48 protein-coding genes and 3 pseudogenes (1 of these 51 running past the window's edge) are annotated in these 56,421 nt (G+C 66.1%); 36 read left to right on the top strand and 15 right to left on the bottom strand.

All coding sequences use genetic code 11. From position 1 onward, the window contains the following. From vreA to vreR, 3 genes are all read left to right on the top strand, one after another. Nucleotides 1-199, top strand: the end of a protein-coding gene (gene vreA / locus ACTJJX_RS17630) for a TonB-dependent outer membrane receptor VreA (RefSeq protein WP_016852078.1). The gene continues 518 nt to the left of window position 1, outside the view; the window shows 199 of its 717 coding nt (coding positions 519-717); its start codon lies off the left edge, out of view; the stop codon is at nt 197-199. Continuing rightward, nucleotides 196-741 carry an RNA polymerase sigma factor VreI gene (gene vreI / locus ACTJJX_RS17625; RefSeq protein WP_003085329.1) on the top strand — a complete coding sequence of 182 codons (546 nt, stop codon included), beginning with the start codon at nt 196-198 and terminating at the stop codon, nt 739-741. The genes vreA and vreI overlap by 4 nt, the downstream gene beginning before the upstream one ends. Before the next feature lie 69 nt (nt 742-810). Continuing rightward, the gene (gene vreR, locus ACTJJX_RS17620) at nt 811-1,770 is read left to right on the top strand and encodes an anti-sigma factor VreR (RefSeq protein WP_003106396.1); all 960 of its coding nucleotides are present in this window, start codon (nt 811-813) and stop codon (nt 1,768-1,770) included. A 9-nt stretch (nt 1,771-1,779) separates the two neighbouring features. Here the strand turns inward: vreR and ACTJJX_RS17615 are convergent, their stop codons facing one another. Then, nucleotides 1,780-2,421 carry a PulJ/GspJ family protein gene (locus tag ACTJJX_RS17615; RefSeq protein ID WP_003455154.1) on the bottom strand — a complete coding sequence of 214 codons (642 nt, stop codon included), beginning with the start codon at nt 2,419-2,421 and terminating at the stop codon, nt 1,780-1,782. Then, nucleotides 2,405-2,854, bottom strand: coding sequence for a type II secretion system minor pseudopilin GspH (gene gspH, locus ACTJJX_RS17610; RefSeq protein WP_003106853.1), 450 nt, complete (start codon nt 2,852-2,854; stop codon nt 2,405-2,407). The genes ACTJJX_RS17615 and gspH overlap by 17 nt, the downstream gene beginning before the upstream one ends. A 146-nt stretch (nt 2,855-3,000) precedes the next feature. Here gspH and ACTJJX_RS17605 point away from each other — a divergent pair, with 146 nt between their 5' ends. Beyond that, the gene (locus ACTJJX_RS17605) at nt 3,001-3,432 is read left to right on the top strand and encodes a type II secretion system protein N (RefSeq protein WP_004352971.1); all 432 of its coding nucleotides are present in this window, start codon (nt 3,001-3,003) and stop codon (nt 3,430-3,432) included. A 2-nt stretch (nt 3,433-3,434) separates the two neighbouring features. On the opposite strand, the gene gspI is transcribed toward ACTJJX_RS17605, so the two are convergent. Then, nucleotides 3,435-3,809, bottom strand: coding sequence for a type II secretion system minor pseudopilin GspI (gspI, locus tag ACTJJX_RS17600; RefSeq protein WP_003085347.1), 375 nt, complete (start codon nt 3,807-3,809; stop codon nt 3,435-3,437). 233 nt (nt 3,810-4,042) lie between these two features. On the opposite strand from gspI, the gene gspG reads away from it, so the two are divergent. The 22 genes and pseudogenes from gspG to ACTJJX_RS17490 all read left to right on the top strand — a co-directional run bounded on the left by gspG (nt 4,043) and on the right by ACTJJX_RS17490 (nt 39,757). Further along, nucleotides 4,043-4,492 (top strand): type II secretion system major pseudopilin GspG, encoded by a 450-nt coding sequence (gene gspG, locus ACTJJX_RS17595; RefSeq protein WP_003085349.1) that lies wholly within the window; start codon nt 4,043-4,045, stop codon nt 4,490-4,492. A 7-nt stretch (nt 4,493-4,499) separates the two neighbouring features. Beyond that, nucleotides 4,500-5,465, top strand: a complete 966-nt coding sequence (gene gspK, locus ACTJJX_RS17590; protein ID WP_016852077.1) for a type II secretion system minor pseudopilin GspK — start codon at nt 4,500-4,502, stop codon at nt 5,463-5,465. Further along, the gene (gene gspL, locus ACTJJX_RS17585) at nt 5,462-6,673 is read left to right on the top strand and encodes a type II secretion system protein GspL (protein WP_016852076.1); all 1,212 of its coding nucleotides are present in this window, start codon (nt 5,462-5,464) and stop codon (nt 6,671-6,673) included. The genes gspK and gspL overlap by 4 nt, the downstream gene beginning before the upstream one ends. Continuing rightward, nucleotides 6,660-7,253, top strand: coding sequence for a type II secretion system protein M (locus tag ACTJJX_RS17580; RefSeq protein WP_003123065.1), 594 nt, complete (start codon nt 6,660-6,662; stop codon nt 7,251-7,253). Before gspL ends, ACTJJX_RS17580 begins: the two co-directional genes overlap by 14 nt. Further along, complete coding sequence (gene gspD / locus ACTJJX_RS17575) at nt 7,250-9,661, top strand: type II secretion system secretin GspD (RefSeq protein ID WP_016852075.1); 2,412 nt, start codon at nt 7,250-7,252, stop codon at nt 9,659-9,661. Before ACTJJX_RS17580 ends, gspD begins: the two co-directional genes overlap by 4 nt. Continuing rightward, nucleotides 9,658-11,067, top strand: a complete 1,410-nt coding sequence (gspE, locus tag ACTJJX_RS17570; protein ID WP_003112722.1) for a type II secretion system ATPase GspE — start codon at nt 9,658-9,660, stop codon at nt 11,065-11,067. Before gspD ends, gspE begins: the two co-directional genes overlap by 4 nt. Beyond that, a complete protein-coding gene (gene gspF / locus ACTJJX_RS17565; RefSeq protein ID WP_003112721.1) occupies nt 11,067-12,281 on the top strand; it encodes a type II secretion system inner membrane protein GspF in 1,215 nt (404 codons plus the stop codon). Before gspE ends, gspF begins: the two co-directional genes overlap by 1 nt. A gap of 513 nt (nt 12,282-12,794) precedes the next feature. Further along, nucleotides 12,795-13,901: an alkaline phosphatase LapA gene (gene lapA, locus ACTJJX_RS17560; protein ID WP_003112123.1), complete on the top strand. Its 1,107-nt coding sequence runs from the start codon at nt 12,795-12,797 to the stop codon at nt 13,899-13,901. An 85-nt stretch (nt 13,902-13,986) separates the two neighbouring features. Beyond that, a pseudogene (locus tag ACTJJX_RS17555) lies at nt 13,987-15,098 on the top strand (substrate-binding domain-containing protein). Between the two features lie 182 nt (nt 15,099-15,280). Beyond that, complete coding sequence (locus ACTJJX_RS17550) at nt 15,281-27,823, top strand: filamentous hemagglutinin family protein (protein WP_023082824.1); 12,543 nt, start codon at nt 15,281-15,283, stop codon at nt 27,821-27,823. 391 nt (nt 27,824-28,214) lie between these two features. Beyond that, entirely contained in the window at nt 28,215-28,817 is a 603-nt protein-coding gene (locus ACTJJX_RS17545; RefSeq protein ID WP_016852073.1) for a transposase, read from the top strand. Nucleotides 28,818-28,980: 163 nt separating this feature from the next. Beyond that, nucleotides 28,981-30,615 carry a ShlB/FhaC/HecB family hemolysin secretion/activation protein gene (locus tag ACTJJX_RS17540; RefSeq protein WP_003098453.1) on the top strand — a complete coding sequence of 545 codons (1,635 nt, stop codon included), beginning with the start codon at nt 28,981-28,983 and terminating at the stop codon, nt 30,613-30,615. 23 nt (nt 30,616-30,638) lie between these two features. Beyond that, nucleotides 30,639-32,486 carry a DUF2341 domain-containing protein gene (locus ACTJJX_RS17535; RefSeq protein ID WP_003112717.1) on the top strand — a complete coding sequence of 616 codons (1,848 nt, stop codon included), beginning with the start codon at nt 30,639-30,641 and terminating at the stop codon, nt 32,484-32,486. A 10-nt stretch (nt 32,487-32,496) separates the two neighbouring features. Then, complete coding sequence (locus ACTJJX_RS17530) at nt 32,497-32,916, top strand: ExbD/TolR family protein (protein WP_003085366.1); 420 nt, start codon at nt 32,497-32,499, stop codon at nt 32,914-32,916. Between the two features lie 8 nt (nt 32,917-32,924). Next, a complete protein-coding gene (locus ACTJJX_RS17525; protein ID WP_003098450.1) occupies nt 32,925-33,671 on the top strand; it encodes an energy transducer TonB family protein in 747 nt (248 codons plus the stop codon). 67 nt (nt 33,672-33,738) lie between these two features. Then, nucleotides 33,739-35,445: a putative porin gene (locus ACTJJX_RS17520; RefSeq protein WP_016852072.1), complete on the top strand. Its 1,707-nt coding sequence runs from the start codon at nt 33,739-33,741 to the stop codon at nt 35,443-35,445. Nucleotides 35,446-35,479: 34 nt separating this feature from the next. Continuing rightward, nucleotides 35,480-36,142: a hypothetical protein gene (locus ACTJJX_RS17515; RefSeq protein WP_003085372.1), complete on the top strand. Its 663-nt coding sequence runs from the start codon at nt 35,480-35,482 to the stop codon at nt 36,140-36,142. A gap of 28 nt (nt 36,143-36,170) precedes the next feature. Beyond that, nucleotides 36,171-36,650 carry a YbjN domain-containing protein gene (locus tag ACTJJX_RS17510; protein WP_003098446.1) on the top strand — a complete coding sequence of 160 codons (480 nt, stop codon included), beginning with the start codon at nt 36,171-36,173 and terminating at the stop codon, nt 36,648-36,650. Between the two features lie 4 nt (nt 36,651-36,654). Next, entirely contained in the window at nt 36,655-37,599 is a 945-nt protein-coding gene (locus ACTJJX_RS17505; RefSeq protein ID WP_016852071.1) for a peptidylprolyl isomerase, read from the top strand. Continuing rightward, the gene (locus tag ACTJJX_RS17500; protein ID WP_003110838.1) at nt 37,599-38,024 is read left to right on the top strand and encodes a hypothetical protein; all 426 of its coding nucleotides are present in this window, start codon (nt 37,599-37,601) and stop codon (nt 38,022-38,024) included. The genes ACTJJX_RS17505 and ACTJJX_RS17500 overlap by 1 nt, the downstream gene beginning before the upstream one ends. A gap of 9 nt (nt 38,025-38,033) precedes the next feature. Further along, entirely contained in the window at nt 38,034-39,020 is a 987-nt protein-coding gene (locus tag ACTJJX_RS17495) for a LysR family transcriptional regulator (protein ID WP_003141134.1), read from the top strand. A 71-nt stretch (nt 39,021-39,091) separates the two neighbouring features. Next, complete coding sequence (locus ACTJJX_RS17490) at nt 39,092-39,757, top strand: helix-turn-helix transcriptional regulator (protein ID WP_003116524.1); 666 nt, start codon at nt 39,092-39,094, stop codon at nt 39,755-39,757. Here ACTJJX_RS17490 and ACTJJX_RS17485 read toward each other — a convergent pair. The 7 genes from ACTJJX_RS17485 to ACTJJX_RS17455 form a co-directional block, all read right to left on the bottom strand. After that, a complete protein-coding gene (locus tag ACTJJX_RS17485) occupies nt 39,740-40,645 on the bottom strand; it encodes a sterol desaturase family protein (protein WP_003085391.1) in 906 nt (301 codons plus the stop codon). The genes ACTJJX_RS17490 and ACTJJX_RS17485 overlap by 18 nt on opposite strands. Before the next feature lie 78 nt (nt 40,646-40,723). Further along, on the bottom strand, nt 40,724-42,040 hold the full coding sequence (locus tag ACTJJX_RS17480) for an MFS transporter (protein WP_003123056.1): 1,317 nt from the start codon (nt 42,038-42,040) through the stop codon (nt 40,724-40,726). Nucleotides 42,041-42,110: 70 nt separating this feature from the next. Continuing rightward, nucleotides 42,111-43,505 carry an amidase gene (locus ACTJJX_RS17475; RefSeq protein ID WP_003116523.1) on the bottom strand — a complete coding sequence of 465 codons (1,395 nt, stop codon included), beginning with the start codon at nt 43,503-43,505 and terminating at the stop codon, nt 42,111-42,113. Nucleotides 43,506-43,632: 127 nt separating this feature from the next. Continuing rightward, a complete protein-coding gene (gene migA / locus ACTJJX_RS17470) occupies nt 43,633-44,532 on the bottom strand; it encodes an alpha-1,6-rhamnosyltransferase (protein WP_003163351.1) in 900 nt (299 codons plus the stop codon). A 254-nt stretch (nt 44,533-44,786) separates the two neighbouring features. Beyond that, nucleotides 44,787-45,425, bottom strand: a complete 639-nt coding sequence (catB, locus tag ACTJJX_RS17465; RefSeq protein WP_016852070.1) for a type B chloramphenicol O-acetyltransferase — start codon at nt 45,423-45,425, stop codon at nt 44,787-44,789. Nucleotides 45,426-45,517: 92 nt separating this feature from the next. Continuing rightward, complete coding sequence (gene toxR / locus ACTJJX_RS17460) at nt 45,518-46,297, bottom strand: toxA transcriptional regulator ToxR (RefSeq protein WP_003120800.1); 780 nt, start codon at nt 46,295-46,297, stop codon at nt 45,518-45,520. Nucleotides 46,298-46,582: 285 nt separating this feature from the next. Then, nucleotides 46,583-47,437, bottom strand: coding sequence for a LysR family transcriptional regulator (locus tag ACTJJX_RS17455; RefSeq protein ID WP_003123052.1), 855 nt, complete (start codon nt 47,435-47,437; stop codon nt 46,583-46,585). A gap of 115 nt (nt 47,438-47,552) precedes the next feature. Here ACTJJX_RS17455 and ACTJJX_RS17450 point away from each other — a divergent pair, with 115 nt between their 5' ends. Together ACTJJX_RS17450 and gloA are read left to right on the top strand one after the other, a co-directional pair. Continuing rightward, complete coding sequence (locus tag ACTJJX_RS17450; protein ID WP_003120798.1) at nt 47,553-47,849, top strand: putative quinol monooxygenase; 297 nt, start codon at nt 47,553-47,555, stop codon at nt 47,847-47,849. A 44-nt stretch (nt 47,850-47,893) separates the two neighbouring features. After that, nucleotides 47,894-48,289 (top strand): lactoylglutathione lyase, encoded by a 396-nt coding sequence (gene gloA, locus ACTJJX_RS17445; RefSeq protein WP_003098430.1) that lies wholly within the window; start codon nt 47,894-47,896, stop codon nt 48,287-48,289. 43 nt (nt 48,290-48,332) lie between these two features. On the opposite strand, the gene ACTJJX_RS17440 is transcribed toward gloA, so the two are convergent. Beyond that, nucleotides 48,333-48,839, bottom strand: a complete 507-nt coding sequence (locus ACTJJX_RS17440; RefSeq protein ID WP_003123051.1) for a GNAT family N-acetyltransferase — start codon at nt 48,837-48,839, stop codon at nt 48,333-48,335. A gap of 59 nt (nt 48,840-48,898) precedes the next feature. Further along, nucleotides 48,899-49,156, bottom strand: coding sequence for a YjhX family toxin (locus tag ACTJJX_RS17435; protein ID WP_003085431.1), 258 nt, complete (start codon nt 49,154-49,156; stop codon nt 48,899-48,901). A 339-nt stretch (nt 49,157-49,495) separates the two neighbouring features. On the opposite strand from ACTJJX_RS17435, the gene ACTJJX_RS17430 reads away from it, so the two are divergent. Both ACTJJX_RS17430 and ACTJJX_RS17425 read left to right on the top strand, forming a co-directional pair. Further along, complete coding sequence (locus ACTJJX_RS17430; RefSeq protein WP_023082823.1) at nt 49,496-49,789, top strand: DUF2845 domain-containing protein; 294 nt, start codon at nt 49,496-49,498, stop codon at nt 49,787-49,789. Nucleotides 49,790-50,020: 231 nt separating this feature from the next. Continuing rightward, nucleotides 50,021-50,497, top strand: coding sequence for a hypothetical protein (locus ACTJJX_RS17425; protein ID WP_010895516.1), 477 nt, complete (start codon nt 50,021-50,023; stop codon nt 50,495-50,497). A 435-nt stretch (nt 50,498-50,932) separates the two neighbouring features. On the opposite strand, the gene ACTJJX_RS17420 is transcribed toward ACTJJX_RS17425, so the two are convergent. From ACTJJX_RS17420 to ACTJJX_RS17410, 3 genes are all read right to left on the bottom strand, one after another. Beyond that, nucleotides 50,933-52,447, bottom strand: a complete 1,515-nt coding sequence (locus tag ACTJJX_RS17420; RefSeq protein ID WP_023082822.1) for a P-loop ATPase, Sll1717 family — start codon at nt 52,445-52,447, stop codon at nt 50,933-50,935. A 319-nt stretch (nt 52,448-52,766) separates the two neighbouring features. Then, nucleotides 52,767-53,459, bottom strand: a complete 693-nt coding sequence (locus ACTJJX_RS17415) for a hypothetical protein (RefSeq protein WP_023082821.1) — start codon at nt 53,457-53,459, stop codon at nt 52,767-52,769. A 54-nt stretch (nt 53,460-53,513) separates the two neighbouring features. Continuing rightward, the gene (locus ACTJJX_RS17410; protein ID WP_071534339.1) at nt 53,514-53,786 is read right to left on the bottom strand and encodes a DNA-binding protein; all 273 of its coding nucleotides are present in this window, start codon (nt 53,784-53,786) and stop codon (nt 53,514-53,516) included. Between the two features lie 112 nt (nt 53,787-53,898). Here ACTJJX_RS17410 and ACTJJX_RS17405 point away from each other — a divergent pair, with 112 nt between their 5' ends. The 6 genes and pseudogenes from ACTJJX_RS17405 (at nt 53,899) to ACTJJX_RS17380 (ending at nt 56,324) form a co-directional block, all read left to right on the top strand. Then, nucleotides 53,899-54,114, top strand: a complete 216-nt coding sequence (locus tag ACTJJX_RS17405; RefSeq protein WP_016852068.1) for a hypothetical protein — start codon at nt 53,899-53,901, stop codon at nt 54,112-54,114. Beyond that, a pseudogene (locus tag ACTJJX_RS17400) lies at nt 54,111-54,227 on the top strand (Arc family DNA-binding protein); the annotation flags it as partial. The gene ACTJJX_RS17405 and the pseudogene ACTJJX_RS17400, both read left to right, overlap by 4 nt. Before the next feature lie 256 nt (nt 54,228-54,483). Then, nucleotides 54,484-54,770: pseudogene (pflM, locus tag ACTJJX_RS17395) on the top strand (lysogeny maintenance protein PflM). A 515-nt stretch (nt 54,771-55,285) separates the two neighbouring features. Beyond that, nucleotides 55,286-55,720 carry a hypothetical protein gene (locus ACTJJX_RS17390; protein ID WP_003125073.1) on the top strand — a complete coding sequence of 145 codons (435 nt, stop codon included), beginning with the start codon at nt 55,286-55,288 and terminating at the stop codon, nt 55,718-55,720. A 120-nt stretch (nt 55,721-55,840) separates the two neighbouring features. Continuing rightward, nucleotides 55,841-56,092, top strand: coding sequence for a hypothetical protein (locus tag ACTJJX_RS17385; protein ID WP_003124954.1), 252 nt, complete (start codon nt 55,841-55,843; stop codon nt 56,090-56,092). 13 nt (nt 56,093-56,105) lie between these two features. Then, a complete protein-coding gene (locus ACTJJX_RS17380) occupies nt 56,106-56,324 on the top strand; it encodes a hypothetical protein (protein WP_003163345.1) in 219 nt (72 codons plus the stop codon). Nucleotides 56,325-56,421 lie beyond the last annotated feature (97 nt).

Below are 56,421 nucleotides of genomic sequence, written 5' to 3'. Positions count from 1 at the left end.
CGAGGTTCGCCACAGTCGCCTGCTCGGTTCGACCGGCGACCCGCAGCGGGACAGCGCCCTGGTGGAAAGCCTGCGCGGCGTGCGGGTGATGCAGGCGACGCCCGCTACGCTGGCCCAGCCGCTGACCATCCTGTTGCTGCCGAAGACGACGGGCAAGGCCATGGAATGCAAGCTGACGGAGGGAGTGGGAGGGTCATGAGCGATTCGCGGCAAAGCGCGATGGTGAAGCTGTTCCTCGCCTCCTACGACGACTTCAAGGCGCGCCTGAAACGGCGCCTGGGCTCCGAGGACCTGGCGTGCGACGTGCTGCACGAAACCTACCTGAGAGTCGACCGGCTGGATGATGCCCTGGAGGTCAAGAAGCCCCAGGCCTACCTGTTCCGCATTGCCCTGAACATTGCCGCCGACCGCCGCGAGGGCGACGCCCGCCTGCTCACCGGGGAGGAGGTGGCGGAACTGTTGCAGGTGGCCGACGAAGGCCTCGACCCGGAGCGCATCGTCGGCGGTCACGCCGAGATCCGTCGCCTGCTGGAGGCGCTCTGCGAACTGCCGGCGCGGCGTCGGCAGATTCTCATCGCCTCGCGCCTGGAAGAGACGCCGCATGCGGAAATCTCCCGTCGCTTCGGCATTTCCACCCGCACCGTGGAGAAGGAACTCAAGGCCGCCCTGTGGTTCTGCGCGGAGCGCCTGGAAAGAAAAGTCATCCAGAGGTTCGGTCCCGGGGCCGGAAAACCGTCATAAGCATAAGCAGGTGGAAAACCGCCGCCATATCCATCCCATGAGCCATTCCGGTGTCCGTACAGCACAGTCATGACAGCCTCAGACTCCGCCGCCGATGAAACCGGCGACCTTCGCCACGAAGCGCACGCCTGGGTGATCAGCCTGACCTCCGGACGCGTCACCCAGGGCGACGCGCGGGCCTTCCGCCAGTGGTGTGCGCGCAGCCCGCAACACCTGCGAGCGTTCGTCGAGGCGCGCGATCTCTGGCAGGCACTCGGCAGTGCCGCCGCTCTGCCGCTGGAGCCGCCGGCCGTGGCGCAGATCGCGCCGAGGCGTTTCGGTCGTCGCTGGTTCGTCGGCGGTGCGCTGGCCGCCTCGGTGGCGTTGTTCGTCTTGCGCCCGTCGCTGCTCGACCATGGCCTGGGCGGCGCCGACTACGTCACGGCGGTCGGCGAGCAGCGCCAGGTGCAGGTGAGCGGCGAGACGCGGATCGAGATGAACACCCGCACCCGCCTGAACGTGCGGCGCAATCAAGAGCAGCAGGAAACCATCGAACTGCTCGGCGGCGAGGCCGAGATCATCGCCAGCCACCCGCCGCAGAGCAGCCTGCGGGTGATGGCCGGGAGCGCCTGGCTGAGCGCCAGCCGGGCCCGCTTCAATGTGCGCAGCAGCGGTGACGTTTGCGTGGTGACCTGCCTGGAGGGCAGCGTGCGGCTCGAACACCTCGGCCAGCGCCTGGACCTCCAGGCCGGCCAGCAGCTGACCTTCGACGAGCGACGCAACGGTCCGCCGGTGCCTTTCGACGTTGCCGAGGTGATGGCCTGGCGCGAGCGCATGCTGGTGTTCAACGACGTACCGTTGGCCACGGTGATCGACGAAATCAACCGCTACCGTCCCGGCATGCTCCTGCTGCTGGACAAGGCCCTTGGCCGACGCCGGGTCCAGGCCCGTTTCAGCCTCGATCAACTGGCCGACGTGGCGACCCTGATCCGCGATGCCTATGGCATCGAGGTCACCCGCCTGCCGGGCGGGGTGGTGCTGCTCGGCTGAGCCACCGCTTCATTGCAGGGCCACCACCCGTCGATAGCGCTCCACGCCGTTGCGGGTGACCCGCGCCAGGCTGATCTCCAGTCCGCTGGCGCGGACTTTGCTGCGTGCCGGCAGGCGCGTCCAGCCCTTTCCCGGCACCCAGGCACGGATCTCGAACCGACTCACGTCGTCCAGCACAGCCACCCGCTCCGCCAGCGGCGGCAACGGCAGGCGGTCGCCGCTGGGCGAGGCGGCGCGGTAGAGGACCTTGCCCTGTCGCCACCAGCGCACGCGCTGCAGCGGCGCGCCTGGCTCGGTACTGGCGCGGACGATGTCCAGGCGCAATGGGATCTCGCTCAGGCGCTTCAGTGCGAGTCCGGGCGGCAGGCTGTCGCCGGCCCGGATCGGCTCGTCGCCGCTGGGCAGGCCGGACTCCTCCCGGATGGCGCTGTGCAGGGCGATGTCGCGCTCCAGTTGGTTCAGCGCGCGCAGTAGCGCGGCGCCCTGCTCGGTGCTGTCCTCCAGGTGCGCGCTGGCCCGGGCGATGCTGTCCAGGCCGCGCCAGGCCATCAGGCTGACGATGGCCATGAGCATGATCGCGACCATCACCTCGATCAGGGTGAAGCCGGCTTGCCGGCGCCGCGTCGTCGCGCGTTCAGCGTACCCGGACATGGCCGTTCGCCTCGCGCAGCACGGTGACGCTGTGTTGGCCGTCGGAGAGCGTTATCCGCAACGGCGCGCCGATCCATTCGGCGTCCAGCAACACCGGTCGCGGCGGGCGCACGCTGACCCGCAGCGGCGCGGCCTGCCAGTCGCGCGCGCGCAATTCGGTGTCGGCGGCGAAGGCGTCGGTCTTGCCGCGATAGGCCTGCGGGCTGAAGCGATAGCCCTTGGCGCTGGGCTGCCAGAGGATCGGCGTACCGCGTACCCGCGCTTCGCCCTGGGCTATTTCCAGCAACCGCGCCAGGCGCGCGGCATCCTGGCGCAGCAGGCCCGTCGGGTCGGGGCGGGCGCTCAGGCTGATGGCCGCCGTGGCGATGCCGACGATTACCAGCACCACCATCAGTTCGATCAGGGTGAAACCGCCTTGCCGGGGTCGCCTCACCGGATGCCGCTCCGCGAAGAGAGAGGTTTCCAGAGTGCCCGACGAAGATGATCGGCGTGTGAAACATAACGGAGAGAATTCCGCGCTAGGCTGGTGCCGGGGCGCCGTTCGTGGCGCCCGTCGCCCATACGCCAGGAGAGCCCGCCATGCCGGCCATGCCCCGTATCGATCCGCCCCGCCTGGTCCAGTTCGCCGCCGTGCTGGCGATCCTCGCCGGCCTGCTGTTCTGGGGCTATCTGTTGCTGGCGCCGATTCCCGGCGTGGTCCAGGCCGAGGTCGCCGATGTTCCGCCGCCCAGCGGCGAGGACGCCGCTCAACGCTGGTTCGCGACGCCTTCCAGTGAGGTCGAGGTGCAACTGGCGGGATTGATCAGCGGTGGTCCCGCGGCGATCGCCATCCTCTCGGTGAACGGCGCGCCGGCCCAGGCCTATCGCGAGGGCGAGGTCCTGGCACGTGCGGCGAAGGTGCGGCGGATAGAGGCCGACGCGGTACTCATCGAGCAGAACGGCGAGGTTCGCCGGGTGCCCATGCAGCGGCTCGCCGAACCGCCGCCGCTGGCTACCCTCAAGCGCGGTTGAGATCACCGGGAGCGGCTCAGCAGGGTGTTCAGGCGCGCCAGCGGCACCGCCTGTTCGCGCTGCGTGCGCACACGGATTTCCACCCACAGTAGCGCGGGGTCGTCGGTGGCCTCGACGCGTTGTTCGCAGTACAACCGCAGGCGGCCCTGGGAACATTCGAAATCGCTGTTTCCCGGAGCCGCGCCGACGCCCAGGCGTAGCTCGGCGAGCCGGCTCTCCGCTGCCAGCAGGGCCAGCGACTTGTCGCGCAACAGACCATTGCCGTCGGTCATCAGGCCCACCGCGCGGATCGCCGCGGCCAGGGCGATGGCGACGATGGCCAGCGCGACCAGCACTTCGATCAGGGTGAAACCGCGGGAAGACAGGCGCGTGGACATCGCGGAAAGGTCGGCGAAAGGGGACTTCCAGGCTAGCCGGGAAATCTGACCGATCCCTGACAAAAGCTCGGGAGGGCGCCCCCGCGAGCCATCCCCGGCGCCTGCCGGAAAGCCCGGCTCCAGGGCCTTGCGGGCGCCTCCGGCAGAGCGGCGCACCCGAGGATTTTCAATATCGTTGACATATCTTCCTGAAACAATCCGCGGCGAATCGAACCATGCCGAGGAGTGTCGAGATGGATGTCGTGCAGTTCAGCTCCAGCCCGAAAGGACATCGGGGACAGCGAGGCTTCACCCTGATCGAGATCATGGTGGTGGTGGTGATCCTCGGCATCCTCGCCGCGATGGTGGTGCCCAAGGTGCTCGACCGTCCCGACCAGGCCCGCGCCACCGCGGCGCGCCAGGACATCTCCGGGCTGATGCAGGCGCTCAAGCTCTACCGCCTCGACCAGGGCCGCTATCCGAGCCAGGCGCAGGGCTTGAAGGTGCTCGCGGAGCGCCCTGCCGATGCCTCGGCGAGCAACTGGCGCTCGTACCTGGAGCGCCTGCCCAACGACCCCTGGGGCAAGCCCTACCAGTACCTGAATCCCGGCGTGAACGGTGAGATCGACGTGTTCTCCCTCGGCGCCGACGGGCAGCCGGGCGGCGAGGGCATCAACGCCGACATCGGCTCCTGGCAGCTCTGAGCGCGCCATGAACGGTCATCGCCAGCGCGGCATGGCGATCATCAGCGCGCTGCTGATCGTCACCGTGGTCGCGGTCATAGCCGCCGGCCTGATCGCCCGCCAGAGCGCATTCATCCGCGCCCTGGAAAGCGAGCAGCTACGCATCCAGGCCGGCTGGATGCTGCGCGGCGGCCTGGAATGGAGCCGCCAATTGCTGCTCGAGGACAGCCGCCGCGACCCGCTGACCCGCCTTGACCAGCGCTGGGCGCAACCGATGCGTGGCTTGCGTCTGAGCAGCGCCGAATTGCCGTTCAACGGCCAACTGGAAGACGAGCAGGGCAAGTTCAACCTGCGCAACCTGTTGGTCGACCAGCGCCCCGATCTCCAGGAGCGAGCGAACTTCGAACGCCTCGCCGGTCTGCTCGGCGTGCGCCCGAAGGAGGCGCGGCTGATCGTCGAGCGGGTCCTCGCCTCCTATGCACGGCTGCCCGCCGAAGCGCCGCCGGCCGAGACGCAACCCGCAGGCTTCGACAGCGGCCGCGAGACTTCGCCGGGCGCCGTGTTGCGTGCGCTTCCGGCGCGCATGCCGGCGCTCAGGCGTCTCGACGACCTGGCGCGGCTGGGCATTCCGCCGGCGATCCTGGAACGCCTGCGACCCTACGTCACCATCCTGCCCGAAACCACCTGGATCAACGGCAACACCGCGCGCGCCGAAGTGCTCGCCGCCTGTGTCCCCGGCCTCGGGCTGGACCAGGCGCGGCGGGTGCTCGGCGAGCGCGACCGGGGCCGCTGGTTCCTCAATCGCGGCGACTTCGTCAACCGCCTGAACATGCCGCAATTGCAGGCGCAGTCGGTGAAGGTCGGGATCACCAGCGACTGGTTCCTGCTCACCGCCTATGCTCGGCGCGACCGGCAAGAGGTGCGCCTGCAAGCCCTGGTGCAGCGCAAGGCCGGTGAAAGCACGGCGGTCAACTGGATGAGGGTGGGCTCATGAAGGCCGCCTGGCGTTGCCTGCTGCCGCCGCTGAGCGAGTTCGCCGAGGCGGCGCCGCTGCATTGTTTGCGCCTGGATGCGCGCGGCGCGGTGCAGGAACGAATCGAGGTCTCGCTCGCGGAACTGGCGCGGCGGCGCCAGGGGTTGCCGGTGGCGCTGTTCCTGCATCCGCGCGATTGCCGCCTGGTCAGTCTCGAACTGCCGGCGCTGCCTGCGGCGAAGCTTGCCGCCGCGGTGAACTGTGCGGCCGAGGCGCTGGTCCTCGGCGATCCGGCGCAGCTACGCCTGGCCCACGGTCCGCGCGGCGCCGACGGGCGCCTGACCTTGGGGTGGCTGGAGGCGTCGGCGCTGGCCTCGCTGGAGCAGGCCGTACAGCGGCTGCGGCTCGACGTGCGGGAGGTGCAGGCCGCGCCGTTCCTCCTGCCGTTGCGCGATGACGCTTGGGTGGCCGGCGAGTGGGACGGCCATCTGCTGTTGCGCCGCTCGCTGAGCGACGCTGTGGTCCATCCCTTGCCGGAGCAGGGCCTCGCTGAGGTCCCGCAGGAGTTGCGGCTGTTCTGGCTGGGCGAGCGACCGGCGTGGCGCTCCGCAGCCCTGGAGCGGGCCGAGGCGCTGGACGAAGCGCTGCGCTGGAGCGGGCCCGCCAGTCCGTGGGGATTGGCGCTGAAAGCGCCGGCGACGAGCGCCGGCAACGGCACCTGGAAGATGCCCCTGTTCTGCGCTGCCCTGGCCTTGCTGGTGTGGGTCGCCGGTCTGAACCTGTACGCCGGGCAACTGGCCGGGCAGGGCCAGTCCTTGCAACGGCAGAGCAGTCAACGCGTGCAGCAGGCCTTCCCGGAACTGCCGGTGGTGCTCGATCCGCTGCGCCAGGCTCGCGAGCGACGCGACGCCTATCTGGCCGGCAAGGCCGATGGCGATGCCGCACCGGGACTGGCCGCGCTGCTGCATGGCGCCGGCGAGGCGATGCCGTTCCTCGCCGGGCGCCTGCAACGACTGGACTACCACGCCGGCGAACTGGACCTGGAGCTGCTGCCGGGACCGCCAGGCGGCGATGCCGCTGCCTGGCAGGGCGAGTTGGGCAAGCACGGGTTGCAGGCCGATGCCTCCGACAAGGGCTGGCAGGTGCGCGCCATGGAAGCGCCGCCAGCGCCGGCCGCTGGCGCGGCAGACAGTGGCACTGCCGAGGCGGCTGCCGATGAAGATGAATAAGCGCCTGGCGGGCCTGCTGAATACTCCGGCGCAGCGCTGGAGTCCCCTGCTGCTGCGATTGCAGGCCTACTGGCGGCAACTGGCGCCGCGCGAGCGCAAGATTCTCGCCGGCGGTGGCCTGGCGCTATGCCTGGCGCTGACCTGGCAAGTGTTCGTCGATCCGCCGCTGGCGCGGATCGAGCATTGGCAAGCCGAACTGCCGCGCCTGCGTGCGCAGGCTGCGGCGGTGGACGGCGTGTTGCGTGAGGTCGAGGCGTTGCGCGGTCCGACCCTGAGCGGTACGGCGGACGCCGAGGCGATCCGTCGCAGCCTGCGCGATCAGGGACTCGACGGTTTCCAACTGGACGCCCCGCAACCGGGCCAATGGCAACTGGACTTCGCCAGCGTGTCCGGCGAGGCCTTGCTGCGCTGGCTGGCGCGCAGTCCGGCGGCGTTGCGCCTGAGCGTCAGCGAGGCGCAGGTGACGCGTCTCGACGCTCCTTCCGAGGAGCGCTCCGGCTCTTCGAACGAGCCGTCCGGCGGGCTGGTGTCCGCCTCGATCCATTTGCAGTCGACTTCCGCTCCCAAGGATTCCCCATGAGGCAATCAGCTTTCCACCATGCCCGGCGTCGTTGGCCTGTACTGGGCGTGGCGCTGGGCGCGCTGCTGGTCGCGGCGTGTAGCGAGACGCCGAAGGTCCCCGGCGTGCCCCCGGCCGACGAGGAAGTTGGCCGGCCGCTGAGCAGTGTCCGCTCCGGTGCGCCGTTGCGCAGCGCCGACGTCCGCGAGCGGCCCCAGGCCGAGCAGGCCCGCCGCGCGCTGAGTGCCGGACGCGGCGTAGCGCGCTCCGGTGCCGTGGCTCCGGTCTCAGCGACAGCGGCCGAACTCGGCGAGCAGCCGGTCAGCCTGAATTTCGTCGATACCGAGGTGGAAGCGGTGGTGCGCGCGCTGTCGCGCGCCACCGGCCGGCAGTTCCTGGTCGACCCGCGGGTGAAGGGCAAGCTGACCCTGGTTTCCGAAGGCCAGGTGCCGGCGCGCACCGCCTACCGCATGCTCACCAGCGCCCTGCGCATGCAGGGCTTCAGCGTGGTCGACGTCGACGGGGTCAGCCAGGTGGTGCCGGAGGCCGACGCCAAGCTGCTCGGCGGGCCGGTCTACGGCGCCGACCGGCCGGCGGCCAACGGTATGGTCACGCGGACCTTCCGCCTGCGCTACGAGAACGCGGTGAACCTGATCCCGGTACTGCGCCCGATCGTCGCGCAGAACAACCCGATCAATGCCTATCCGGGGAACAACACCGTGGTGGTCACCGACTACGCGGAAAACCTCGACCGGGTCGCCGGGATCATCGCCAGCATCGACATCCCCAGCGCCAGCGACACCGACGTGGTGCCGATCCAGAACGGCATCGCGGTGGACATCGCCAGCACCGTCTCCGAACTGCTCGACAGCCAGGGCAGCGGCGGCGCCGAGCAGGGCCAGAAGACCGTGGTGCTCGCCGACCCACGCTCCAACAGCATCGTGATCCGCTCGCCGAGCCCCGAGCGCACGCAATTGGCGCGCGACCTGATCGGCAAGCTGGACAGCGTGCAAAGCAATCCCGGCAACCTCCATGTGGTCTACTTGCGCAACGCCCAGGCGACCCGCCTGGCCCAGGCCCTGCGCGGGCTGATCACCGGCGACAGCGGCGGCGAGGGCAACGAGGGCGACCAGCAGCGCGCGCGCCTGAGCGGCGGCGGCATGCTCGGTGGCGGCAACAGCGGTACTGGTAGCCAGGGCCTGGGGAGCAGCGGCAATACCACGGGCAGCGGTTCCAGCGGGTTGGGCGGCAGCAACCGCAGCGGCGGCGCCTATGGTGCGATGGGCAGCGGCCAGGGCGGCGCCGGACCCGGTGCGATGGGCGAGGAGAACTCGGCGTTCTCCGCCGGCGGGGTCACCGTACAGGCCGACGCCACCACCAACACCCTGCTGATTTCCGCACCCGAGCCGTTGTACCGCAACCTCCGCGAAGTCATCGACCTGCTCGACCAGCGCCGCGCCCAGGTGGTGATCGAAAGCCTGATCGTCGAGGTCAGCGAAGACGACTCCAGCGAGTTCGGCATCCAGTGGCAGGCCGGCAACCTCGGCGGCAACGGCGTGTTCGGCGGGGTCAACTTCGGCCAGTCGGCGCTGAACACGGCCGGCAAGAACACCATCGACGTGTTGCCCAAGGGGCTCAACATCGGCCTGGTGGATGGCACCGTGGACATCCCCGGGATCGGCAAGATCCTCGACCTCAAGGTGCTCGCCCGGGCGCTGAAGAGCCGCGGCGGCACCAACGTCCTGTCGACCCCGAACCTGCTGACCCTGGACAACGAGTCGGCGAGCATCATGGTCGGCCAGACCATACCCTTCGTCAGCGGCCAGTACGTCACCGACGGCGGCGGTACCAGCAACAACCCGTTCCAGACCATCCAGCGCGAGGACGTCGGCCTGAAGCTGAACATCCGTCCGCAGATCTCCGAGGGCGGCACGGTCAAGCTCGACGTCTACCAGGAGGTCAGCAGCGTCGACGAGCGCGCCAGCACCGCCGCCGGGGTGGTCACTAACAAGCGCGCGATCGATACCAGCATCCTCCTCGACGACGGCCAGATCATGGTCCTCGGCGGCCTGTTGCAGGACAACGTGCAGGACAACACCGACGGTGTTCCCGGACTCTCCAGCCTCCCCGGCGTCGGTTCGCTGTTCCGCTACCAGAAGCGCTCGCGGACCAAGACCAACCTGATGGTCTTCCTGCGTCCCTACATCGTCCGCGACGCCGCCGCCGGCCGCAGCATCACCCTCAACCGCTACGACTTCATCCGCCGCGCCCAGCAGCGCGTGCAGCCGCGCCACGACTGGAGCGTCGGCGACATGCAGGCTCCGGTGCTGCCGCCGGCGCAGCAGGGCATCCCGCAGGCCGCCTACGACTTGCGCCCGAGCCCGCGGCCGCTGCGCGCGGTACCGTTGGGCGAGGCGGCGCCGCTATGAGCCTGCTGCCCTACGCCTGGGCCAAGGCGCAGCGCGCCTTGCTGCGGCCGGGCGAGCATGGCGCGACCCTGCTGGTCAGCCCGCGGACGCCCGGCTGGGCGATCAGCGAGGTGCGCCAGCGGCATGCGCCGGCCAGCCTGGAGAGCGTCCGCGACGACGAGCTCGACACCCTGCTGGCCAGCGCCTACTCCGATACCGGCAGCGCCGCGGCGGTGGTCGGCGCGGCGGAGAGCGAGGTCGACCTCGACCGCCTGATGGACGATATCCCCGAGGTTACCGACCTGCTCGACACCCAGGATGGCGCGCCAGTGATCCGCATGATCAACGCGCTGCTGACCCAGGCCGCGCGCGATGAGGCCAGCGACATCCACATCGAGCCCTTCGAGACCCATTCGGTGGTGCGCTACCGCGTCGACGGCGCCCTGCGCGACGTGGTCGCGCCGCGCAAGGCGCTGCACGCGGCGCTGGTGTCGCGGATCAAGATCATGGCGCAGCTGGATATCGCTGAGAAACGCCTGCCCCAGGACGGCCGCATCGCCTTGCGGGTAGCCGGGCGGCCGATCGACATTCGCGTCTCCACCGTGCCCACCGGCCACGGCGAACGGGTGGTGATGCGCCTGCTGGACAAGCAGGCCGGACGCCTGAGGCTGGAGACCCTGGGCATGGCTCCCGGCGTGCTGGCGCCGCTGGACAACCTGATCCGCCAGCCGCACGGCATCGTGCTGGTCACCGGGCCCACCGGCAGCGGCAAGACCACCACCCTCTACGCCGCCCTGGCGCGGCTCGACGCCAGCACCAGCAACATCCTCACCGTCGAGGACCCGGTGGAGTACGACCTGCCGGGGATCAGCCAGATCCAGGTCAACGCGCGCATCGACATGACCTTCGCCGTAGCCCTGCGGGCGATCCTCCGGCAGGACCCGGACATCATCATGATCGGCGAGATCCGCGACCTGGAGACCGCGCAGATCGCCGTGCAGGCCTCGCTCACCGGGCACCTGGTGCTGGCCACGCTGCACACCAACGACGCGGTGTCGGCAGTGACGCGGCTGGTGGACATGGGGGTCGAGCCGTTCCTGCTCGCCTCGTCGATGCTTGGCGTACTCGCCCAGCGCCTGGTGCGGCGCCTGTGCACGCATTGCCGGGTCGAAGAGGACGGCGGCTGGCGCGCGGTCGGCTGCCCGGCTTGCAACCAGACCGGCTACAGCGGGCGCACCGGCATCCACGAACTGTTCGTGATCGACGACGAGATCCGCCGCCTGGTCCACCAGGGCCGCGCCGAGCAGGATCTCCGCGAAGCCGCCCGCGCCGCCGGCATGCGCAGCATGCGCGAGGACGGCGAGCGCTGGATCGCCAGCGGCTCCACCACCCTGGAGGAAATCCTCCGCGTGACCCGGGACGCCTGATGCAGACCTTCCGTTACGAAGCCGCCGACGCCCAGGGCCGGATCGAGACCGGCACCCTGGAGGCGGACAGCCAGCGTGGCGCCCTCGGCCAACTGCGCGCCCGCGGCCTGACCCCGCTGGAGGTCCGCGAGCAGGCTGGCGGCGGGACCGGGCAAGGGGCGGGCGCGCTGTTCGCCCCGCGCCTGTCCGACGGCGACCTGGCCTGGGCCACCCGCCAGCTGGCCAGCCTGCTGGCCGCCAGCCTGCCGCTGGAGGCGGCGCTGAGCGCCACCCTCGACCAGGCCGAGCGCAAGCACATCGCCCAGACCCTGAGCGCCGTGCGCAGCGACGTGCGCGGCGGCATGCGCCTGGCCGACGCCCTTGCCGCACGGCCGCGGGACTTCCCGGAAATCTACCGGGCGCTGGTGGCTGCGGGCGAGGAGTCCGGCGACCTGGCCCAGGTGATGGAGCGCCTGGCCGACTACATCGAGGAACGCAACGCCCTGCGCGGCAAGATCCTCACCGCGTTCATCTACCCGGCGGTGGTCGGCGTGGTCTCCATCGGCATCGTCATTTTCCTCCTCGGCTACGTGGTGCCGCAGGTGGTCAGCGCCTTCTCCCAGGCGCGCCAGGACCTGCCGGCGCTGACCCGGGCGATGCTCCAGGCCAGCGACTTCGTGCGCGCCTGGGGCTGGCTCTGCGCCGGCGCCATCGGTAGCGCTTACTGGGGCTGGCGCTTGTACCTGCGCGACCCGCAGGCGCGGCTCGGCTGGCACCGGCGAGTGCTGCGCCTGCCTCTGCTCGGTCGCTTCGTGCTCGGGGTGAACACCGCGCGCTTCGCCTCCACCCTGGCGATCCTCGGCAGCGCCGGCGTACCGCTGCTGCGCGCGCTCGATGCGGCGCGCCAGACGCTGGCCAACGACTGCCTCGCGCAGGCGGTGGAGGAGGCCACCGCGCAGGTTCGCGAAGGTGTCTCGCTGGCCTCGGCGCTGCGCACGCGGCAGGTGTTCCCGCCGATCCTCACCCACCTGATCGCCAGCGGCGAGAAGACCGGTGCGCTGCCGCCGATGCTCGACCGCGCGGCGCAGACCCTGTCGCGCGACATCGAGCGCCGCGCCATGGGCATGACCGCGTTGCTCGAGCCGCTGATGATCGTGGTCATGGGCGGGGTGGTGCTGACCATCGTGATGGCGGTGCTGATGCCGATCATCGAGATGAACCAACTGGTCCAGTAGTCCGTACCTGAACAAGCCCTTCCCGTGCTGGGCGATTAACCGCTCGCGGCTATCCGCCGTGGGGATGGGGCGTCTCAGCAGTATTCCGAAGAGAGGTATCGGCGGATAACGCCGCTGGCGTAATCCGCCCTACGGGAGGGGCCTGTGCAAGCAGGCCTTCCTCTCGCTGTCATCAACCCGTGTGGCCTCTCGCCAGGGCTCGGGTGCATGTTTCAGCGAGGTTGCCCCGAGGGCGCGCCATGGCCGTCGCGGGCCGGCCGCCGGGAGGCGCTCGCGGAACCTCGCAGGTCCCGCGAAAAGGCCCGGCGCAGAGCCTGCGAACACCCGAGGAAAGGCTGCGAAAACAATTCGATGCTCCCGAGATTTTTTCCCCGATCTGTCACCGGAACTTGCGAGTTTTATCCCCAGCGGCCCCTTCGACCGGCTAGGGATGCAAAGCCCGGCAAGCACGGCGCCGCCTCATGCAAGACGACTTCCTCAACGTACCAACACCACGATGAAAGGAGATTCTTCATGTTCAAGCGCTCTCTGATCGCTGCCTCGCTGAGCGTGGCCGCCCTCGTATCCGCCCAAGCCATGGCCGTCACCGGCGGTGGCGCTTCCCTGCCGGCCGAGCTGTACAAAGGCTCCGCCGACAGCATCCTGCCGGCCAACTTCAGCTATGCCGTGACCGGCAGCGGCACCGGCAAGAACGCTTTCCTGACCAACAACTCCTCGCTGTTCGGCACCACCGGTACCGTTCACTATGCCGGTAGCGACTCGGTCCTCAGCGGTAGCGAACTGACCACCTACAACAGCAACTACAACGGCACCTACGGTCCGCTGATCCAGATCCCGTCGGTAGCCACCTCGGTCACCGTGCCCTATCGCAAGGACGGCAACACCACGCTCAACCTGACCAGCGCCCAACTCTGCGACGCCTTCTCCGGCGCCAAGACCACCTGGGGTCAACTGCTGGGCACCACCGACAGCACGCCGATCCGCATCGTCTATCGCACCGGTAGCAGCGGCACCACCGAACTGTTCACCCGCCACCTGAACTCGATCTGCCCGACTCGCTTCGCCACCAACTCGACCTTTACCAACGCCCGTCTGCCGGCCGGCGGTACGTTGCCGAGCAACTGGGTTGGCGTCGCCGCCACTTCCACCGTGGTGTCGACCGTCAAGGCAACCAACGGCTCCCTCGGCTATGTCAGCCCGGATGCGGTGAACATCAACAGCAACGCCGAGGTTTCCCGTGTGAACGGCAACCTGCCGACCCAGGCTAACGTTTCCACTGCCCTGGGCAGCGTGGCTCCGCCGGCCAACGCCGCCGACCGTGCGGACCCCAGCAAGTGGGTTCCGGTGTTCACCAATCCGAGCGCCGGCTACTCCATCGTCGGTTACACCAACTTCGTCTTCGGCCAGTGCTACAAGGACGCCAGCGTTTCCACCGACGTCCGCGCCTTCATCAACAAGCACTACGGTGGCACTACCACCAACGCCGCAGTTGCCGCCCATGGCTTCATCCCGCTGACTCCGGCCTGGAAGAGCGCCATCGTGAGCGCCTTCTACACCGGCACCAGCGAAAACCTGGCCATCGGCAACACCAACGTCTGCAACACCAAAGGCCGCCCGTAAGCGCTTCGCCTAGGCGAATCGATACGAGGACCGGCAGCCCTATGGCTGCCGGTCTTTTTTCTTGTGGGGAACCCAGGAGGTTTTCATGCTCAAGCCAATGTTTGGCGTCGTTGCTCTGACGCTCTTGACCAGTCATACAACGCTGGGCGCTACGGTGACCGGCGGTGGTGCTTCCATGCCGGCCAAGTTGTACAAAGGTTCTGCCGACAGCATCCTGCCAATCAACTTCAGCTATGCCGCAAGCGGCAGCGGCATTGGCAAGACCGCTTTCCTGATGAATAACCCCATGCTGCTTGGCGCTACTACCGGCACCGTCCACTACATTGGTAGTGACTCGATCTTGAGTAGCAGCGAACTGAGCGCCTATTCAACCAACTATAGAGGCGCATATGGTCCACTGATCCAGATTCCATTGGCGGGTACCGCAGTAACCATTCCTTACAAGAAGCCCGATATTACCGACCTGAACCTGACCAGTGCCCAGCTCTGCGATGCCTTTTCCGGCGCCAAGGTCACTTGGGGGCAACTATTGGGAACCCCGCCGACCGTACGCCGATTCGTATCGTCTACCAGCGGGGCGGCAGTGGAGCCACCGAGTTGCTGACCCGCCACCTGAACTCGGTCTGCCCGACTCGCTTCGCCACCAACTCGATCTTCACGAACGCCCGTCTGCCGGCCGGCGGTGCGCTGCCGAGCAACTGGGTGGCAGTACAGCCTTATGAAAGTGTCAGGAATGCCGTCGACAATGTGTCAGGCTCGATCGGCTATGAGGGGCCTGATGGTGTGGACCTGAGCGACAATTCAAAGATCGCGCGAGTGAATGGCTTGCTCCCTACTCTAGCCAATCGCGTGATCGCTGTTCGTAGCGTGGCTCCGCCGGGTGTCGCTGCAGATCGCGCCGATCCGAGCAAGTGGATACCGGTCTTCGTCAACCCGAACGCAGGCTACTCCATCGTCGGCTATACCAACTTTGTCTTTGGCCAGTGCTACAAGGATGCCACTGTTGCCGCCGACCTGCGTGCCTTCCTTACCCAGCATTATGGCGGCACCACTACAAATAGAGCGGTAGCTGACCACCGTTTCGTACCCCTGGTCGCTTCCTGGAAGAGCGCCATCATGAGCGCCTTCATCACTGGTACCAGCGAAAACCTCGCGATCAACAATCCCTCCGTCTGCAACGGCAAAGGGCGTCCATGAGTGACCTGTCATGACGGTGGCTGAAATCCGGCTGCCGTCGTGTTTCCGTTCGCCCAGGCTCCTCGCTCCGCTCCATGAACTTTCCATGACAAGTCTTCGGCCCACCCTCCGCCAGGCCGTCTACCTGTAACGGGCGTCGTTGCGGGCGCCCGACCGACTTCATGCTCAAGGACCCCTTCGCCATGCCGTCCCGTTCGCCGTCGTCCGCCCGTTCCTCCCGCGCGCTTTACGCGCCGCGCCTGAAGCCGCTGGCCCAGGCCATCGCCCTGCTGCTGGTCGCAGGGGGCGCCCAGGCCGCCGGGCAGCCGTTCAGCGCCGCCTGGTTCGCCGCCAAGGGCGCGGCTCAGGGCGGCGCTGCCGGGGCGCCGCGACCGGGAGCGCAGTTGCCGGGGGCGCCGCCGCCGCTGGCGCAGCAGCAGCGGGTCAACCAGCAGTTGCAGCGTTCGATGGCCAACCTGAACAACACCGTCGCCGCCATTGCCGCCCAGCAGGCCGCCCAGGCCGCCGGACGCCAGGCGGCGCTGAACCTCCCGCAGGATGTTCCGGACGGGCTCGGCGAGGGCGGCCTCAAGGTCGACGCCTCGCTGCCGTTCGAGCAGGCCTGGCAGAACGCCAAGGGACCGGTGCAGACCCAGGCCGCCGGCAAGACCACGGTGAGCATCGAGCAGACCGCCGACAAGGCGGTGCTCAACTGGGAAACCTTCAACGTCGGCCGCAACACCACCGTGGACTTCCAGCAGAACGCCGACTGGGCGCTGCTCAACCGGGTCAACGACCCCAGCGCGCGGCCCAGCCAGATCCAGGGGCAGATCAAGGCCGACGGCACGGTGATGCTGGTCAACCGCAACGGCGTGGTGTTTTCCGGCAGCAGCCAGGTGGACGTGCGCAACCTGACGGTGGCGGCGGCGAACATCTCGGACGAACAGTTCCGTCAGCGCGGCCTCTACTACGACAACGCCGGCAGCCGTCCGACCTTCACCGACGCGGCCGGCGCCGTGCGCGTGGAGCAGGGGGCACAGTTGCGTACGGCAGCGCCGTCCGGCTCGACCAGGGGCGGCGGCTACGTCCTGCTGCTCGGCAGCGAGGTGGACAACGCCGGCAGCATCGTCACACCGAAGGGGCAGACGGTCCTGTCCGCCGGCGACAGCTTCGTCATCCGCCGTGGCCAGGGCACCGACGGCAACCTGAGCTCCACCACCCGCGGCAACGAGGTGCTGCCGGGCTTCGCCGCCGACAGCAGTGCCGGCCGGGTACGCAACAGCGGCCTGGTGCAGGCCGCCACCGGCGATATCAGCCTCACCGGCCGCGAGGTGGAGCAGGCCGGTGTATTGCTTTCCAGCAGTTCGGTGGACAGCCGCGGCACCCTGCACCTGAAGGCCAGCGAGCGGATCACCCTGGCCGAAGGCGCCACCAGCGCGATCCTGGTGGATAGCAGCGGCAGCGCCGCCCTCGACAGCCAGCGCGAGGCCTTGCTCAAGCCGTTGAACGGCTCCAGTGCCGCTGTCAGTCGGGGCGACGACGACCGCCGCGACCTGTCGCGGGTGGAGATCGACTCCGCCGGCAGCGTCGATTTCCGCGACGGCTCCATCACCCTCGCCAGCGGCGGCCAGGTGGCGGTCAACGCTGGCCAGCGCGCCCTGCTGCGCGACGGCGCGGTGATCGATGTCTCCGGCGCGCAAGGTGTGCAAGTGGCGATGGAGACCAACAGCATCAAGGTCAACGTGCGCGGCAACGAGCAGCGCGACGCCTCGGTCAACCGCGAGGGCGGCGGTCTGAACAGCCAGGATGTGTGGGTCGACGTGCGCGACCTGGTACGGGTGCCTGCCGGCACCAACGGCTATGCCAGCGACCGCTGGTACACCGCCGGCGGCCTGCTGGAGGTCGGTGGCTACCTGGGCACCCAGGGCCACTCGGCGGGCGAGTGGATGGCCCAGGGCGGCATCGTCAGTTTCACCGGCAACGACGTGGTGACCCAGGCCGGTTCGCAGATCAACCTGTCCGGCGGAACCCTCGATGTGCAGGGCGGCTACATCCGCCAGACCTGGCTGAAGGGCTCGGACGGACGCCTCTACGAACTCGGCTCGGCGCCGGGCGACCTGCTCTACGACGGCATCTACCGCGGCTACGAGGCACACAGCGAGCGCTGGGACCAGACCCGTTATTTCTACAATCCGCTGATCGCGCCGACCCAGCGCTACGAGAACGGCTACATCGTCGGCCGCGACGCCGGCAGTCTGGTGATCGGCAGCGCCAATGCGCGGCTCGACGGCCAGGTGGTCGGCGATACCTATCGCGGCGAGCGGCAGACCGAAGCGCCACAGGCCGGCCTGGACGGCTACAACCAGTCGCAGAATGCCGTGGCGCGCGGCGCACAGCTGGTCGTCGGGCGCTACACCCCCTACTACGTGAAGAGCAGCGGCCTGCTGGAGTACGCTCTCGGCGCCGATGCCGGCAGCCTCAAGCAGGTGGTCATCGGTGCCGGCGAGGCGGCGGCCGAGGAGCCGACCCTGGACGCTCCGGTGGCCGCCGAGCGCCAGGGCCGCCTGAGCCTGGACAGCGAACTGCTCAACGGCTTCCAGCTGGGCGGCCTGAAGGTGGCGGCCGGCGAGAGCATCCGCGTCGACAGCGCGCTGACCCTGGCCAATGGCGGCGAGGCGATCCTGTTCGCCAACGACGTGGCGATCGACGCCGACATCACCGCTCATGGCGGCAGCCTGCAGGCCGGCAACGTACTGGCGCAGATTTCCCCGAACGGGACGATCGATGGTTTCGTCGATGCCGGCCGCGAAGCCGGCATCTTGCGCGTGGGCGATGGTGTACGACTGGATGCCAGCGGCTTGTGGAGCAACCTGCTGCTGGCGCCGGAGGACAACGATACGTTGGCCTACCGCGACGGCGGACGGATTTCCCTGCGCAGCGGTGGCGACCTGAGCCTGGGACAGGGCAGTCTGCTCGACGTGTCGTCCGGGGCGGCGCTGCTGGCCGACGGCAAGCGACTGGGCGGACGCGGCGGCGACATCGCCTTGCACGCCAGTGCCGGGCTGGCGCAGGCCAGCGATGGCCAATTGCAGTTGGGCGGCACATTGAATGGTCTCGGCACGAGTGGCGCCGGCACGCTGTCGCTGCAGAGCGGCAAGGTGCGGATCGGCGGCGGCGACCTCGGGGATGGCAGCCTGCAACTGGCCGAAGATTTCTTCCAGCAGGGCTTCGCCAGCTACCGGGTGGTCGGTCGCTCCGGATTGACGGTAGCCGAGGATGCCCAGGTGCGGGTCGCGCGGCCGGTCTACCGTTTCGCCAGCGGGGCCGGCGAGGTCGCGGCTGGCGAGGCGCCGCGAGAGGCGCTGGAGGCCTGGATACCGCCGCTGTACCTAGAGGATGCCTTGGCCGGACGCTTGGTCCAACGCGAAGGGGCGGACCTGTACCTGCAGGCAGGCGGCGACGGCAATATCCTCGGGCAGCTCGATCCCGCCAGCCAGACGCTGGAGCTGGGGCGCGGTTCGCTGGTCGAGGTCGATCCGGGGCGCGCCATCGTCCTGCGCGGTCCCGGACAGATCACCTTGGATGGCACTCTGAACGCTTGGGGCGGACGCATCGACGTGCGCCAGCAGCAGTTCGGCGCGCTCGACGTTACCCAGGACAATCAGCCCAAGGCCCAAGGCCAGCCCCATGCACGCTCCATCTGGATTGGAGAGCAGGCATTGCTGGATGTTGCCGGCCGCGCTGTCACTGCCGTGGATGGGCGCGGTCGCCGCTATGGAGAAGTACAGTCCGGCGGCAGCATCGTCATCGGCGGCGAGATCGATCCGGGCAAGGCGATCGCGACCTCGGCGGATGCGTTCGTCATCGTACGCCCCGGTGCACGACTGGAGGCCTCCGGCAGCCAGGCACAGCTGGATGTACCGGGACTGGGAAGGGTTTTGCTGGCCGGCGACGGCGGGCGCATCGCTCTCAGTTCCTACAATGGGCTGTATCTTGACGGTTCGTTGCGCGCCGCAGCCGGCGGCTCGGGAGCGGCGGGCGGCAGCCTGGAGATCATTGCGGACGCTCCCCTGTACCAAGGTTTTACTGTCGTGGATGACCGGGTATTGGCCATGCGCGAGCTGATCCTGACGGCAGGGCATGCCGATTCGGGATTACCGACCTTGCTGCAACCGGGAATGGACGATTCGGCTCTGCGCTATGGCCAGAGCCGAGTTGGGACGCAGTCGCTGACGGGCGGCGGATTCGACCAACTTTCGTTGTTCAGCAACGGTCCGCTGTCGTTCGAGGGGAACATCGATCTTGCGATGGGGCGCAGCCTGAATCTGTACGCGGGGACGATAGCCGCCACAGGTGGCGGGCCGAGCGAGGTGAAGTTGCAGGCGCCCTATGTCCGCCTTTCCGGCATCGGGATGTATGGGCAGCAGGCCTCTGGCGAGTTTCGTCCGCGTCTCACGTACGGGCCGACCGCGACAGCGGAGCAGGTTCGCTTGCAGGTTTCTGCCGGGCGCCTGCTGGATATCGCCGGGCGCTTGTCATTCGGTAGCGACGGGGTGATCAATGGGGTCAACGCAGAGGCTGTCCGCTATCAGCGACCAGGTTTCGAGAAGGTAACGCTGCGCAGCGAGGGCGACCTGCGTTTCGCTGGCGACTATCCAGAGAATGGCGATCCGTCGGGGCGCTTGATAACCCACGGCGATCTGCAACTGACTGCGGCCCAACTCTATCCGGTGACGGGAGCGAGTTCGACCCTCTATGCCGGGTATGGACTGGATGAGGGGGGGCAGGCTGTCTTCGATGCCGAACGGCATTTGGCTATCGAACGTAGCGGCGAGTCCTTGCCGGACACTCCGCTGTCGGTATTCGGCAGTCTGGCGTTCATGGCATCGAATATCGAGCAGGGTGGCGTGGTGCGTGCGCCGCTGGGGCTCATCCAGTTCGGCAGCAATCTGGATCGTGCCCCGGGCACGGTAAGGTTGTTGCCGGGTAGCCTGACCTCGGTTAGCGGCGCTGAGCTGGTCATGCCCTATGGAGGCACGACCGATGGGATCAACTATCTGGTCAACCAGGTCCCCATTCAACTGACCGGTGCCGGGGGCGCCCTCGCTGCTGGGACACTGGTTGCGGGAGTCGGCCTTTATGCCAGCGAGGTCGATGTGCAACAGGGCGCGCGGCTGGACCTGTCCGGCGGCGGCGAACTCGCGGGGGCTGGATTCATCTCCGGCAGAGGGGGTTCGACCGATGCGCGTTTTCATCCCCTGGTGCAGCAGGACAATGATGGGTTCCGTCTGCCGGAGCTGTCCAGCAACCCGGTGTATGCCATCGTGCCTGGACACCAGGCCGTTAGTGCGCCATTGGGCGGCGAGGCGGGCGCCATCCAGCCGTTGGTCGGGCAACAGGTCACCATCGGGGATGGCGTTCCCGGCCTGGCCGCCGGTACCTACACCTTGCTGCCTTCGACCTATGCCCTGTTGCCGGGCGCTTTCCGCGTCGAGATCAACGGTCTGGCGGGGCAAGGCGCGCCCATGGCGACGCAGGGGTTGCGCAATGGCTCCTGGGCGACGTCCGGGCAGTTGTCGATTGCCGGCACGTCCATCCGCGACAGTCTGAGCCGTCAGGTCATCCTGTCTTCCGCCGATACGCTGCGCCGCTACTCGCAGTACAACGAAATGAGCTATGCGGATTTCATTCGCGCCGATGCCGCGCGCAAGAACATCCCCAGAGCGATGTTGCCAGTGGATGCCAGATCCCTCTACCTGGGATTGCGCGCGGATGAGGAGCTTCGGGAAAACGCCCTGAGCTTCGAGGGGAAGGTCGACTTCACGCCGGAAGAAAGCGGATATGGCGGCAGCCTCATCGTGGATGCCGAGGCGGGCATCGAGATTCTGCCTGAAGGTGGGCTGCCCGACTCCGATTTCGCTGGCGTGTCGTTGGTTGCGGACGATCTGAATGCAATAGGCGCCAGCCGTATCGCCATTGGCACGCTGCCCTACGTCGAATACGGCGAGCAAGGAAACTTCGTCCAGTTCGGCGGGAGCAACCGGCTCTTTCCCGTTGTGCTGCGAAAGGGCGCGCACCTTTCCGCACCGGAGGTGATCATTGGCAGGGATATCACCCTTGAAGGCGGGAGTGGCATCAGCACTCTGGGGAAAGGCAAGACTGCATACGATTCGTCCGATGGTTTCATCTATCAACCCGGCGGCCGTAACCTGCTGCTCTTGTCCAACGGATGGCTGAACCTGCTGGCACCCGCAGCGGATAGCTCGTTACCGGTTCGTCTCGGAGGTTGTGCGGAAGGGGCGGGCTGCGCCGACACCGAACTCTATTCGGAGGGCACTCTGGGTATCGCCACCAATGGTACGGTGACGTTTGGCGACAACGTTCGTTACGGGACACGCAATCTCAGCCTGGCGCTGAGTACGATCAATATCGGCTCCAGCCAGTCGCTGGCCGACGCGGCCGCTCGCGGCGTGTTGCCGAACGGCCTGGCGCTGGACCAGACGGTGCTCCAGCGCCTGCTGCGCGGCGAGCGCGGGGCGGGTATTCCGGCCCTGGAAAACCTGATCCTCAGTGCCCGCGATGCGGTCAACATATACGGTAGCGTCAGCCTCGACACCTACGACCCGGCCACCGGCAAATCCAGCCTGGCCAACCTGGTGCTGGGCACCCCGGCCATCTACGGCCATGGCACCGGCGAGGATGTCGCCAGCATTCGCACCGCCAGCCTGGTCTGGAGCGGCTCCAGCCAGCCGGCCGCGGCACCGGTCGCCGGCGGCGCCGGTAGCGGTAGCGGAACCCTGCGGGTGGATGCCGAGCGCATCACCCTGGGCTACGGCGCGAATACCCAGCCGGCCGGCGAGACCGACGAGGCACGCCTGGCGCTGGGCTTCGCCGAGGTGCAACTGAACGCCAGCGAGCGGATCAGCGCCAACCACAAGGGCAGCTTGCGGGTCTACCAGCACCTGGACGGCTACGTCGCCGGCGAAGGCCTGCGCTACAGTGGCGGCGACCTGCGCCTGAGCACGCCGTTGCTGACCGGCGAGGCCGGCTCGCTGAGTCGGATCAGCAGCGGCGGTAGCCTCAGCCTGGCGGCGCCGGCGGGCGCTGCCGCGGTGACCTTCGACAGCGGCACCGCCGGGCTTGGTGCCGAGTTGTCCCTCAGCGCCCGCGAGATCCGCCTGGATAGCGCGGTCTCGCTACCCAGCGGCAAGCTGAGCCTGAGCGCCGAAGACGACCTGGAGCTGGGCGATGGCGCGCGCATCGACCTGGCCGGACGCAAGGCCAGCTTCAACGATGTGGATAAATACAGCTGGGGTGGCGACCTGCTGCTGAGCAGTCGCGCCGGCGACATCCGCCAGGCCGCCGGTTCGCTGATCGACCTGTCGGCGCGCAACAACCGCGGCGGTACCCTGAGCGCCGTGGCGTTGGCCGAGGACGCCGGGGTGGTGGAACTGCAGGGCCGCATACTGGGTGGCGCCAGCGGCGACTACGATGCCGGCGGCACCCGCGTGCCGTTCCTCGGTGGCGAGCTGGAGATCCGCGCCCAGCGCCTGGGCGATGGCGGCAGCCTGAGCGAGCAGTTCACCGCCTTGAACCAGCGCCTGAACCAGGGCGAGGTCTTCGGCGCGCGGCGCTTCCAGCTCAAGCAAGGCGACCTGCAGATCGGCGACGGCCTGAAGGCGCATCGCATCGAGGTGTCCCTCGACAATGGCCAGCTCGGCGTGAGCGGAACGGTGGACGCCAGCGGCGCGCAGGTCGGCGAGATCCGCCTGGCCGGCGGCCGCGGCCTGAGCCTGGGTGGCAACGCGCTGCTGGATGCGCATGGAAGCCTGCTGCGGCGCGACAGCTACGGGCAGATCATCGACAGCCCGAACCGGGCGATGGTCGAGCTGAGTTCCGGCAGCGGCACCTTGGTCCTGGCCGGCGGCGCGCGCATCGACCTGCGCCATGGCACCGCGGCGCCAGCGGAACAGGTTGATGGCGTCGCCCGTGGCACGTTGGAGTTGAACGCGCCACGCCTGGGCGGGGTCAGCGCCGGCGACATCGCCATCGATGCCAGCGGCGCGCTGGATATCCGCGGCGCCGGCAGCATCGCCCTGAACGCGATGCAGCGTTACGACGATGCGCCCTGGGGCAACGATCCGGCGGCCGGCGGGCGGTCCTACCAGGTGATCGACCAGGCTTACCTCGATGCGCGGCATGCCGAGAGCAGCGCGTTCATCGCCGCGGCGCTGGCCAACCGCGAGTTGCTCGACGGCAAGCTGGCCGGACTGACCAATGCCACCTACGCGGATGCTTTCCACCTGCGTCCAGGGGTGGAGATCGTCAGCGCAACGGCGGACGGCGATCTGGTGGTGCAGGGCGATCTCGATCTGTCCGGCTACCGCTACGCCAGCCTCAATCCGAACACGCCGCTGACCGAGGTCTACGGTTCCGGCGAGGTCGGCGCGCTGGTGCTGCGCGCCGGCGGTGACCTGAACCTCTACGGCAGTATCAACGACGGCTTCGCGCCGCCGCCGGACTCGCCGGACGACAAGGGCTGGATCCTCACCCCGGGAGTGCAGCCGTTCGGTGGCGACCTGGTGGTTCCCGGCCCGGGCGTGGTGCTCGGCGACGGTACCGCGTTCCTCGGCGGCCGCACCCTCAACTACGACCTGCCGATCAAGGGCACCACCCTGGCCGCCGGCACCCGTCTGGCCACCGAGGCGGTACTCGAACAGCCCTATACCCTGGCCGCCGGCAGCGTGCTGGTAGCGGACATCCACGATGCCGCCGGCAACCTGCTGTACGCCGCGGGCAGCCTGCTGCGCGACGGGGTGACGCTGGAGGTCGGCAGCCGGCTGGGTGCCGGTACCCTGCTGGCTGCACCGGCCAGCGTGCAGGCGATGACCTGGCCTGCGGGCGTGCCCTTGCCGAGCATCCTGCGCGAGGGGCCCAGCAGACCCAATGTCCTGCTGCTCAATGGAGAGCTGGCCTTGGCACGTGGTTCTCTGATCCCTTCGCAGACCGAGGTGGTACTGGCTGGCGATGCGCCTTTCATCGAGTTGCGGCCCAGCGACGGTGTCCGCCAGGGACGCAACTGGGCATTGGCCGAGATGCTGCCGGCCGGTAGCCAGTCCTGGTCCATGCGCCTGGTCGCCGGTGCCGATCTCGCGGCTGCCGACAACCGTCTGGTGCATCCGGACTCCTCGGCCAGCCTGAACCTGGCCGATACGCACTATCAGGCGAAGATCGAACAGAGCTCGGGAGGGCTGGTGTTCACCGATCAGGCTACCGACTGGGGGATCACCCCGGGAACTCCGGTCGACGAGAGCAATGAATGGATCTGCGGGCTGGGGCCGTATTGTGCCGAGCCTCCCCGCTGGACCTGGGCGCCCGGCAATTACCTGGGCATGCCTGCTGGTACGGCGATCGGCGAGGGCGATCTGTGGTGGTGCAGTGTCGATCCGTCCCTGTGTATCGAGAATCTCGGCAAAACCGTGGTCACACCGCAGAACCAGTTGTTCAGTGTGCTGCGCACCGGCACTGGCGATCTTGACCTGGCCAGTGCCGGTAACCTTACGCAATGGTCGCCGTACGGCGTCTATACCGCCGGAACGCAGGCCGCCGATGTCGCGACGGGATTCAATCAGCCTCGCGGTCTGTTCAATGGGTCGGTACTGGGCGCCGGTGGCGCGGATTACGAAGTGCTCTCAACCAGCCAGTACCAGGCCTGGTATCCGGAACATGGCGGCAACCTCGATATCGCCGTTGGCGGTGATGTGGTTGGCGATCAATGGGCCGAGAAACTGACAAGTAGCGATCCCATTCGCCCCTTGCCCCCCAGCGCTGCAGTTGGCAACTGGCTCTGGCGCCAGGGCAGCGCCGATAGGGAAGGAGTGCCGACGGCCTGGTGGGTCAATTTCGGCAGCTATGTGCGTGGCGCGGAGGGAGATGCTCCCTATCTGGTCGGCTTCACCGGTTTCGGCACTCTGGGAGGCGGCAATCTCAGCATGCGAACCGGAGGTGATGCCGGCAATATCGCGCCACGCGGAGATGGTTCGATACCTTCGTCCGGTAACCTTAATCCGCGCAGCCAGGGACTGGTCTTGGCGGTTGCCGGCACTGGCCGGCTCACCTCCGACGGCGCGCTGCAACTTGGCGGCGGCGGTGACCTGAATGTGAGAATTGGCGGAGAGGTGAACCCGAGCCGGGAGGCGCGGGCTACCCAGACCTACTCGAGTTCGGGGTTTGACGGTCTTTACAGCGGCGGCACCATTCACGATCTGCAGGGGGCCCTGATCAATCTGCGCGGTTCCGCGAGCTTGTACAGTGGTGCGCTGGGAGGCATCGATCCTCGCTACGACACTCTACTGCGGGACCCCGCCGAAGTGCGCAGCAGGGATGCGTTCAGCCCGACGCTGGCTAGCTCCACGGGTGGCCTCACCCTGGTGGCCGGAGATACTGGCATGCGTCTGGAAACCCGTGGCGACCTGGTCCTGGGTGGGGTGACTGACCCCGGTAGGGTGGGGGTGCCGAATACCGTTGGCTTCACGGCTCCCGATGGCAGCGTCTACCAAGGGGGCGGGATCGCTTGGTTCAGTCTCTGGACTGCACACACCTCGATCGATCTGTTTGCGGCGGGCGGCAACCTGACGCCCAGCACCCAATTGGTCGAGGCAACCAACGCTATTCCCATGGCAGGCCGAAACCTGTCGCCTAGCGATGGGCGATTCATCTATCCATCGATAGTACGTGCGGCGGCCCCGGAAGGAAGTATCTATCTCGGTCCTTCCAGCGGTTACATGGGAGGCGTGAGCCTGAATGTCTCGACCACTCCCTACTCCTTGTTATTGGCACCGTCGCTCAACGGTGAACTGGAGTTGCTGGCTGGAGACTCCATTTATGCCGGTGGCTATTCGGTGCAACGCTCAGGTGCCGATCCTGCGAACCTGCCATCGATCTGGACGCCGGCATTTGCCGGCTACTCCGATGCCGCGCTGCTCAACCCGATAGCCGGCAACGGCAGTCCGGACGGGAATCCGGCCGTCATTGGCGGATTGCCTCTGTTCTACTTCGGCCCCGATAGCGCTGCGAGCTTGGCGCGCGATCTGCAACCGGCGCGTTTCTATGCGTTGACAGGAGATATCGTCGGGCTCAATAGCGGTGCGCAGATTCGTTTCGGCGAGCAGGCGGGGAACCGCGCCGGGCAAACCTGGTATGAAGGTGCGGGGCCCGTCTGGATGCGCGCCGGGCGCGACATCGTAGCCTCCGGAACCCCATTGGGACAGCGTATCAGCGCTCCCAGTCAGATCAGTACGGATGCCTCGTTCACCGGCAACCTCTTCGTCCACGACGACCCCAACGACCTCTCGCTGGTCCAGGCCGGCCGCGACATCCTCTACGGCAACTTCAACGTCGCCGGCCCCGGTACCCTGGAGATCAGCGCCGGGCGCAACATTCTCATGGAGGATCGCGCGGCGATCACCAGTCTCGGCGCGGTGGTGCCGGGCGACAGCCGGCCGGGTGCCGATATCGTGCTCCAGGCCGGCGCGGCGGGGGCCGACTATCAGGCCTTCCTCGAGCGCTACCTGGATCCGGCCAACCTGGCGCAGGGCGGCACCCCGCTGGCCGAGCAGCCGGGCAAGGTGGTCAGGACCTACGAAAGCGAGTTGGCCAAGTGGTTGAACGAGCGCTTCGGCTTCGCCGGCGACGCGGAACAGGCCCAGGCGTTCTTCGCCGGCCTGCCCGCCGAGCAGCAGCGGATTTTCGCCCGCCAGGTGTACTTCGCCGAACTCAGGGCCGGCGGCCGCGAGTACAACGAAGTCGGCGGGGTACGCCAGGGTAGCTACCTGCGCGGGCGCAACGCGATCGCCGCGCTGTTCCCCGAGCGCGATCCGGCGGGCAATCCGATCAGCTACGAAGGCGATATCGTCATGTATGGCGGTGCCGGCGTGCACACCGACTTCGGCGGCGACATCCAGTTGCTCAGCCCCGGCGGGCGCCAGGTGTTCGGTATCGAGGGCGAGGCGCCGCCGTCCACCGCAGGCATCGTCACCCAGGGCCAGGGCGATATCCAGGCCTATTCGCGGGACAGCATCCTGCTCGGCCAGAGCCGCATCATGACCACCTTCGGCGGCAGCATATTGGCCTGGTCGGCGGAAGGCGACATCAACGCCGGTCGCGGTTCCCAGACCACCGTGGTGTACACCCCGCCGCGGCGCATCTACGACGCCTGGGGCAACGTCAGCCTGTCGCCGCAGGTGCCCAGCACCGGCGCCGGTATTGCCACCCTCAACCCGATTCCCGAAGTGGCACCGGGCGACATCGACCTGATCGCCCCGCTCGGCACCATCGACGCCGGCGAGGCGGGCATCCGGGTCTCCGGCAACGTCAACGTGGCGGCGCTGCAGGTGGTCAACGCGGCGAACATCCAGACCCAGGGCCAGTCCAGCGGCATTCCGCTGGTGGCTTCGGTGAATACCGGTGCGTTGACCTCCGCCAGCGCCGCGGCGAGCTCCGCGACACAGGCGGCGGAGGACGTCAGTCGCCAGCAGCAGGCCGCCGCGCGGCAGCGCATGCCGTCGGTGATCACGGTGCAGGTGCTCGGGTTCGGCAACGAGCGCCTGGAGCCTTCGCGCGACGGCGCCAGTCGTTCGCCGGGCTACAACCCGGACAGCGCCGTGCAGGTGCTCGGCGCCGGAGCCCTCGGCGAACAGGCGCGCAGTCAATTGACCGATGAAGAGCGCGGCAACCTGATCCTGTAAGGCACCGCCGCGGAGGCACGATACCCGCCAGGCCCTCCCCACGGAGGGCCTTTTTTTCGGCGAACTTCCGAGGCGCTGGTCGATTCTCGGGTGAATGCCCGTTCGTCCCCGCCGGCGGCGCGCGAATGGCCGGCCGCATGAAGTTTTCATGACAAAAGTTCGGTGGTGCGGCGGGGTTGCCGTCAAACAGGTGTGAATGAGGAAAACGGAATTCAGCGGTGAAAGGCAGGGACGGGAACGAAAGGAATCGGCCATTTCCCGGTTGCGCTGACCGGTTGCTGGAAATGAGCGTGTCGTTCGAGCAAGACGCGTTCCGCTCTGAAACAAGAGAACAGTATCCGCTAACGGCCGTGGTCACTCCGGTGAATACGGCGAAGGACGGTGAGTATTGATGGAAAGTTACTCGAAAGTCGGTATGCAGGAACTTGACCAGCGCCTATCGAAGATCGTCGAAGCCGCACGCAAGAAACCGGTATCGGTTTATCGATATGGGGCGCCATGGGTCTGGATAGTGTCCCAGGAAGATTGGCAGGGTGCGCTCAAGGAAGTGTCCAGCTATATACCACCGGGACATTCCCTGGCGTTGCTGAAACCGCAAATACAAAGTCTCCTTGTCGAAGAGGCGAAAGTCCTCTCGGCGCTCGCCCGCGAACATGGCATGCAGTTGGCCCCGGAGCCGCTGATCCACGCGCTGCTGCTGCAACTGCTGTACGCGATTCCCAGCGAGCAGCAGTTGTACGAGCAATTGAACTACAACCTGCTGTATCGCTGGTTCGTCGGCCTGGAAATGAAGCAGAAGATCTGGAATTTTCCGGTTTTCGTCAGCGATATAACCGTCCTGCTGAACAGCGCGGAGGCGGTAAGGATAATAGGCAGGATTATCGGGGAAGTGATTTCCGGGGATCTCATGCAGATGCCGGAGTTCTCCCTGAACTTCGCCTTGTTGCATACATGGCAAGCGCGCCATGGCGGAGCGCGACGGCTGAATATCTAGCACGAAAGTGAAAATAGAAAAGAACGAGATTTCATAAGGGCAGGCGCCGTTTTTAACAGGTTGTTCATGCGTCGCCGCTAGTTTGTTGTCTTTCACAGAACTGTTCGATGAACGGACTTGTTGCATTAGAACAATAAGTCCCGATGGAACTTCGGGGGACCGTGTGAAGCGTTCGCTGTTCAATTGTGCGCACCCGTTTCGCCAGCGCTGGTCGATCGGTTGCCTGGCTGTCGCATTGTCGTGCGCTTCGCTGGCCGACGAGGCCCCTCCCGCCGCGGCGGGAGCCGAGACCCAGCGTCTGGTGGACATCAACGAGTACGTGGTACGCGGCAACACCGTGCTGGACAACCGCGCCATCGAGGCGGCGGTGTATCCCTTCCTCGGACCGCAGCGCAGCCTGGGCGACATCGAGGGGGCGCGCGATGCGCTGCAGGCCGCCTACCAGGAGAAGGGCTACCAGTCGGTCTACGTCGAGCTGCCGGAGCAGCAGGTGAGCGGCGGGGTGGTCTACCTGCAGGTCACCGAGACCACTGTCGGTCGCGTCCGGGTGGTCGGCGCCAAGCACTATTCGCCGGTGGAGTTGCGCGAGGAAGTGCCGGCCCTGGAGGAGGGCAAGGTGCCCGACTTCGCCCAGGTCCAGCGCGAGCTGGCGCAGGTCAACCGCACCCCCGGCCGCCAGGTGCTGCCGATGGTGCGCGAGGGCCAGCGGCCCGGCACCATGGACGTCGACCTGCAGGTGGAAGACAAGAATCCCTGGCACGCCAGCATCGGCCTGAACAACGACTACAGCGCCGACACCCGTCACTTGCGCTCGGTGGTTTCGCTGGGCTACGACAACCTCTGGCAACTCGGCCACGCCATCTCGCTGACCTATTTCACCGCGCCGCAGGACCAGGACAACGCCAAGGTCTGGTCCGGCTCCTATACCGCGCCGCTGAGCCAGCGCTGGAGCGTGCAGCTGTCCGGCTACCAGTCCGACAGCGACGTGGCCACGGTGGGCAGCATGAATGTGGTCGGCCAGGGCCATTCCTATGGCGTGGCGGCGATCTACAGCCTGCCGGTGACCGGCCTCTGGTCGCACTCGTTCTCCTTCGGCGTCGACTTCAAGGACTTCGAGGAACAGACCCGGATCGGCGGCAACAACGACAGGGTGCCGATCAAGTACGCCCCGCTGACCCTCGGCTACAACGGTTTCCGCTACACCGAACGTTCCCAGTTGGCCCTTGGCCTGAGCCTGGTGGCCGGTACCGGCAGTCTCCTCGGCTACGGCGACGACGACGAGGAATTCGACCGCAAGCGTTATCGCGCCAAGTCCGGCTTCGGCGTGCTCAAGGGCGATCTCAACCACACCCTGACCTTCGGCGGCGACTGGCAGGTGGCGACCAAGGCGGCCTTCCAGCTCGCCTCCGGGCCGCTGATCTCCAACGAACAGTTCGCTGCCGGCGGTGCCACCAGCGTGCGTGGCTACCTGGCGGCGGAGAACACCGCCGACGACGGCTACCTGCTCTCCCAGGAATGGCGTACGCCGTCCCTCGGACGCTTCCTCGGCAAGCGCGCCGGCAGCTATGTCAACGACTGGCGCTTCTACGTGTTCGCCGAGGGCGCGCAACTGCGCCTGCAGGATGCGCTGCCCGAGCAGGACGACGACTTCAGCCTGGCCAGCGTCGGCATCGGCACCCGCGCGCAACTCGCCGACTGGCTGTCCGGCAGCCTCGACTGGGCCTTCCCGCTGCTGGAAGGGACGAACACCGACAAACACGACTCGCGCCTGCATTTCAGCGTGCAGGCGAGCTTCTGACGCTGACCCCGGAGTAACCCCACATGTATCGCTTATTGCTGACATCGCTGATCTGCCTGGGCCTGCTGGCCCCGGCCAGCGCCAGTGCCTGGTGGCAGGACGACTGGCAGTACCGCAAGCAGGTCTCGGTCGATACCACCCCGCAAGGCGCGGCGATCAACGACAGTCTCGGTCGCCTGCCGCTGCTGGTGCGCCTGCATACCGGCAACTTCACCTTCGACGGGGTCAACGAGAACGGCTCGGACATCCGCTTCGTCGCCGCCGACGACAAGACCGTATTGCGCCACCAGGTCGAGAGCTTCGACCCGCTGATGGGCATGGCCCTGATCTGGGTCGACGTGCCGCGGGTGGAGGGTGGCCAGCGCCAGGACATCTGGATGTACTACGGCAACGCCAAGGCGCCGGAGAGCGGCAACGGCCAGTCGGTGTTCGACCCGGACTACACCCTGGTCTATCACTTCGACGGTGCGCCGGGCACTCCGCCGCGGGACTCCACCGCCTACGCCAACAATGCGCAGACCGCCGCCGGCAGTCCGGTGGAGGGCGTCATCGGTCGCTCCGCGCAACTGCTGGGCCAGCCGCTGCTGCTGCCGGCCAGCCCATCGCTGGCGGTGAGCGCCGGTGGCACCTTCAGCTTCAGCGGCTGGGTGCGTCCCGACCAACTGGCCGGCGAACAGGTCCTGCTGTCGCGCCGCGAAGGCGGCAACGCCCTGTTGGTCGGCCTGGCCCAGGGCGCGCCCTTCGTCGAGCTGAACGGTCAGCGCGCTGCCGCCAGCCAGGCCCTGGCGCAGGGGCAATGGCAGCATCTGGCGCTGGTCGCCGACGGTACCCGGCTGGCGCTGTATCTCGGCGGTCGCGAAGTCGCCAGCCTGGCGGCGGCGCTGCCGGCGTTCAGCGGCGCGATCGCCATCGGCGCGGAAGGCCAGGGCGCGCCTGCGGTCGCCACCGAAGCGGCAAGCGGGGAAGGTGAGGCGAGCGCCGCGGCGCCGACCCTGCAACCCTTCCAGGGCGCCATCGACGAGTTGCGCCTGTCGAAGATCGCCCGCCCGGCGGCGCTGCTCCTCGCCGACGCCACCGCCCAGGGCGCCGAGTCGCGCCTGGTGGCCTACGGGGTCGACGAGAAGCAGTCCGGCTTCGGCTTCGGCAAGCTCGGCTTCCTGCTCAACGCAGTGCCGCTGGATGCCTGGGTGATCATCGCGATCCTGGCGCTGATGATGGTCCAGTCGTGGGTCATCATGTACCGCAAGAACCAGAACGTCGGCCGTGTCAGTCGCGCCAACGGGCTGTTCCGCGAGCGCTTCGCCGAGGTCGGCACGCGCCTGGAACTGCTCGCCGACGACCGCGAGCTGGCCGCCCGCCTGCAACACTCCTCGCTGTGGCGCCTGTACCAGGTGGCGGTGAAGGAGATCCGCACCCGCCGCGAGCAGGGCGCCGACACCTCTTCCGTCTCCGCGGCCACCATCGAGGCGATCCGCGCCTCCATGGACGGCGTGCGCACCAAGGAGAACCAGCAGCTCGGCTCGCGCCTGTCGAGCCTGTCCAACGCCATCGCCGGCGGCCCCTACATCGGCCTGCTCGGCACCGTGCTGGGGATCATGGTGGTGTTCCTCGGCACCGCCATGGCCGGCGACGTCAACATCAATGCCATCGCCCCGGGCATGGCCGCCGCCCTGCTGGCCACGGCCATGGGCCTGTTCGTCGCGATCCCCGCGTTGTTCGGCTACAACCGCCTGGTCACGCGGAACAAGGAAGTCAGCGCGGACATGCGGGTGTTCGTCGACGAGTTCGTCACCCGCCTCGCCGAGGTGCATGGCGAAAGCCAGCTCAGCGAAGTGGCCCATCGTCGCAACGGCCAGCCGTTGCCGGCCTGAGGAGAACGCCATGGCTTCCGTGAACAGCAGCCACGACGATGACGACGACGGCGCCGTCGACAGCATCAACATCACCCCGCTGGTGGACGTGCTGATGGTGGTGCTGGTGATGTTCATCCTCACCGCCACCGCCCAGGTCGCCGGGATCCAGATCAACCTGCCGAAGGCCAGTGCCACCGTGGCGCTGTCGCAGCCCAAGACCAAGGCGATCTCGGTGAACGACGCCGGCCAGGTGTTCCTCGACGCCTACCCGGTGACCCTGCCCGAGCTGGAGGACCGCCTGCGTACGGAGAAGGCCCTCAACCCCGACTTCCCGGTAGTGGTCCGCGGCGACGCCACGGTGCAGTACCAGAAGGTCATCGAGGTCCTCGACCTGCTGCGCCGCCTGGAGCTGTCCCAGGTCGGCCTGGTCACCGGCAAACCGACCTGAGGCCCGGGATGAACATGTCCGCCGATCCCAAGCACACCCCCGAGCCGAAAAATGCCGCGCCGCTGTCCATCGACGGCCGCCCGGCGAACCCGACCCTGCGCTACCTCAAGTGGGGCCTCGGCGCGCTGCTGCTCGCCGGCCTCGCCTGGCTGGTCTGGGAGTGGGCCAACGACATGAGCGGCGTGCGCCGCGAGGCGCCCAAGGTGCCGGCGATCATCCCGCTGCCGCCACCGCCTCCGCCGCCGCCGGAAAAACCGCCGGAACCGGAGCAGCCGGTGGAAGAGGAAAAGATCGTCGAGCCGGAACCGCAACCCGAACTGGAGGAGGTCAAGCCGCAGGAGGAAGCGCCGCCGTCGCCGGCCGACGACCTGGCCGACCCGATGCAGATGGATGGCGACGCCCAGTCCGGCTCCGACGCTTTCAACATCGGCGCCGGCAAGGGCGGCGGGATGGCCGGTTCCGGCGGCGGTCGCGCCGGCAACGCCAGCTATAGCCAGTACCTGGCCTACGCCTTCCAGCGCCTGCTGCGGGACAACCCGGAGCTGCGCAACCTGGCGTTCCGCCTGCAGGCGGAGATCTGGCTGAGTTCCTCGGGGGATATCACCCGGGCCGAACTGACCCGCTCCAGCGGCGACCCCGAGACCGACCAGAAGGTGCTGGCCGCGCTGCGCGCCGCCGGCCGCCTGGAAGAACGCCCGCCGGCTTCGCTGACCCTGCCGGTGCGCATCGCCCTGCAGGGCAAGCGGCCGGGATGAGAAGACGCCAACCCAGAATGATTTCCGGCAGGCGACTGCCTTGAAGGACCTTAGGAGCCGTACACAGATGAACGCGAAAGTGAACCGACTGGCGCTGGGGATGGGCGTCATGCTCGCCGCGCTGGCCGGCCAGGCGCAGGCCCAGCCGCCGGCGCCCTCGGAGAACGCCACGATCAACCTGATCCGCCTGTTGGTACAGCAGGGCGTGTTGAAGAAGGAACAGGCCGATGCGCTGGTCAGGCAGGCCGAGGCCGAGGCGTTGCAGGCCCAGCAGGCGCGCCAGGCCGTGGCGCCCGCGGCGGCCGTCGCCGCGGTCCCCGGGGAGGTCCGCGTACCCTATATCCCGCAGGTGGTGCGCGACCAGATCCGCGACGAAGTGAAGGCCGAGGTAATGACCCAGGCCAAGGCGGAGAACTGGGCGCAGCCCAACGCCTTCCCGGACTGGGCCTCGCGCATCAGCTTCGACGGCGACGTGCGCCTGCGCTACGAGTCGCGCTCCTTCGGCAACGGCAACAGCAACCAGATCACCGACTTCGCCGAACTCAACGACGACGGTCCCTATGACGTCAACCCGAATACCAGCTCGGGCCTGCCGCCGCTGCTCAACACCCGCGAGGACCGCGACAGCCTGCTGCGCCTGCGCGCGCGCTTCGGCCTCAAGGCGGCTCTGTCGGAAAGCTGGAGCGCCGGCATCCGCATCGGCACCGGTTCGGACAACAACCCGGTGTCGACCACCCAGACCCTCGGCGGCGGCTTCGGCAAGAAGGACCTCTGGCTCGACCAGGGCTACCTGACCTGGAAGCCCAGCGAGCGCCTGAGCCTGACCGGCGGGCGGATCGCCAATCCGTTCCTGTCCACCGACCTGTTGTATTCCAACGACCTCAACTTCGACGGCGTGGCGGCGATCTTCAACCAGCCGCTGAGCCGCGATGTCGCGCTGTTCGGCACGGTCGGCGCGTTCCCCGTGGAGTACAGCTCGGACACCGCCTCGTCGAACGGTTTCGACAAGGAAGACAGCGACAACAAGTGGATGTACGGCGCGCAATTGGGCGCCACCTGGAAGATCAACCCGCAGCACAGCCTTACCGGCGCGCTGGCCTACTACCGCTTCGACGATATCGAAGGGCGGCGTTCCAGCCCCTGCCGGCCCTGGGCCGGAGATCCGGAGTGCGACACCGACGGCAGCCGTCCGACCTTCATGCAGAAGGGCAACACGGTGTTCCTCCTGCGCGACATCGTGCCCAACCCGGCCGACCCGGCGAACACGCCGAACCCGCAGTACGTCGGCCTGGCCTCGGAGTTCAACCTGCTCGACCTGAACCTCGGCTGGGATGCCGAGCTGCCCAACGACTTCAAGCTGCGGGTGGCCGGCAACTACGTGCACAACCTGGGCTACGACGAGGGCGACATGCGCAAGCGCGCCGGCGGTGTGGCGCAGATCGCCAACAACCTCGGCTCCGACGGCGACATCAAGAGCGGGGCGAACGCCTGGATGCTCCAGTTCACCCTGGGCAACGCCCTGGACATGCGCGACGCCGGCGACTGGCAGGTCTTCGCCGCCTACAAGTACATCCAGCCGGATGCCCTGCCGGACGGTTTCAACGATTCCACCTTCCACCTTGGCGGGACCAACGCCAAGGGCTACATCCTCGGCGCCAGCTATGGCTTCGACAAGCGCGTCTACGGTACCGCGCGCTGGCTCAGCTCCGACGAGGTCTACGGCGCACCGTTCTCCATCGACGTCCTGCAACTCGAGGTCAACACGCGCTTCTGAGCGCTCCTCGAGGCAGACCATGAAGAGGCAGACCATGAACACGCGACCTTTCTCATTACCGATCTGGGCCCAGGCGCTGCTCGCCGGGGCCGCCTTCGCCGCCTACGCCAGCCAGGCGGCCTACGCCGACAGCCTGGAGGAACGCCTGCGCGCCCAGTTGCGCAGCACCACCCAGCAACTCCAGGCGCTGCAGACCGAACAGGCCCAGGCCACCGCGGCGAAAGCCGCGCTGGAAAGCCAGCGCGATGCGGCGCTGGCCCAGGTCAAGCAACTGAGCGCCGAGCTGGCCCGGGCCAAGGGCCAGGCCGAGCAGCTCTCGGCCCAGCAACAGGGCTTGCACGACCGGGCGCGGCAGATGGTTGAGGCGAGCAACGAGCAACTGGGCAAGTACAAGCAGGCCTACGACGAGTTGCTGGTCATGGCGCGAGCCAAGGAGGCCGAGCGGCAGAAGCTCGACCTGGCGTTCCGCGAGCACGACCAGCAGTTGCAGCAGTGCACCGCGAAGAATCGGGAGATGTATGGCGTGGCCAAGGAGATTCTCGGCGCCTACGAGAACGTCAGCGTCGCCGAGGTGATGAAGATCCGCCAACCGTTCGCCAGCGGTGCGCGGGTGAAATTCGAAGAGATGGCGCAGAAGCTTGGCGACGATCTCTACAAGACTCAGGTCGAGAACCGCCAGGCGGCGCTCGCCCAGTGAAATCCGATAGCAAACCAGGAACCCGGACATGAACGACATCACCCTGATCGAACACCTTTCCGTCGACAGCCTGACCGAGGCCTTGCAGGAGGCCGGCTATCGGGTCAACCGCAGCGAGCAGAACGGCGTCGTGCAACTGCTCAGCGCCAGCCAGGGAATCGGCTACGCGGTGCGCTTCGGCAATCCGGCGGCGACGCCGGCGAGCTACCTCGACTTCACCTTCAGCTGCGCCCTGCGCGTGCAGGGCGAGTTGCCCGCCGGGCTGACCGAGCGCTGGAATCTCAGCCGGCGCTTCGGCCGCCTGTCGCAGCAGGGCGAGTTCCTGGTGATGGAAATGGACGTGATCGTCGCCGGCGGCGTCAGCCCGGCCAACCTGCGTAGCCATATCGAACTGTGGGATCGCCTGCTGCAGGAGTTCATCGCCTATCTGCGCGACTACAGCCGCCTGGCCGCGGAGCAGCAGGGCATGGCGCAGGATGCCGGTCAACCCGTCGATGGCGAGGCCTGAGCCGATGCGGCCGGCATTTCGTTGCGGTGTCCTGGCGTTCGCGCTTGCCCTTCTCGCCGGCTGTGGCCAGCGCGAGGACGGCGGCGCGGGCCAGGCCCAGGCCGCGCTTGCCAAGCCATCTCCCAGCGCCGCCGCGGAGCCCGCGGTGGCCCGCCTCGGCGCCTTGCAGGTGGCGCCGGACGAACTGAAGGCGCTGCTGGCCGAGGTGCCGGCGGAAACCCGCGTGCAGTTGAGCGAGAACCGCGACGCGCTGGAGCGCTGGATGCGTGCGCGACTGGCCGAGAAGGCGCTCTACGAGCAGGCCAGCGCCCAGGACTGGCAACAGCGTCCGCAGGTGAAGACGCTGATCGATGCGGCGGCGCGGCAGATCGTCCTGCGTACCTACCTGGAGTCGGTGAGCACGGTGCCCGAGGACTACCCCAGCGATGCCGAACTGCAGGCAGCCTACCAGGCGAACAAGGCGCAACTGGCTGTACCGGCGCTGTACCGGGTCAGCCAGATCTTCATCGCCGCCTCTGCGGCCGGCGGGCTTGCCGAAGCGCGCAAGCGCGCCCAGGAACTCTACCGGCAGGCTGCGGACGGCGACTTCGCCGAACTGGCGCGCAAGCATTCCGACGACCCGCAGACCGCCCGCAACGGCGGCGACATCGGTGGGTTGCTGGCGCAGGCGCAACTGCTGCCGGCGATCCGTCCGGCGCTGGAACGGCTGAAGGTCGGCGCGGTGTCCGAGCCGATCCAGGGCGCCAACGGTTTCCACCTGGTCAAGCTGACCGAGCGTCGCGACGCCCGCCTCGCCACCCTCGACGAGGTCCGTGGTCGCCTGCGCGAAAGCCTGCGCGCGCAACGCCAGGAGCAGATAGCCAAGGCCTACCTGGATGGCCTGGTGAACAACGCTACCCTGAGCATCGACGGCGCGTTGCTCGGCAAGACCCTGGCGGAACTGCACTGATGGACGGCATCCCGGAGGCCAGGCGTGGGCCGCGCGCGAGCCGCTGGCGGCACCTGCGCAGTTGGCTGTTCGGCGAGCCCGAGCGGTTCCGCGACGAACGCCAGCGGCTCTGGGGCGCCTATGCCGCATGGCTCGGCGAGCAGGTCCAGCAGCGCCTGGGCGAAGACGCCGAAACCGCGCCGCGGCTGCTGGCCTTCCTGGAGTCGCGGCGCGCGGCGGGGCAGTTGCCGAATACCGACATCGACCTGCGGGTCTGGCTCGACGAACGCGGCTGGATCGTCCGTCTCGCCTGCCTGCGCAGCGACGCCGAGCCGATCGAGAATGAACTGCGGCGCGCGCTGATGGACCGTTCGTTGCGCCTGCCGCCGCCGGAACACATGCCGCAGCCGATCGAACTGCGGATTCGCCTCATGCCTGGACGCTAGCGAGGAAGCATGGCCCTATCGGAGTCCGCCGGGCAGCGCCCGGCACTGCTCAGGCCCGCGCAGGGACGCGACGACCGTGCCTATTGGCACGAGCTGTTCGGTTCTCTGGAGGTGGTGCATTTCTTCCTGGTCACCGCCCGTTGCGGCTGTTTCATGCAGGCTGCGCGCAGCCTGGACGTCAAGCCGACGCTGCTGCGCAAGACCCTGGCCCGGCTCGAGGAGCGCCTCGGCCTGCATCTGTTCGTGCATGAGGGCAACGCCCTCTCGCTGACCCGCGAGGGCCGCATCGTCCAGGCCGCCGGGCAGCGCCTGGTCGAGGACAGCCAGAGCCACGCCGATCTTCACCGGCAACAGCCGCTGGTGCGCCTGGCGGTGGCCGAAAGCGTCCTGCACGATGTGCTCAGTCGCGAGCTGTGGGGCTACCTGCGCAAGAACGCCAACCTGCGCGTAGCCCTCGCCGAGTTGCGCGAGGGCTGGCCGGAAAGCGCAGGGCCGGCGGAGATCGCCATCTGGATCGCCGATCCGGGGCAGCCGCATCCGCCGATGGAAGGCCACTTCGCCGCACCGGCGCGCATCGCTGAGCTGGAGTACCAGCCGCACATCGGCAAGCGCTATTCGCGCGAGCGCACGCGGCCGGCCAGCGAGGACGAGCTGGACGACTACCTGCTGGCGCAGCTCCACGGCCAGGCCGCCAGCGCCGCCCTGGCACCCTGGAACCGGCGGGTGGCGGCTCGCCAGTCGGGAGTGATCGAGGTACAGAGCCACGACCTGCTGCTACAGGCGATCCTCTGGGGCGCCTGCATCGGCCTGCTGCCGCATTACGCCGGACGCCTGGAGCGCAACCTGGCGGCGTTGCCGCAGGTCTTCGACGAGCCGATGCGGCGGGAAGTCTGGATGAGCGTGCAGCCGGAAGCGGAGAACCGCGTGGAGGTGCGTGCCTTGCTCGATCTGATCGAGCACGCCTTCGACGACCGGCGCGACTGGTTCGGACGCTGACCTTGCGGGCTTGACGGCGGTCGCCATAGCCGACACCGTTTCGCCACGGAACGGTTGACGGAAGGTACGCGATGACGGAGCGGCATTGGCAGGGCGAGGTCTGGCTGGCGCGGGACCACGCGCTGTTCGCCGGGGTCAACGGCGATACCCGCGAGCACGCGCACTATGCCCACCAGTTGCTGCTGGCGGAGACGCCGCTGCGGGTGCGCGTCGCTGGCCAGGTACTGGAGGCCCGGCGCTTGCTGGTGCCCTCGCTGCAAGCCCATTGCGTCGAAGCGTCGCAGCCGTTGCTGGCGCTGTACGCCGAGCCGCTGGCGTTCGACAGCGACGACCTGCGTCAGCTTCTCGAGGACGCTCCCGGCGAGCCCGAGGCGTTGCTGGGGCGGCTTGCGCGGCTGCCTCGTCGACGGCTCGACCGCCGCGTCGAAAAGGCCCTGGCGGCGCTCGACGAGCAACTCGCGGCGCGGGTCGAGGCGGAAAGACTGGCGCGCAGCGCCAGTCTTTCGCTGAGCCAACTGGAGCGGCTGTTCGCCGTCCAGGTCGGCCTGTCGGTACGCCGCCTGGTGCTCTGGCGCCGCCTGTACCTGGCCTTCGCCCTGGCCTTGCAGGGGCGCAGCCTGACCGAGGCGGCCCATCACGCCGGCTTTGCCGACGCCGCGCACCTGTCGCGCAGCGTACGCAGCCTGCTCGGTATCCGCGCCGGCCTGTCGCTGCCGCACCTACGCCTGGCCGGCTGAACGCCCCAATCCTTCCGGCGGCTGTGGGACGTGCCTGCTGCGTGGCAGGTCGCGGAATGGCGCGAGCAACTGGCCGGCATAGTCGCGGGGATAGTCAGGCTGGTCGCCGATGCCCATGTCGGTGCTGTCCAGGCGGTAGTCGGGACGATGGAGGGCGGTGCCGAGCAGGCGGTCCCAGACGCTGAAGAACAGCGCGAAGTTGACGTCGCCGGCGCGCCCGTAGCGGATGTGGTGCAGGCGATGCAGCGGTGCCCAGGCGAACACATGGCGTAACCCGCCGATGCGCATGTCGACGTTGCTGTGTTGCAGCAGCAACTGGATGCCGATGGCGAAGGCGAGCAGCGCGGCGACCGTCTGCGGCACGCCGAGCAGCAACAGCGGCAGGGTGCCGCCGAGCGCTTCCAGGCCCAGGTGCAGGGGATGCTTCATCAGCCCGTTGAAACCGTACAGGCGCTGCACGCTATGGTGCACCGCGTGCAGCCGCCAAAGCAGCGCCGAACGGTGGCTGGCGTAGTGCACCAGGGTGATGCCGAGATCGGCCAGGACGATCGCCAGCAGCAGTTGCAGCCACAGCGGCCAGGCCTGCGGCCATACCGGCCAGAAGCCCAGGACTCCGGCCAGCAGTGGCAGGGCGAGGATGCCAAGTGCGTTCAGGCTTTCGTTGACCGACGCGTGCAGGACATCGCGCAGGCGGTCGGCGTGCGGCCGGTTCCAGCGTGGCTGGTAGGGCAGTCGTCGTTCGGCGAGAAAGGACAGGCCGAGCGCCCCGAGGAACAGGGCGACCAGCCAGGCGTGGGAAGCCTGGCGATAGCCGACCTGCCAGGTCGCCAGGCCGATGAAGCCGGACCAGAAGAGGGGCGCGTAGGCGTAGCGCAGGAAGAACTGCATGGTGGGACCTCCGGATGAATGAGGTCCCCAGCGTCGCTCGCGACAGGCCGGCGGCGCTTGAACGAACCGCGCAAGTTCTCAGTCGCGCAGCACCAGCGGCGCGCCTCCCATGTCCCCGCGACCCGGCCAGGTCTCGCGGGCCAGCCAGGCCCCACCCAGGCAGACCAGGTTGGCCAGCAGCAGGTAGCCCAGCGGCGACAGCGGATTGCCGGTGACGCCGATCAGCCAGGTCACCACGATCTGCGCGGTGCCGCCGAACGCGGCGACGCCGGTCGCATAGACCAGGGAAAAACCGGTGGAGCGCAGCGCCCGGGGGAAGCTTTCTACCAGCAGCACGATCAGCGCCGCGCCGCTCATGCCATGCAGGGCCGAGAGCAGGGCGAGGACGGCGAGGAAGACTGCCGGCTCGGGGTGACGGGTCATTGCCTGCAGTGCCGGGAACAGCACCGCGAGCAGCGCCAGGCGCGGCAGGATCAGCACGGCGCGGCGCCCGTAGCGGTCGCAGAGCACGCCGCCGAGCAACGCCGAGAGCGCCAGGGCGGCGCCGGCGACCAGCGTCGAGAGCATCGCGATGCCCGCCGGCAGGTGTAGCTCGGTAAGGGCGAAGGTGGTCATGTAGTTGAGGAAGTACTGGGTGATGGTGCTTCCGGAGAGGATCAGCAGACCGAGCAGCAGGGCCCGCCGATGATTGCCGAACAATTCGCCGAGCAGGCTCCGGGTGCTGGCCTGGCGGCCGCGTCCGGCAAAGGTCTCGGCCAGGTTGAGGCGGATGTACAGGCCGATCGGCAGGACCAGCAGGCCGGCCGCGAAGGGAATCCGCCAGCCCCATTCCTGCAGTTGGCGCTCGTCGAGCCAGAGGGTGAGCAGGTAGCCCATCAGCCCGGCGGCGACCGCCGCGATGCCTTGCGCTACGACCTGCCAGCAGGCGTAGGTGCCGCGCTTGTGCGGCGGCGCCGCCTCGAGGATGTAGGTGGTCGCCGGTCCGGCCTCGCCGCCCCAGGCCAGGCCTTGCAGCAGGCGGGTCAGCACCAGCAGCAGCGGCGCAGCCGGGCCGATGCTGTCGTAGCCGGGGAGCACCGCGATGCCGCCGGTGCCCAGCGCCATCAGGAACAGGGTAAGGAGCATCGCCGGCTTGCGCCCGGCGCGGTCGGCGTAGGCGCCGATAAGGATCGCGCCGAGGGGGCGGATGACGAAGCCGACGCCGAACGCGGTGACCGACAGGAGCAGGCTGACGAAGGCGCTGTCGGAGGGGAAGAAAGTCCGTCCGATCATCACCGCGAAGGTGGCATAGACCCCGAAGTCGAAGAACTCCACGGCGTTGCCGAGGACCACGGCAAAGACGCTGCGGCGGCTGGCCGGATCGGCGGCCGCCGGGGGACGGGTGGGGGAGCGCATGGCGAAGGCCCTCTCGGAGTGACGACTGAAACACTCAGGCCTGGAGCCGAGCGACGAGCGGCCGCCGGCTTCAGTCAGCCGGCGGCCGGGGCCAGCCGTGGATCGGACCGCGCCAGCCTTCGTAGGTCTTGCCGATGCGCAACAGCCAGGTATCGGCGAAGCGCGGCGCGACCAGTTGCAGGCCGATCGGCATGCCGGCGGCCGTGAAGCCGCAGTTTATCGAGAGCGCGGGCTGTTCGCCCATATTCCACGGCACGGTGAAGACGATGTGCTCGAATGGTCGCTGCGGGTCGTTCAGCGGCGAGGCCCAGTCGGCGGGGAAGGCCTCGACCTGGTTGGTCGGCGTCAGCAGCAGGTCGATCTCGCCGAACAGCCGGGCGGCGCGCCGGCGCATCTCGAAGGTCTGGTTGAAACCGCGCACCGCATCGACCCCGCTGACCCGTGCGCCGCCCTCGGCCCAGGCGTGGACATAGGGCAGCACCCTGGCCCGCCGCGTCTCGTCGAGGAGCAGCAGTTCGCTCCACAGGCGGGCGCGCCAGAAGTCGTTCAGGCCGTCGAGCAGGCTCCGGTCCATCAGCGGTTCGACGATCCTGAGCTGGGCGCCGTGCTCCTCGAACAGCCGCGCCGCGGCCTCGATCGCGGCGCGGATTTCCGCGTCGGGCTGCAGGCCGCAGCCGGGGTCGAGTTGCAGGCCGACCCTCAGGCCGCGCACCGACAGCGGCTCGGCGCTCCAGTCCAGCACTTCCGGCGGCAGGCTGGTGGCGTCGCGGGCGTCGGGCTGCGCGAGGTAGCGCATCAGCAGCAGGCAGTCGTCCATGCAGCGGGTCATCGGACCGGCGCAGCGACCGGTGTAGTAAGGGTCGATGGGGATCCGCCCGAGGCTTGGCTTGAAGCCCACCAGGCCGCACCAGCCCGCCGGCAGTCGCACCGAGCCGCCGATGTCGGTGCCCAGGTGCAGCGGTCCGTAGCCGGCGGCGGCCGCCGCTGCCGCGCCCGAACTGGAGCCGCCGGTATTGTTGGCCAGGTTCCAGGGATTGCGGGTGACTCCGTGGAAGCTGGAGAGGCCGGATGAAAGCATGCCGAAGTCCGGAACCGTAGTCTTGGCCAGGACGATCGCGCCGGCTTCGCGCAGCCGAGCGGCCGGCGGCGCGTCGCAGGGCGCGGGTTGCAGGGCGGTGGCGGCGCTGCCCAATGGGATAGGTTCGCCAGCGGTGGCGATCAGCTCCTTGATGGTTACCGGCAGCCCGTCCAGCGGGCCTTTGGGCTGTCCCTTGCGCCAGCGCTCGGTGGCCGCCGCGGCCTGTTCGCGAACCCGTTGCGGGTCGAAGCGATACAGCGCGTTGAGATGCGGTTCCCAGCGCTGGATGTGGGCCAGCAGATGCTCGTAGTACTCGCCAGGCGAGAGTTCCCGGCGGGCGAACAGTGCCAGCAGGCGGGTTCCCGGGAGGTCGTGCAGCGCGGTCATTCAAGCTCCCTCGAAGAACGGCCGCGGGCGTCAAGCGGCCGGCCTACCCGTTGTCGGGCGGCAATTCGAAACCAAGGTGTATCGGGGAGGTATAGCCCATGCACGACGAATCTTCGCGGTGACGGACTCAGCTCTCGTGATGGAGAAGGAAGCGCTTCAACCGGCGGAAGGTGGTGCGGTTCCACTGCCGCAGCGGCAGCGAGCGGAGCAGTTGCCAGGCATGCCGCTTGTCCGCGACCACGGCGTATTTCAGGGCCTTGTTGACCAGCTCCGTGCGGCCGCGCTCGTAGGCGGGATGCGACTGGTAGGGGGCGATGGTGCGCAGGTCGGCATCGAGCAGCACCTTGTAGCGCCGCGACAGGTTGTCGGGGTGGCGCCGGTAGCGGGTGACCAGTACCGGCAGCTTGTGGATCTGGTAGCCCTGGCTGGCGATGCGCAGGGTCATCTGGAAGTCCTGCACCTTGATCTCGGGATCGTAGAAGCCGGCGGCGCGCAGGGCCTCCATGCGGTACAGGGACACCGGGGCGCCGCAGACGTAGGCGTTGCCGAGCAGGTAGTCGAAGTCCAGCTGGCGGATGCGATTGCCGTTCTGCCGCTTGGTTTCCTGGCCTTCGCTGTCGATGTAGATCACCAGGGCGCCGACGCAGCCGACTTCCGGGTGCTGGTCGAGGTACGCGGCGCGCACGCTCAACGAGTGCGGCAGCATGATGTCGTCCAGGTCCGGCGTGGCTACGTAGTCGCCGCGGGCGTGTCGCAGGCCGAAGTTCAGCGCCGCGCTGACGCCCTGGTTCTGCTGGCGGTAGAGCTGGAAACCGTGGACTTTCTGCAACTGCTCCAGCATGGCGTAGCTGTTGTCGGTGGAACCGTCGTCGACGATGATCACTTCGAAATTCGGGTAGTCCTGCTCGTAGATGCTGCGCAGGGCTTCTTCCAGGTACTTTTCCGCGTTGAAGCAGGGCGCTACGACGGATACCAGCGGGGCGTCCGTCGTGTCTGAGTGCTTGCTGGAAGTGGCTTCTTCAATCATGTGTCGTTCTTGTCACTCGTCTTGCCCGGTAGCCGTTCCAGGAGGCCGCCGGTCATGAAGTCCTGCGATCGTTCCGGCGATCGTTGCTCGGCACGGGCTGGCGGAAACACAGCGTTTCGTTCCGCCGGTACGGTCGCTGGAGTGGCTCTGGCACGCATGCCTGGATGGCCAGGCATCGCGACAGTACACCGTTGGAAGCATAGAGGGTAGGCCATCGGGCCCGAGAAAAATCCTCGACCTCCTTCGTCCAACCGTCAGGCCGAGGCCTGGCACTGTTTCCAGTGCCGGTACAAGGCGGGGATATCCCCAGTACACAGCAGTGGCATGGCTGCCTCGATATCGGCCAGTGGCCAGTCCCACCAGGCCATTTCCAGCAGGTTCTGGATATCGCCATTGGAAAAGCGCTTACGAATGGTCCGGGCCGGGTTACCGCCGACGATGGCATAGGGCTCGACATCGCCGGTCACCAGCGCGCGGCTGCCGATGATGGCTCCGTGGCCGACCCGTACGCCGGGCATGAACATCGCCTCGGTACCGATCCAGACGTCATGGCCGATCAGCGTGTCGCCCGCTGGCTGATAGCCGTTCACGGCGCCGGCGAAGGCAGGCTCTTCGTGCATGAAGTGGAAGGGGAAGGTCGACGCCCATTCGGCGCGGTGTCCCTGGTTGCCGGCCATGATGAAGGCGGCGCCACTGCCGATCGAGCAGAAACTGCCGATGACCAGCTTGTCCACGTCGTCGCGGTCCGGCATCAGGTAGCGGGCGCAGTCGTCGAAGGAATGCCCGTGATAGTAGCCGGAGTAGTAGCTGTAGCGCCCCACCCGTATGTTCGGGTTGCTGACCTGTTCCGAGAGCAGCTTGCCCCTGAAGGGGCTCTCGAAATAGTTGCCCATGACCGTCGTCCCTGTCCGTCGAAACCGCCAAGGGTAGCGCCTGGTGGGATAGCGGGCCAGCCTGGCGTGACGGCTGGCAGCCGCGTCGGCGTTCAGCAGGCCGGACTGCTGAACGGCCAGGCCTGGAAAGGCTCCGAATAGTGCCTGCCGTGACGGAAGGCGAAGGGGAGTGCGTTGGCTTGTTGGTGCAGTTCCTCATTGTCGACGTTGAGGCAAAGCATCTGGATGTCCTGTGCCACCAACAGCCGATTCAGGTACTCGATGCTCTTGCGCTGGCGCAGGTTACGCGTCAGCGGGCCGGGGGCAAGCAGGCGCGCGTCCAGGCCCAGGTAATCGCAGAGGCCGGCGTCGACCTCGGCGAAGCACTGGCGAGCGTCGGTATCGATGCGTTGCGGGTGCAGCGCGATGCGCACGCCGCTGTCGCGTAGCCGGGCGAGGGACGCCAGGTACTCCGCCGAGGCGGGTTCCTGCTCGTCGATGGCCAGCAGCAGGCAGAGTTCGACCTGGTGCTGCTGCAATTGCCTGGCCGAGGCCAGGATCCGCTCGCAGACCCCGGCGTTGCCCAGGCTGCTGGCATGCAGGGGAATGAAGTTCTTGCCGAGCAGTTCGAGGTCGGTGTTGTGCCGGTGCACGCACAGGAGGCGTGCCAGCAGGTGCTTGACCGCCGCCTCGGCAAGCAGCGGCGGTGCGCCGGAAAGGAAGGCCGACAGGTCGACGCGCTGGCGCCGTTCGCGCAGGGAGAGCTTGCTGCCGACCAACGCGCCGTTCCTCGCATAGATGCCATGGGCGAAGAGCTCGAATCCGTCGTTCGCATCACGGTTGCCGAGGCAGAGCCATTTCAATGGCGGGGGCGTTCTGTCTGTCGCAGTCATAAGTGATGGCTCTATGGGCAAATCTCGCCAAGGCGCTCGGGCATGGAGCCCGCACGCAGGGTTGAGGGGTATCTAGCGGAGACGACCCTACCTCCCACGAATCAAGGTCTTTCGTCGGAAAACCCAGGGGGCAGGTAGGGGATCGGCTCGGCAATCGGCCGCCGAGGGTACTTCCGGTGTCGCCGCCAGGCCTGTTTGGTGGCGGCTTTTTCTCTGGTCTGTGCAGTGGTTCCGCTGTTACCGATTTTTCCGAGTGCGTTTGTGTTGCGGCATCGATCATTGGCGTCAGTCGGCGCCGATGCTGTCGATGAAGCCCTGGATCAGCGGCGAGGCTTGCTGTTTGCGCCAGACGAAATGGATATCGCTGGAGTCCAGGCCGGCTACCGGTTCGGCATGGAAACCCCGTCGCGCGGAGGGCATGCGTGCAACGAAGCTCTCCGGCACGCAGGCGAAGCCGAGACCGGCCTCGATGCAGGCGAAGAGGCTTGGGTAGGACTCGATTTCCAGGGTTGCACGCGGCTGGATACCGCTTTCCGCCAGCCAGCGGTCGACCTGGCGGCGGTAGTGGCAAGTGTGGCCGAACACATAGAGTTCGAGGCTGGCGAGGTCCTCGGGAGTGGGTGCCGGCAGGTCGGCGGGAGTGACCCGCAACAGGCGCTCGCGGAAGGCCAGGCGGCTGGCCAGCAACGGGTGTTCGATGGGGCCGTCGGTGACGATCAGGTCCAGCTCTCCCTCCATCAGCAGGCGCTCGAGCAGCAGCGAATGCTCCGGGCGGATGTGCAGTTCAACGCCCGGCGACTCGCGGCGGTAGCGGGCCAGGCGCTGGGGCAGATGATTGGCCAGGGCCACGTCCAGTGCGCCGACCCGTAGCGCGCCGTGCGCCTGGTCGCCGGCGAACAGCGCGGCGGTCTCGTCGGCCAGCGCCAGCAGGCGCCGGGCATGGCGGTACAACAGGCGGCCCTCGGGGGTGACCAGCAGGCGATTCCTTTCGCGATTGAACAGGGCTATGCCGAGTTGTCCTTCGAGTTCGCGCAAGCGGGTAGTGATGTTCGACGGCACGCAATGCAACTGTTCGGCCGCGGCTGCGATGGTGCCGCGTTCGACCACCGCGCAGAAGAATCCGAGTTGAGAGAGTTTCACATCATTCTCTTTAAGTGAGTGACTTGCTGATTATTGATTACTTTTAATGAGTGAAAGGCCACCCTAGCATGGACCTCGCGATCGCTTCCAACCCCATTTCACGAGGAAAGATTCCATGACCTACCACGTACTGGTTCAGTTCGACGTTCCCTCCGACAAGCGCGAAGCGTTCGCCGCGGCAGGCCTGTTCGATGCCAATGGCTCGTTGCAGAACGAACCGGGCACCCTGCGCTTCGAGGTGATCCGCGACGAGAACAACCGCAACCGCTTCTACCTCGACGAGGTGTACGAAGACGAGGCGGCGTTCCTCCAGCATTGCCGCAACGAAACCATCGCGCGCTTCTACGAACTGATCGACAGCTACGCCTTCGGTCCGCTTTTCCTGTTCAAGGGCTACCGCATCGAGGGTTGATCCCCGCTCCGGCGGCTCGCCGCCGGATTCCACGGAGAATTTCCATGCGAATCCTGCACAGCATGCTCCGCGTGGCCGATCTCGAGGCCGCGCTGGAGTTCTACACCCGCGCCCTGGACATGCGCCTGCTGCGGCGCCGGGACTATCCCGAAGGCCGCTTCACCCTGGCCTTCGTCGGCTACCAGGACGAGCGCGCGGCCGCTGCCCTGGAGTTGACCCACAACTGGGACCGGGACGGCTACACCCAGGGCGACGGCTACGGCCACCTGGCCATCGAGGTCGAGGATGCCGCCGTCACCTGCGCCCGGGCCAGGGCGCTGGGCTATCGGGTCACCCGCGAGGCCGGGCCGATGCAGCACGGACGCAGCGTGATCGCCTTCCTCGAAGACCCGGACGGCTACAAGGTGGAACTGATCCAGAAGGGTACCCAGTTCGATTGAGCCCGCGACCAGGGGGCGACATAGCGGCTGCTGTCGTTCCGGCTCAGTCGCTGGCGTCGAATGCGGCGTGGAAGGCCACTATTCCTCGCGCCATGCGCCCGCTGAAGGACTGTGTCTGGAAGTATTCGGCGGGAACGCCGGGCAACGCCAGGCCGCTTTCCACCCGAAAGCCGAAGCGCGAGTAGTAGGTCGGTTCGCCCAGTACCACGCAGCCACCCGCGGGCAGCAGTCGCAACTCGGTGAGCAGGCGCCGGACCAACTGCGAACCGAGACCCTGGCGCTGCCGCTCGGGCGCCACCGATAGCGGCGCGAGGCCGTACCAGTCGCCCGCTTCGCCATCGATGGTCACTGGTGAGGCCGCGATATGGCCGATCACCTGGCCGTTCGCTTCGGCCACCAGCGAAAACGTCAGCGCGCCGGCACGGCGCAGGGCGTCGACGATGTACTGCTCGGTATGGCTGCTGTGCGTTTCGTTGCGGAACGCGGCTTCGGTCAGGCGGGCGATGGCGTCGATGTCGCCGGGCGTTTCCGCACGGATGGAAATATTCATGCAAGCACTCCTCGGAACCCCCGCCTTGTCCCGGCGGGGGCAATGGAAAAGGAAGGGGGTCAGCGATTGTCCGCCTGCGGGCGCACGGCTTTCAGCCCGGCCATGGATATCCGGTAGGGCCTGCCCTGGCGGGAGTGGACCAGGCCCTTGTTCTTCAGCCTGGAGAACACCGCCAGGGTGCAGTCGAGCAGCAGGTGGCCGTCGCGGTTGTAGCACTCGACGCGGGTGATCTTGCCCGAAGCGTCGCGAAGGAAGGCGATATGGCCGCCCTGGGCCAAGGCGTGAAGCGTCCGTTGTTCCGGCTTGGAAACGTTCATGTCGGTAGAACCTGTAATCATCGGTGTGACAACGCGGCCGCACGGCGCGAAAAGGCGCGTGCGAGCCATGGCGAAGGCAGATAACCGGCGACACCTCGTGCGGGATGACGAAGTGGCGGTTATCGGATGACTACTATCTCCAACATGCAAGCCTCGGATCGGGGAGGGCGCAGCCACGAAAGCGTGCTGCGATGCGGCAGTCTAACGAAGCTGGCGAAGCGACGGCAAGGAACTGCCTGCGTCGCCATGCCGCTGTGCGACGCTTGCGCCTTTGTGAGGGAGTTCGCCTCGCCCCGCGGCGGTCCGCGCTTTCATTATCGGGGGAGGCGGGAGGTATCCATGTTTCGCACGGCGCTGATGCTGTTCATGTCTTCGTTGGCAACTCCTGCCCTCGCCTCGATGAGATGCGGCACGCATCTGGTGGACGAGGGCGACAGCGTCGAGCAAGTCCTGGAAAGGTGCGGGCAACCGCTGAGCAGGATCGTCAACGAGCCTGCCCTGCGCAACAACGGCGTGCCCAAGTTGAATGCCGCACGCACCGAATTCTGGGTGTATGGCCCCAGTGGAGGCGTCTACCGACACTTGTGCTTCATCGATGGCAAGCTGGTCGAGATTCGGCTCGAGCGGAAGTGATACGAGGCTGTTGAGGAGTTATTCCTACAGATAATTACTAATTTGCTGCGGAACACCGTGAAAGAGCGCTGAGAGAGAAGACGAGCCGGGTGCGGGCCCAGGTGGATGCGTCTTCCGTCGTGTAGGAATTGCCCGATATCGGGCGGCGGGGCGGAAAGTTGCGGGCCACCCTGATCGCATACCTGAAAAGTTGGCGGCGTAATCTCCGCGATTTTCAGGCGAGGACGCGTCGTGTTGAAGTTATTGGTCGTGGTTGCTTCCCTTTTCATCGGCGGAGGCATGGCCATGGGAGAGCCTGGGGGGGCGGATGGGTTTTCCGCTGTCGCAGCGGTCGATCCGGGAGCGAACCCCGAAGCGCAACTGGACGAGGAGCCCCAGGAGGTCAGCGAAGCGCCGGCCTATCGCGTGGATGACCTCACCTTCCTGTACCTCACCCATGAGGTCTATCTGGAACCCTACGTTTCCTGCCGTCCGAAAGTCCTGGGCGAACGTTCGTACGTCGCCTGCTGGAACGAAACCTATTCCGGCCGCTCCCCGCTGAATTTCTGGGAATACGACGGGGGCGACTTCCTCGCCCTCAACGACCCGGCACGTGTGTTGGCCGAGGGAAAGTTCGCCAGCGAGCAGCGCATCGGCGAAGCGCCCCTGCCGCTGCCCCTGGATATCGATCTGGACCAGTTGGAGCGGGCCTACTCGCTGATGATGTAAAGGAGAGGAACCTTCCGGCTGCGTCTCCGCCGAAATCCATGGGGCGCTTCCGATCTTTCCCGGGCTTTACGCGGTAAAGCCTGAAAACAGAAAGCCCCTGGCACTGGTTGGTGTCAGGGGCTTTTGCATTGGGATCTGGAGCGGGCGAAGGGAATCGAACCCTCTAAAAGAGGGCTTTGAAGCATTTCTGTACGTTCCAATGCCATTGTTTTCGTTGTCTAGGCGTCTCGCTCCGTAGCTCTTCTTGCCATTGATTTCGACACATTTTCGACAGGTGTCTGATGTCTGCTAACGGCCAGAAGCGGCCGGACTAGCAGACAAATAAATCTGTCCCATTTTAGGGCTTGCATGGATTGTTTGTGGTGCGGCTTGCTAGTTTTCGCAATCAAAGCTTGTGATTGCGAAAACTAGAGATCGTCAGCTTGGCAAAGCTGCTTACTTATTGATGCGCAACACCTCCCGGTAACTTGGATGCACTTCCCAAGACATTCCATCATCAAGATTAATATTCGAAGTTAGTAGATTTGGTCTCTCTTCATAGCGAACGAATCCCAATCCCGTAACATCAGTCTCATCGCGTGCAGCAATGAAGCCACACCTGAACAGAAAATGAGCTACTGAAAGAGCCCCTTTTTCTGAATTGATTCCGTCAATCACAGGAACGCCGACTCTTCTTATTATCTTCTCTACTACATGATCGATAAGCTCGTTTGTTGTGAATCTGTAAACGCCACCGCTGAAGGATTCAATTATATTCTGGAGCGTTGGGCACTGATGACGATGCTCCTTGTACAAGTCGCTTACACGGAATTGTCCATAGTTCCTTAACACCGCCCTGATGTGTCCAATCGATATAAGAGGGAATGACTTATCATAAGCGTCACGACCAGCGAGCTTGCAAAGTTGAGCGGCCCATCGAGGGCGCCCAGCTGATAAGATATGAATTGGTCTATACGATTCCAGGCGACGACCTGCCCATTGGAAAGGTTCATTGAACACAATTTTTCGGATTTTGTAGCCATCAGTTTCCGGCTGCAAAGAAGTGAATCTGGTGTCATCGCTGTAGTAGCGAGAAAAATAGCTGATAATTTTATTTTCTAGAATTCTCCCGCTCTCTGTCGTACTCCAGGCAAGATCCAGCATGTATTGTTCACATTTATCTAAAGCTTCATCGTGCTGGGCTAAGACGGACCATACATCACTCCTCACGGATGCGCGAATACAGAGGCCTTTTACAGAGCTGACCAGGTTTCGACAGGCACTAAAAAAAGTGCTTGCTTTGAGTCGCTCATGCTCTGTATTGACGAACGTAGCATCCACGTCGTCAACAAATAACCACACCGTAACTTCCTGGTTTCCGAGTACCCTTTTGAGCACAGCTTGATGGTCGACAGCAGTTAGCCTTGTGCGATCAATTTCAGCGCCCAATCCTTTTATTTTTAATCTGTCAAATAAAGCGCTTACAATATTTCTGTTTCGAAATCCAGCTATCTCGGCAGACTCGATTAATAGCATTGAGTCATCAGTAAATCCATAGCGTAATGTTGAGCCAAGCTCAAGATTGATCTGTGAGCAGATCCGTTGTTGCCAGCCATATAACAACTCATCAGGCGAGCTTGATTTAACGTCTTGCAGTGCTATTAGGTCAGCAGCCTTGACGTAGATTAAGATTTCCCCTGCGTTTGCTTCTTTTCGCAGAAAAAGCGTCTGCTTGAGTAGTGCCGATTTTCCTACCCCTTTTCTAGATCTGACGTAGGCAAGTCGTGTGTGTGGAGAATAGAAGCGACCAAATTCCGGCTTGTCTAGGAAATAGCTATTGAGTACATCTAGATCTTCATCATCTCCTGCTTCGTTGCCGAATAATTCCGGATTAATTAGATCGCTTCGCTTTGCGCTATTATGGGGTGCTACGGAGATTGAGTCGGAGGTACGGTTAGCTCGGCGGCGCATGGATGCTTCCTTGTAATTGCGAGTGGCGTAGTGTCAGTTACTGTATATAACTCTTGGCTGTTTACTTGCAGGGGTGGTATCAGGTAGTAGCTGAGGTTTGGAGTGAAGCGTATCGATTGTGCCATAAGTGACTTGACCTCTGGCGATGCTAAATCGATTTGCACAAGGTATTAAATAAATTATCAGCTGGTTCCGGCCGATTTCGCCCGTCATGGCCGGTGGAAATTGACCAGAGGTGGGCTGTTCCTCACCTAGTAGATCCATAATTTTGGTTTCGTCTTGGTTTTCTAAAAAATAAGTTGCCTTGATTTTAATTAAACTATCCCATTGGGTTGAAGCTGCTCGCCGCAGTGCAGTAACGTGTCTTCATTCGATCACTGCTTACTTTGCGGTCATTGTCATAACGCACACGCCAGATTCTGCACTGTTCATGGAAATATTGCTTGGCAGCCTTGCGGCATTCGCGGAAGTCGATTGATCCGCGTCGGTGATTTGCGCAGACACTGGAGCCATCTATGTAATTGTTTACAGATAGCCATTCCGCCAGATAGTTTGTACCACCATTCCAGCTTTTGATCCATTTAGAGGTTCGCTCGCGGCTTGCTCGGTTGACTTGGCGTTGCTGGGTTTGCTGGGGTGCGGATACTATTCGATGGGTTGTTGGCGGTGTGTAGATGTTTGCCGGCTTTTGTGGCCTGTAATTGCTATCGTTATAAACAGCTTGCTTAGGCTTGTTCTGTTGATGATTGCGCGCATTAACATTTTCCCAAAAAAGCTCTTCTGATGTCTTTTTGGGCTCACTTTCTGGAATGTTATAGTTAGAGGTCTGAGTAGGGTTTTCAGAATAGGAGGTCTGGCCAGCCTGTGGTTTTGCTAGGAATTGGTTTTCTGCCATGTGTAAGGCTAACCCTGAAAGCCCTAGCCCTAGAGCAATTGCCAGCGACCATTTGCCAAAGCTCTGGCTCCGCTTTCTTTTTAAGTATTCTGGTGCATCGTCCTTGTCAGCTTTCATTCTTGCCTTCCGTCCGTAGGGCATACCATCGCAGTGCTACTTTTCTAGTGATCGCTATCCCGCGTTTTGATTGGGCAAGTTTCGATTGGCTTCGTCATAGGACGGGCTAGTTTGCCCAATTTCAGGCATAACTTCTCCGGTCATGAGCCACCAGCGATACTGGGGATAGATTTTCCCCAGCTGTTCTAGCTCTTCTGCGCCAATTCTCGCCCTGCCTCTCTTAATACTCTGCCAGCGAACGTAGTCCTTGCTATTGACCTCTGCCAACTCTTTCAAGCTGGTCTGATCAAGCAATTGAAGCGCTCTATTGGCCATGCCTTCAGCCATTGATAAATACCATTATGGACTATTGTCATAATTTCTGATTTATGGATAATGTCCATATGGACTAAATCCATATATGAATTTTGTTAATGCCACGAATAGTGACGGAATGAGCATGGAACTGGAAGAGCTTAACCCCAGTGCCCTGATAGGGCCGCAACAGGATGTGGAGTCCATCGAACGGTGGGCGGAGCGCAACGGCATTAGCTATGGCACTGCCCGCGCCTGGGTTTATCGAGGCGTGCTGCCGTCCGTGAAGCTCGGAAAGCTGCGCATGGTGAATAGCGCGCTGCTTCGCAACTGGCTGTTGGAACAGGAGTGGACGGCATGAGCCGCACCGATCCGCAATTCAAGCTCCGGATGCCTCCAGCTCTTCGCGCTCGGGTTGAACAGGCTGCCAAGGCCTCTATGCGTTCCCTGAATGCCGAACTGGTCTTCCGTGTTGAGCAGAGCTTTGAAGGCGTTGAGGTAGCGCGCGTTCTGTCGAGCAACCCGATTAACGCGTTGCTGAGCTTCCTTGAGGGCTATCTGCTGCACGCGGCGGAGCATCCCAGCGAACCCTTCGACCGCGCCCTGATGTTGATCGATGGCCTCATGGACGCCGGCTACCTCTCCCAGCCGGAAGAGTCCTATCTGACCGACCTGCGGGTTGAAGCTCTCGCCTGGGGCCGTGCTCGCCAAGATAAGGAGGAAGCTGACCATGTCGTCTCCGAATTACTTGCGCCAAACCCACGCCCCGGACTGCGGCTGCTCTGTGTGCTGGTCCGCAAGGCAGGTCATCCCATTGCACAGCCCGTCGCCGTGTCCGGACTGCCGGCCCCCTGGGCTGCCCTATCTGGAAGGTGGCCGCTGGCTCTGCCGTCCCCGTTCCTTCTGCGCGAAACACGACCCGTCCCGGCGTCCGCCGAAGTACTGGCACGTTGTGTACGACAGCGGGAAGCCACGCCCTTTGTGCCCGTGCGCGAAGCATTCCAACTGGAGGGCTGATCCATGCTCGCTGACACCCTGAAAGCGCTGCTCCTGCTCTGCTTGATCCAAGCCGCCCGCACCGTGGCCGATCCGGTCAAGGGCCGCGCTCCCGGCTCGTCGGAACAGCCTCACCGTTCCGGCGAACGGAAGCACGGGCGCAGCGCACCCTTGAACGCCTCCCCCCTGAAACAGCCTCCGCTGGGGAGTGTGGGGCAGCTTCTCCGCCCCGCGCTCCCGAGCCCTCGGCGGCAAGAGCGGGATGACAAGGGCAGAGCCCTTGGTGTTGCTCTGCGGGTTCCAAGGGGAAGCGTTCCCCTTGGCCGTTGGAGACGACGTTGCGATAGGGATCGTTACCCGAATGGGCCGAGACGAGTACCCGTGGTTGGCTTGGTTCGCTAGCGAATAGAGCCCGGCCCGAAGGGATCGCCCAACACATCACTTTCACCCAACACCGCTGAATGAAGGCGAAACAGCCGAATTTGCAGCAGCGGGACAACTCACGCCGAAAAAGGCGAATTGAAGGAGAAACACCGATGAACATGTTTGCAACCCAAGGCGGCGTCGTCGAACTGTGGGTCACCAAGACCGACACCTACACCTCGACCAAGACCGGGGAAATCTACGCCTCGGTCCAATCCATCGCCCCGATCCCGGAAGGTGCCCGTGGCAACGCCAAGGGCTTCGAGATCAGCGAATACAACATCGAGCCGACCCTGCTGGACGCCATCGTCTTCGAAGGCCAGCCGGTGCTCTGCAAGTTCGCCAGCGTGGTCCGCCCGACCCAAGACCGTTTCGGCCGGATCACCAATACCCAGGTGCTTGTGGATCTGCTGGCCGTGGGCGGCAAGCCGATGGCGCCGACCGCCCAAGCCCCGGCCCGCCCGCAAGCACAGGTCCAAGCCCCGCGCCCGGCCCAGCAGCCGCAGGGCCAGGACAAACAAGACAAGTCTCCGGACGCCAAGGCGTAAGCCGTAGGAGGCCGCGATGCTCCGCTATCTCTCGCTGTTCGCGGTAGGTCTGGCCACCGGCTACGCCTGGGGCTGGATCGACGGCCTAGCGGCCTCCCTGGCTGTTTGAGGACTGCACGAATGGAAGGCTCTGTATCGGTTCAAGTGTGCAAGACCTGGGTCCAGAACGCGGACGGCACGGTTGGCTGTACGCACCTTGAGTGGATACAGACCTACCTGCTGCCGCCTGAGGCAGAGGGCTATTTGACTCTGCTGATGGGTGGTTTCGACCCGTCGGCCTTCCGCCTCGGCTTCGCCGGGACCATCGGGCTGTTCGCCGTTGGTTTGGGGGCTGGCTTGATCATTTCCGCCATGCGCAAAGCGCGCAATTAATGAGGTTCCAATCATGGAAAAAATGAAAACCCTGTTCCGCAACGCTTCCATCGCCACCGCCGGCCTGGCCGTGGCCAACGTCTCCTTCGCCGAATCGCTGCTCGACGAAACCACCAAGGGGGTTCTGGCGCAAGCCAGCACTGATGGCGGGTCCGTGGCCAAGTTGGTGATCGCCGCCGTGGCGGTGCTGGTCGGCCTCGCCCTGGTCATCGGCGCGATGCGCAAGGCCTGACGTGATCTGGTCCCTGATGCTGGGCGCATTCATGGCGTCCGCGCTGCTGACGGGATTGAAAATCGGCCAGTATCAGTGACAGGAGGAGGGGCCGAAA

The organism is Pseudomonas sp. 22490 (genome assembly GCF_052044465.1).
Taxonomy (GTDB): Bacteria; Pseudomonadota; Gammaproteobacteria; order Pseudomonadales; family Pseudomonadaceae; genus Pseudomonas; species Pseudomonas aeruginosa.
The sequence above is the reverse complement of the archived record's forward strand: the minus strand, read 5'-3'. Positions and strand labels throughout refer to the sequence as shown.

Bases quoted from the DNA above. Each gene is read 5' to 3' on its own strand.
- gspK (WP_016852077.1), top strand. From the start codon at position 4,500: ATGAACGGTCATCGCCAGCGCGGCATGGCGATCATCAGCGCGCTGCTG.
- ACTJJX_RS17490 (WP_003116524.1), top strand. From the start codon at position 39,092: ATGACGGAGCGGCATTGGCAGGGCGAGGTCTGGCTGGCGCGGGACCAC.
- vreR (WP_003106396.1), top strand. From the start codon at position 811: ATGACAGCCTCAGACTCCGCCGCCGATGAAACCGGCGACCTTCGCCAC.
- gspG (WP_003085349.1), top strand. From the start codon at position 4,043: ATGGATGTCGTGCAGTTCAGCTCCAGCCCGAAAGGACATCGGGGACAG.
- gspI (WP_003085347.1), bottom strand. From the start codon at position 3,809: ATGTCCACGCGCCTGTCTTCCCGCGGTTTCACCCTGATCGAAGTGCTG.
- gspE (WP_003112722.1), top strand. From the start codon at position 9,658: ATGAGCCTGCTGCCCTACGCCTGGGCCAAGGCGCAGCGCGCCTTGCTG.
- ACTJJX_RS17605 (WP_004352971.1), top strand. From the start codon at position 3,001: ATGCCGGCCATGCCCCGTATCGATCCGCCCCGCCTGGTCCAGTTCGCC.
- ACTJJX_RS17520 (WP_016852072.1), top strand. From the start codon at position 33,739: ATGAACGCGAAAGTGAACCGACTGGCGCTGGGGATGGGCGTCATGCTC.
- ACTJJX_RS17450 (WP_003120798.1), top strand. From the start codon at position 47,553: ATGACCTACCACGTACTGGTTCAGTTCGACGTTCCCTCCGACAAGCGC.
- ACTJJX_RS17405 (WP_016852068.1), top strand. From the start codon at position 53,899: ATGGAACTGGAAGAGCTTAACCCCAGTGCCCTGATAGGGCCGCAACAG.
- ACTJJX_RS17485 (WP_003085391.1), bottom strand. From the start codon at position 40,645: ATGCAGTTCTTCCTGCGCTACGCCTACGCGCCCCTCTTCTGGTCCGGC.
- gspL (WP_016852076.1), top strand. From the start codon at position 5,462: ATGAAGGCCGCCTGGCGTTGCCTGCTGCCGCCGCTGAGCGAGTTCGCC.
- ACTJJX_RS17475 (WP_003116523.1), bottom strand. From the start codon at position 43,505: ATGACCGCGCTGCACGACCTCCCGGGAACCCGCCTGCTGGCACTGTTC.
- gloA (WP_003098430.1), top strand. From the start codon at position 47,894: ATGCGAATCCTGCACAGCATGCTCCGCGTGGCCGATCTCGAGGCCGCG.
- ACTJJX_RS17515 (WP_003085372.1), top strand. From the start codon at position 35,480: ATGAACACGCGACCTTTCTCATTACCGATCTGGGCCCAGGCGCTGCTC.
- ACTJJX_RS17415 (WP_023082821.1), bottom strand. From the start codon at position 53,459: ATGAAAGCTGACAAGGACGATGCACCAGAATACTTAAAAAGAAAGCGG.
- ACTJJX_RS17530 (WP_003085366.1), top strand. From the start codon at position 32,497: ATGGCTTCCGTGAACAGCAGCCACGACGATGACGACGACGGCGCCGTC.
- ACTJJX_RS17550 (WP_023082824.1), top strand. From the start codon at position 15,281: ATGCCGTCCCGTTCGCCGTCGTCCGCCCGTTCCTCCCGCGCGCTTTAC.
- ACTJJX_RS17500 (WP_003110838.1), top strand. From the start codon at position 37,599: ATGGACGGCATCCCGGAGGCCAGGCGTGGGCCGCGCGCGAGCCGCTGG.
- ACTJJX_RS17580 (WP_003123065.1), top strand. From the start codon at position 6,660: ATGAAGATGAATAAGCGCCTGGCGGGCCTGCTGAATACTCCGGCGCAG.
- ACTJJX_RS17525 (WP_003098450.1), top strand. From the start codon at position 32,925: ATGAACATGTCCGCCGATCCCAAGCACACCCCCGAGCCGAAAAATGCC.
- ACTJJX_RS17505 (WP_016852071.1), top strand. From the start codon at position 36,655: ATGCGGCCGGCATTTCGTTGCGGTGTCCTGGCGTTCGCGCTTGCCCTT.
- ACTJJX_RS17535 (WP_003112717.1), top strand. From the start codon at position 30,639: ATGTATCGCTTATTGCTGACATCGCTGATCTGCCTGGGCCTGCTGGCC.
- ACTJJX_RS17440 (WP_003123051.1), bottom strand. From the start codon at position 48,839: ATGAATATTTCCATCCGTGCGGAAACGCCCGGCGACATCGACGCCATC.
- catB (WP_016852070.1), bottom strand. From the start codon at position 45,425: ATGGGCAACTATTTCGAGAGCCCCTTCAGGGGCAAGCTGCTCTCGGAA.
- ACTJJX_RS17545 (WP_016852073.1), top strand. From the start codon at position 28,215: ATGGAAAGTTACTCGAAAGTCGGTATGCAGGAACTTGACCAGCGCCTA.
- ACTJJX_RS17410 (WP_071534339.1), bottom strand. From the start codon at position 53,786: ATGGCTGAAGGCATGGCCAATAGAGCGCTTCAATTGCTTGATCAGACC.
- migA (WP_003163351.1), bottom strand. From the start codon at position 44,532: ATGATTGAAGAAGCCACTTCCAGCAAGCACTCAGACACGACGGACGCC.
- toxR (WP_003120800.1), bottom strand. From the start codon at position 46,297: ATGACTGCGACAGACAGAACGCCCCCGCCATTGAAATGGCTCTGCCTC.
- gspD (WP_016852075.1), top strand. From the start codon at position 7,250: ATGAGGCAATCAGCTTTCCACCATGCCCGGCGTCGTTGGCCTGTACTG.
- ACTJJX_RS17420 (WP_023082822.1), bottom strand. From the start codon at position 52,447: ATGCGCCGCCGAGCTAACCGTACCTCCGACTCAATCTCCGTAGCACCC.
- ACTJJX_RS17615 (WP_003455154.1), bottom strand. From the start codon at position 2,421: ATGTCCGGGTACGCTGAACGCGCGACGACGCGGCGCCGGCAAGCCGGC.
- ACTJJX_RS17510 (WP_003098446.1), top strand. From the start codon at position 36,171: ATGAACGACATCACCCTGATCGAACACCTTTCCGTCGACAGCCTGACC.
- gspF (WP_003112721.1), top strand. From the start codon at position 11,067: ATGCAGACCTTCCGTTACGAAGCCGCCGACGCCCAGGGCCGGATCGAG.
- ACTJJX_RS17495 (WP_003141134.1), top strand. From the start codon at position 38,034: ATGGCCCTATCGGAGTCCGCCGGGCAGCGCCCGGCACTGCTCAGGCCC.
- ACTJJX_RS17480 (WP_003123056.1), bottom strand. From the start codon at position 42,040: ATGCGCTCCCCCACCCGTCCCCCGGCGGCCGCCGATCCGGCCAGCCGC.
- ACTJJX_RS17385 (WP_003124954.1), top strand. From the start codon at position 55,841: ATGGAAGGCTCTGTATCGGTTCAAGTGTGCAAGACCTGGGTCCAGAAC.
- ACTJJX_RS17390 (WP_003125073.1), top strand. From the start codon at position 55,286: ATGAACATGTTTGCAACCCAAGGCGGCGTCGTCGAACTGTGGGTCACC.
- ACTJJX_RS17430 (WP_023082823.1), top strand. From the start codon at position 49,496: ATGTTTCGCACGGCGCTGATGCTGTTCATGTCTTCGTTGGCAACTCCT.
- vreI (WP_003085329.1), top strand. From the start codon at position 196: ATGAGCGATTCGCGGCAAAGCGCGATGGTGAAGCTGTTCCTCGCCTCC.
- ACTJJX_RS17380 (WP_003163345.1), top strand. From the start codon at position 56,106: ATGGAAAAAATGAAAACCCTGTTCCGCAACGCTTCCATCGCCACCGCC.
- lapA (WP_003112123.1), top strand. From the start codon at position 12,795: ATGTTCAAGCGCTCTCTGATCGCTGCCTCGCTGAGCGTGGCCGCCCTC.
- ACTJJX_RS17435 (WP_003085431.1), bottom strand. From the start codon at position 49,156: ATGAACGTTTCCAAGCCGGAACAACGGACGCTTCACGCCTTGGCCCAG.